Below are 57,671 nucleotides of genomic sequence, written 5' to 3' on the forward strand. Positions count from 1 at the left end.
GCCGACGACACCCTGCACGCCCAGCACATCGCCCTGGCCACCGACGACGTGGTCGCCGCGGCCCGTGCCTTCCGCGCCGCCGGCGGCAACCCGCTGCCCATCCCCGCCAACTACTACGACGACCTGGCCGCCCGGTACGAGTTCGCCGACGGCGAGCTGGAGACGTACCGCTCCCTCGGCATCCTCTACGACCGGGACGCCGGCGGGGCCTTCCGGCACTGGTACACCCGGACCGTCGGACGGGTCTTCTTCGAACTCGTCGAGCGCGATCCGGGCTATCGCGGCTACGGCGCCGCGAACGCGCCGGTGCGCCTCGCGGCCCAGCACGCCGGCCGGCCGGCCCGCTGAGCCGCCGGGTGAGCCTGCGGTGAGAGGCCGGTGAGACACGCCCTGGATTCCGGCTGCTCACAGGTGCTGCGACGGATACTCACGAAGATCCGGAATGTTCTCACCGTTCCGGATGTGACCTTCGTCGATTTCCACCCGTCCTAGAGGCCGTAGCAATCCAGGACGTACCGGAAGTCCTGGAACCCGGGAGTCCTGGAGGCCGCCTCCGATGCCGAGCCCTGCCGTCACCGCGCCGTTCGTCCGTGTCCAGGGTCCGCCGCCTCCGCCGACCCCGGCGCGGACCCGCACCGAGCGCTACGAGCGCCCGTTGCTCGGCGCCGTCGTCGCCGTCGCCGCGCTCCTCTACTTCTGGGGCATCTGGCACAGCGCGTACCACGCCTTCTACGCGAGCGCGGTCCGCAGCATGACCGACAACCCGGGCGCCTTCTTCTACGGCTCCTTCGACCCGGCGGGCTCGATCGCCCTGGACAAACTGCCCGGCTTCCTGTGGCCGCAGGCCCTGTCCGCGCTGCTCTTCGGCTTCCACCCCTGGGCCCTGGTGATCCCGCAGGGCCTGGAGGGCGTGGCCGCCGTGGTGCTGCTGCATGTGGTGGTGCGGCGTTGGGCGGGTGTACCGGCCGGGTTGCTGGCCGCCGCGTTTCTCACGCTCACCCCGGTGACCGTGGGCCTGGCCCGGTCCGTCACCGAGGACGCGCCGTTCGTGTTGTTGCTGCTGCTGGCCGCCGAGGCCGCCCAACGGGCCACCGCCCGCGCCCGGATGCGCACCCTCGTCCTGGCGGGCGTCTGGGTCGGGGTGGCCTTCCAGTGCAAGATGCTGGAGGCCTGGGCGGTACTGCCGGCGCTGGCGGTGCCCTATCTGGTGGCCGCGCCGACGTCCCTGCGCCGCCGGATCCGCGACCTGGCCGTGTCGGGCGCGGTCATGCTCGCGGTGTCCCTGTCCTGGATGCTGGTCGCCACGCTCACTCCGGCGTCGGGCCGCCCGTACCTGGACGGTACGACCGACAACTCGCCGTTCGGACTGGTCGTCGGCTACAACTTCCTCACCCGTTTCCGTTCGCTGGGCGTCGACGCGGCCGGCACCGGCAGCATCGTCGCCGACCGGGCGCACGGCAGGCTGTCGGCGGGCATGGGCGACAGCGTCTGGAAGATGTTCAGCCCCGGGATCGCCACCCAGACCGGCTGGCTGTATCCGCTGGCGGCGCTCGGCCTGGCGGCCGGGCTGTCGGCGCTGTGGCGCCGCCGCGTCCCGCGCACCGACCCCGCCCTGGCCGGGTATCTGATGTGGGGGGTGTGGCTGGTGACCTTCTTCCTGGTCTTCAGCTTCGGCAGCGTGACCGGACACACGTACTACATGGGCGTGGTGGCGGTGGCCCTGGCAGCACTGGCCGGGGCCGGTGTCACGCAGGTACGCCGGCGCGGCGTGCTGTGCGCGGTGCTCGCCGTCAACGTCGCCTGGTGCGCGGCCCTCGCCCTCACCTACCCGCACTTCTTCGTCTGGTCGGTCGCCGTCGCCGGGGGACTGTCCCTGCCGGCCCTGGCCCTGCTCGTCGCCGACCGACCGCGCCGACACCGGACCGGCCTGGCCGTCGCCCTCACCGCCGTCCTCTTCATCCCCACCGTGTGGTCCGCCTCCGCGCTGTCCCTGCGGTACAACCAGCCCGGCGGCTTCGGCCGGGTCGGCCCGGAGAGCGTCCGCGTCCACAACGCCACCTCGGCCCTGACCCCGGCCCAGCGGCGGGTCCTCGCCTACCTCACCGCGCACCGCGACGGCGCCCGCTATCTGGCCGCCGTACCCCGCTGGCAGGCGGCGGCACCGTACATCCTCATGGCCGACGCCTCGGTCCTGCCCGTGGGTGGCTTCACCGCCCAGGTGCCCTACCCCGCCGCCACGACCTTCCATCAACTGATCGACACCGGCAGGCTCCGGTACGTCCTTCTGGGCCGCGCCGACCTCACCCACCGTGCCCGGGGCGCCAGGACCCCGGGCCGGGCCCTGATGCGCTGGGTCATCGGCCACTGTTCGCCGGTCCATGTCTCGGCCTACACGGTGTACCGCTGCGGGCCTGGGCACGGCGGGTGACCGGGTCGGAGGGTCAGCCGATGTCCGCGAACACGAAGGAGAACTCGGCCGGTCCGGCGTGGAGTTGGTACGGCGGCAGGACACCCGGGCCGCAGGACTGTGAGCCGATGCCGTGCTGGCCGTGGTCGAGGTTGACCCACACGCCCGCGGCGGAGCCGCTGTCGGACGCGGTAACCGGGGTGAGGTCGCTGCGGTGAGCGGCCGCGTCCAGCTGTTCGGTGGTCCAGCGTCGGGCGGTGAACCAGAACTCCGGGTCCCCCTCGATCCGCAGGCCGCCGATCTCCGCCCAACGGACGTCCGCGCGGGCGCCGTTCTCCTGCGGGCGGAGATACGGCGTCTGCATGTCGTCCACCGTGGACTGCCAACGGCCCACCATCGAGGCCGCCTTGGTGTCCGGATACGCCTCGCCGGGGCCGCCGCCGAACCACCGCACGTGGTCGGCCGCCGCCAGGCCGAAGCGGACACCGAGCCGGGGCAGCGGCACCGGCCAGTCGCCGTCGGGGGTCACGGAGACGGTGAGCCCGAGGCGGCTGCCGTCCGTGGTCCAGCGGTAGACGGTCACCAGCCCGAACTCCCAGGCGGCGGGCGCCACCCGAGTACGCACGGTCAACGCGCCGCCGGTCGGCTCCACCGCGTCCAGGCGGTGCCGCATGCGGTGCAGACCGAACTTCCGCCACAGCGTGCCGTAGCGGATGTCGCTCTGCCAGGCGGCGCCGTCGTCGTTGTCGGTCGTTGCCCGCCATACGTCCAGCCGCGGTCCGGTCACCGCCACAGCGCCGATGTTCCGCAGCGCGCCGGTGCGCGCGTCGAAGGCGGCCGGGCCGAGGGTGATCAGCCCGTCGCCGGACACCACCGGTCCGGCGGAGGCGGCGAAGGAGGGCGACTGCCGCCCCGAGACCGGGAACTGGCCCCAGGCCACGACATGCCCCCGCGGTCCCCAGCCGGTGTCGGCGGCCAGCACCGCCCGCACCGTCCACTGCGTCTCGCCGCTGCCGGTGGCGACCGGGGGCTCCGGCAGCTTCACCTCCGCCGACTCACCGGCCGCCAGGGCCGGTACGGCCAGTCGGCCCGACTCCACGGTCTCGCCGCCGACCTGGTAGGACCACTCGAAGGCCAGCGCGGACAGATCGGCGAAGTCCTGCTTGTTGGTGACCCGGACGGCGGTGCCGTCGCCCTCGAACCGGACCGGCTCGATCACCTTCTTGTACTCGACCAGACCGGGGGAGGGCTGCCGGTCGGGGAAGACCAGTCCGTCGCAGACGAAGTTCCCGTCGTGCAGCTCCTCACCGAAGTCGCCGCCGTAGGCATAGCCGTAGCGGTCGTCCTTGATGCCGTGGTCGATCCACTCCCAGATGAAGCCGCCCTGGATCCGGTCGTACGACTCGAAGATCCGCTGGTAGTCGGCGAGGCCGCCCGGGCCGTTGCCCATCGCGTGCCCGTACTCGCAGAGGATGAAGGGGAGCCGACGGCGCCCATGGGTGCCGCCGTCCAGGCCCCGGCCGATCCGCTCGACCTCGGCGTGGTCGGCGTACATCCGTGAATAGACGTCCGTGTCACGGCAGTTGACATCGCCCTCGTAGTGCACCAGGCGGGAGGAGTCCCGGCCGTGGATCCACTCGGCCATCGCGGTCAGGCCCCGGCCGGTGCCGGCCTCGTTGCCGAGCGACCAGATCACCACCGACGGATGGTTCTTGTCGCGCTCCACCATCCGGGCCGCCCGGTCGAGCAGGGCCGGGGTCCAGCGGTCGTCGTCGACCGGGTTGTCCCGCCAGGCCTGCTCGGTGAAGCCGTGGGTCTCCAGGTCGCACTCGTCGATCACCCACAGGCCGTACTCGTCGCACAGGTCCAGGAAGTCCGGGTGGGGCGGGTAGTGGGAGGTGCGGACCGCGTTGATGTTGTGCCGCTTCATCAGCAGCACGTCCTCGCGCATGGTCTCCAGGTCGAGGGCGCGGCCCCGCTCGGGGTGCCACTCGTGCCGGTTGACGCCCTTGAAGAGGACGGGCGTGCCGTTGACCCTGATCAGCCCGTCGGCGAGCGCCACCGTCCGGAAGCCGATCCGCAACGGCACCCGCTCGCCCTCGGTGGCCAGCACCCCGTCGTACAGCTTCGGGGTCTCCGCCGTCCACGCCTCGACCGGGACCGTCACCGGCTCGCCGGTCGCGACATCGATGTCCAGGGCGGGCACGGACACCCGCCCGTCGACATCGGAGTCGACGCGCAGGGTGCCCTCGCCCGTGAGGTGGTCGTAGGAGGCGTGGACGAAGAAGTCCAGGACGCTGCCCGCCGGGCGGTGCAGCAGCGTCACGTCACGGAAGATGCCGGGCAGCCACCACTGGTCCTGGTCCTCCAGATAGGAGCCGGCCGACCACTGGTGGACGCGCACGGCGAGTACGTTGCCGGCCGGCCTCAGCAGGTGGCCGACCGCGAACTCGTGCGGCAGCCGGGAGCCCTTGAACTCGCCGATGTCCGTGCCGTTCAGCCAGACCCGGGCGCAGGACTCGACCCCGTCGAAGCGGAGGACCGCCCCGCCGTCGGTCGGGTCCCAGCCCTCGGGCAGGTCGAAGACGCGGAGATGGTCGCCGGTGGGGTTCTCGGTCGGAACCCTCGGCGGGTCGACCGGGAACGGGTAGAGGTGGTTCGTGTAGATCGGTGCGCCATGGCCCTGGAGCACCCAGTGGCCCGGGACCGAGACCTCCGCCCAACCGCCGGCGTCGTACCCCGGCTCGGCGAACGCGTCGTCCTCGGCGTCGGCCGTGGGTGACAGCCGGAAGCGCCAACTGCCGTTCAGCGACAGTGATCCGGCGTCCGAGCGGGGGTACCGGGCGCGGGGCGGCAGGGCGCCGGAGCCCGGGGAGACGTCCTCGACGTAGTCGGTGGCGGAGGTTCGGAAAGACATCGGTCTCCAGGTCGTTCGAAGCGTGTCAGCCCTTGATGCCGGTCTGCGCGATCCCCTGCACCAGCCAGCGCTGGAGGAAGAGGAAGACGAACACCAGGGGCAGGATGGAGATGGCGGTGGCCATGAAGATCGTGTGGAAGACGACCGTCTGGTTGGTCATGTACGACGAGAGCACCACCTGGACGGTCCACGCCCCCGGGTCCTGACCGATGACCAGTGGCCACAGGAAGGCGTTCCAGGCGCTGATGAAGGTGATGGTGGCGATCGCCGCGAAGAAGTTCAGCGAGTTGGGTACGACGACGCGCCAGTACGCGCCCCAGTAGCCGAGCCCGTCCACGCGTGCCGCCTCCTCCAGCTCCTTCGGGAACCCCAGGAAGTACTGCCGGAACAGGAAGCAGGTGAAACCACTGAACAGGCCCGGGATGATCAGACCGCGGTAGGTGTCCACCCAGCCGAGCGACGAGACCAGCACGAAGCTGGGTACGAAGGTCACCGAGGTCGGGACCATCAGGGTGCCCAGGACGACGTAGAAGATCTTGTTGGCGTGCTTGTAGGGGATGCGGGCCAGGGCGTAGCCGGCGAGGGAGCACACCAGCAGGATGCCGGCGGTCATGGAGACGGCGACGACCAGCGAGTTCCACATCGACCGGGCGAAGTCCACCTGCGGATCGTCGAACAGCTCCTTGACGTTGCCCCACTGGAGGTGCGTGGGGAAGAACTCCCAGTGCTCCCCGGTGATCTGGGGGTCCGTGGAGAGGGCGTTGCGGAGCAGGATGTAGAACGGGACCAGGAAGAGGAGGGTGGCGACACCGGTGGCGATGTAGAGGCCGGTGCTGCCCATCACCCCACCGCCGCGCCGGCCGGAGCGCCTGCCCTTCGCGGGCGTGGCCTTGTGCGTGTCGGGCGTGGTGGTGCTCACTTGGCCTCCTCCCCCCTTCCGAAGCCCAGGATCTTCCCCTGGAACAGGGTGACGACGATGATCAGCGCGGTCAGGATGACGGCTCCCGCGCTGCCGGCGCCGTAGTCCTGTTCCGTGCCGAGGGCGGTGTAGTAGAGCTCGACCAGCGGAGGCCGGCCCCAGGTGGTCTTGTCGAGGAGGTTGAAGAACTCGTCGAAGGCCTGGTAGGCGGCGATGAGCAGGAGCAGGATCACCGCGGTCGAGGTGGCCCGTAGCTGGGGCAGGGTGATGTGACGGAAGGTCTGCCAGCCCGGCTTGGCGCCGTCGATGGCGGCGGCCTCGTACAGCTCGCCCGGGATGTTCTGCAGGGCCGCCAGGAACAGGATCATGTAGAAGCCGGACTGCAGCCACAGCCGGGCCGTGACGATGACCAGCCAGTACCAGGGCGGGCTGGGGGAGGCCAGCCAGGCGATGTTGTCGATGCCGAACCAGCCGATGACGGTGTTCATCAGGCCGAAGCGGACCCCGCTGAAGATGGACATCTTCCAGATCAGGGACGCGGCGACATAGCTGCACGCGGTCGGCAGGAAGAACACCGAGCGGAAGAACGCCCGCATGAACCGGATCCGGTTCACCAGCAGTGCGAGGCCGAGGGACACCGCCCAGGTGATCGGCACGATGAACGCGGCGAACACGGTGAAGGTGCCGAGGGAACCGACGAACTTGGGGTCCGTCAGCATGTACGTGTAGTTGTCGATGCCGATGAACTTGTCCGGCGTGACGGTGAACCGTGCGTCGAAGAAGCTGAGGTACACACTCCAGCCGATCGGCACGTAGATGAAGACGATCAGCCCGATGAGGAAGGGGCTGACGAAGAGCCAGAAGTTGAGGGTGCGGCTGTCCCGCAGGCCCCGCCGCGGCTTGACCGACTTGGCCTTCGCCGGGGCGGGGTTCGCGAGGTCGCGCGTGGTGGTCGTCGACATGGTCCGGTCCGTCCGCCTGCCTATCCGAAGAGCTTCTTCAGCTCGCGGTCGACGGTCTTGTCGCACTGGTCGAGCGCCTTCTCCGGGTCACCGGCCTTGCGGACGCAGTTGGCCATGACGTCCCACGTCGCCTGGATCATCGCCTGGGTCCAGCCGATGTTGTCGAAGTGCCCGAACTCGTTGAAGAGCTTCACGCCCTCCGCGGGCAGGCCGGACTTGAGCTTGGTGGCCGACGCGGCGATCGAGGCGCGGGGCGGGATGTGGAAGCCGTACGAGGTCGCCCAGTCCTCCTGGTACTTCTTCTGGTCGATCCACAGCCACTTGACGTACTCCTTGGCCGCCTCGACGTTGTCACCCTTGGCGTTGACGAACATCGACCAGCCGCCGTTGTAGACGGACTGCTTGCCGGAGTCGATGGTCTTCGGGAAGGGGAAGATCCCGAGGTCGTCGCCGAGGGCCTTCTGGAACTGCGGCATCGCCCACATACCGCAGAACTGGATGGCGCACAGGCCCTGGTTGAGCGAGGAGGGGTCCCAGTAGTCGGTCGGGGCGCCCAGGAGTAGATCGCCGCTGGTGAACAGCTTGCGCATCTTCTTCAGGCCCTGGACGACGCCGTCCGTGTGGTAGGCGATCTGGTTCTTGTCGTCGAGGGTGTCGGCGCCCGCGGACCAGATCAGGGGGCTGACGATCGCGTGCAGGTCGTTGCCCAGGTACAGGCCCTTGACCTTGCCGGTGGTGAGCTTGGCGGCGGCCTCGATCAGCTCGTCGAGGGTCTTCGGAACCTTGACGCCGGCCTTCTCGAAGAGCGAGGGCCGGTAGAAGAAGAACTGTGGGTCGTCGATCATCCGGACGCCGTATATCTTCCCGTCGACCGTGTGCGAATTGATGTCGGCCGGGTTGAAGTCGTCCTTGACGGGGTCGATGAGATCGCTCAGGTCGGCGACCTGCCCGCTCTTGACCATCTGGATCTGCGGGTGGAACTCGAACAGGTCGGGGGCGCTCTTGGTGAGGAGGGTCGCGAACAGCTTGCTCTCGTAGTCGGCACTGGTGATCCACTGTGTGGTCACGTCGGCGTCCTTGTAGGCGGCGGCGTACCTCTTGATGGCCTGCTCCGTCCCCGCCTCGCCGTAGGCGTGGAACATCTGGGTGAGCCGGGTGCCCGAACCCGACCCCCCGCCCCGCCCGTTGTTGCCGCCGCACGCGGCCAGCGTGCCGGCCGCGGCCATGCCCGCCGCGGCCCGGAAGAGGGACCGGCGGGACCAGTTGTTGTTGCTGAGTGCCGACATGCTGACGTCCTTGTCTGTCGAGTGCGGCTGCGGCTCTACGTCCGTGGGGAACCCCGGAAGCCAGATGGCTGGAATTGCGCTGCGGTGCGGGACGTTAACCTTCGGCTAATACTTCGGCAAGAGGTTGGACGAAGTCTGCGTGAAACGTTGCACCCGGTTCGGAATGGCGAACAGGACGGCAGGCAGGGCGAGTTGAGAGCAGTCGGGGCGGGGGGCGCCGGCGGCCCTCGGTCTCCGCGGTGTGCTGTGGCTACCGCCTGGTCCAGACCTCGGCGGCCCGGGCCGGGGCGGGGACCGCCACTCCGCCGCCGCCGTGGCCGCGGCGAGGACCGGTCTCTGCATACGTGTCGTGCGGGTCAACGGCGTCCCTTCCGTCGTCAAGAGGGTGGTGCGGTACGGCTCCTCGCGGGGGTCGTGCGTCTGGGGGGCCGCTGCCCCACCGACTGCAGGGCGCCCTCCAGCGCGAACGTGGCCGCGCCGAGGCACACCGGGTCGGTGGGGACGGGGGACAGGACGATCTCGGTGGTGGCGAAGGGCCGCCGCAGCGCGTGCCGGCGGACGGCCTCGCGTACTTCGTCGAGCAGCGGTGTGCCCAGCTTCCTGGCGACCCAGCTGCTGAGCACGACCACCTCGGGGTTGAACAGGTTCACCAGGTCCGAGATGCCCGCGCCCAGGTAACGGGCGGTGTCGCGGACGACCTTGACGGCCACCGGATCGCCCACGCCGGCCCCGTGGGCCAGGGCGTCGATGGTCGCCGTCTGGTCCTCGGGGTGCAACAGAGCGCTGCGCGGGCTGAGTTCGCGCAGGTTCAGCATGATGCCGGGAGCGCCGACGTACGTCTCGACACAGCCGTGGTTGCCGCAGTGGCACAGCCGCCCGTCCAGCACGAGCGTGGTGTGGCCCCATTCCCCGGCGCTGTTGCTCACCCCCCGGTAGAGTCCGCCGGCCAGGACCAGCCCGGCGCCCACCCCGGTCCCGAGGTTCACCACCACGGCGTCCTCGCGTCCGCGCGCGGCCCCGAACCACAGCTCGGCCACCGCGCTCGCCCGCAACGGGTTGTCGAGGTACAGCGGGTAGGCGATGTGCTCGGACAGCAGATCCAGCAACGGCACGTCGTGCCAGTCCCAGTTGGGCGCGTACTCGGCGATCCCGGTGTCCCGGTCGACCTGGCCCGGCACGCTCACCCCGACGCCCAGCACCCGCGCGCCCTCCACCCCGGCCTGCGCGACCACCGAGCCGACGGCCGTGGCGACATGGCCGATCGCCTGCTCCGGCCTGCTCTCCCCGGGACGCATGTCCTCCACCGCGCGGGCCAGCACGTTCAGCCCCAGGTCGAAGAGCTCGACCCGGACGTATGTCTCCGCCATGTCGACGCCGATCAGCGCGCCGCCCGCGGTGTTGACGGCCATCAGCCCCCGGGGACGGCCCCCCGCGGAGTCCTCGAAACCGACCTCCGTGATCATCCGCAGGTCGAGCAGCTCACCGACGAGCGTGGCGACCGTGGCGACGCTCAGTCCGGTGGCGGCGGCCAGCGTCTGCCGGGAGGTGGGGGACCGAGCGATGATCTGGCGCAGCACCTCGTAGCGGTTCGCGGTGCGGATGTCACGCGATGTGCGCTTCACGCGGCTGCCCCTCCCATCCCGTCACGACCGGGCCCGGTCGTACGACGGCACCGGCGCGGCGCAAGGCTATGGGCTTCGCCGGACTTTCGACAAGGGGTTAGGAAAGGGGCCGTAGAAACTCGCGATGCTCCGGCTCGGCCGTCGGCGCGGCCAGCCGGTGTTGCCGGGGATGGTCCAACACGTCGAAACGGCCCGTCAGTTGCTACTGACGGGCCGTCACGAGGCCGCTTATGGCCTCTTGTTCCACTCGGCGATCACGGGCCACCCGTGCTCCATGGACAACCGGCTGACCGTCCCGGTCGCCAGCTGGAACAGCCGGCCCTCGGCGGGCGGCAGCCCCAGGCGGCGGGCGGTGAGCACGCGCAGGAAGTGGGCGTGGGCCACCAGCACCACATCGCCGTCGTCCCCCGCGAGGGCCTTGTCCACTTCGGCCAGGACCCGGTCGGCCCGGGCCCCGATCTCCTCGGGCGACTCGCCGGGGTGCCCCGCCGGGCCCGGAGGCACGCCGTCGGTCCACAGGTACCAGTCGGGACGGGAGCGGTGGATCTCCGCCGTGGTGATGCCCTCGTAGCCGCCGTAGTCCCATTCGTGCAGGTCGGGGTCGGGTACGACCCCGGTGAGGCCGGCCAGCTCGGCCGTGCGTATCGCGCGGTTCAGCGGGCTGGCCAGCACCAGCGCATAGGCCCGCTCGGTGAGCAGCGGGGCGAGGGACTTGGCCTGTTCCTCGCCGTGCTGGGTGAGGGGCAGGTCGGTCCAGCTGGTGTGCTGTCCCGACAGGCTCCACTCCGTCTCACCGTGGCGGACCAGAAGGAGGTCCCCCACCGTCGGTCACTCCTTCGCCGACTCGACCGCGTGGCCGCCGAACTGGTTGCGCAGGGCCGCGATCATCTTCATCTGCGGGGAGTCGTCCTGGCGGGACGCGAACCTCGCGAACAGGGAGGCGGTGATCGCCGGCAGCGGCACCGCGTTGTCGATGGCCGCCTCGACGGTCCAACGGCCCTCGCCGGAGTCCTGGGCGAAACCCTTCAGCTTGTCCAGGTGCTCGTCGTCGTCCAGGGCGTTGACCGCGAGGTCGAGCAGCCAGGAGCGGATGACGGTGCCGTCCTGCCAGGAGCGGAAGACCTCGCGGACGTTGTCCACCGACTTGACCTTCTCCAGGAGCTCCCAGCCCTCGGCGTAGGCCTGCATCATGGCGTACTCGATGCCGTTGTGGACCATCTTGGAGAAGTGCCCGGCGCCGACCCGGCCCGCGTGCACATAACCGTACGGGCCCTCCGGCTTGAGCGCCTCGAAGATCGGGTGGAGCCGCTCGACGTGCTCCTTGTCGCCGCCGACCATCAGGGCGTAGCCGTTCTGCAGGCCCCACACACCGCCGGAGACACCGGCGTCGACGAAGCCGATGCCCTTGATGCCGAGTTCGGCGGCGTGCTTCTCGTCGTCCGTCCAGCGGGAGTTGCCGCCGTCGACCACCGTGTCGCCGTCGGAGAGCAGGTCCTTCAGCTCGTCGACGACACCCTGGGTGGCGGTGCCGGCCGGGACCATCACCCAGATCGTGCGCGGGGCGTCGAGCTTGTCGATCAGCTCCGCAAGGCTCTTGACGTCGGAGACGTCGGGGTTGCGGTCGTAGCCGATGACGGTGTGGCCCGCGCGGCGGATCCGCTCGCGCATGTTGGCGCCCATCTTGCCGAGGCCGATGAGTCCGAGCTGCATGTCAGTTCACTTCCTAAGCGTGCGGTACGTGGAGACGAGAGCGGTGGTGGACGGGTCCAGGCCGGGCACGTCGGCGCCTTCGGTCAGGGCGGGCTCGATGCGCTTGGCGAGGACCTTGCCGAGTTCCACGCCCCACTGGTCGAAGGAGTCGATGTTCCAGACGGCACCCTGGACGAACACCTTGTGCTCGTACAGCGCGATCAGCTGGCCGAGCACGGACGGGGTCAGCTCACGGGCCAGGACCGTCGTGGTCGGGTGGTTGCCCTGGAAGGTGCGGTGCGCCACCTGCTCCTCCGCGACGCCCTCCGCGCGGACCTCCTCGGCGGTCTTGCCGAAGGCCAGCGCCTGGGTCTGGGCGAAGAAGTTCGCCATCAACAGGTCGTGCTGTGCCTTGAGTTCACCGCTCAGCTCGGCGACCGGCTCGGCGAAGCCGATGAAGTCCGCCGGGATCAGCTTCGTACCCTGGTGGATCAACTGGTAGTAGGCGTGCTGCCCGTTGGTGCCGGGCGTGCCCCACACCACGGGACCCGTCTGCCAGTCCACCGGACGGCCCTCCCGGTCCACCGACTTGCCGTTGGACTCCATGTCCAGCTGCTGCAGGTAGGCGGTGAACTTGGAGAGATAGTGCGAGTACGGCAGCACCGCGTGCGACTGGGCGTCGTGGAAGTTGCCGTACCAGATGCCCAGCAGGCCGAGCAGCAGAGGCGCGTTGGCCTCGGCGGGGGCGGTGCGGAAGTGCTCGTCGACCAGGTGGAAGCCGTCGAGCATCTCGCGGAAGCGGTCCGGGCCGATGGCGATCATCAGGGACAGGCCGATGGCGGAGTCGTAGGAGTAGCGGCCGCCGACCCAGTCCCAGAACTCGAACATGTTGTCCGGGTCGATACCGAAGTCCGTGACCTTCTCGCCGTTCGTGGACAGGGCGACGAAGTGCTTCGCCACCGCCTTGCTGTCGCCGTCCAGGCCGTCCAGCAGCCACTTCCGTGCCGAGGTCGCGTTGGTGATCGTCTCGATCGTCGTGAACGTCTTCGAGGCGACGATGAACAGCGTCTCCGCCGGGTCCAGGTCGCGGGTCGCCTCGTGCAGGTCGGCGCCGTCCACGTTGGACACGAAACGGAACGTCAACTCCCGTGCCGCGAAGGCCCGCAGGGCCTCGTAGGCCATCGCAGGCCCCAGGTCGGAGCCGCCGATGCCGATGTTGACGACGTTCCTGATGCGCTTGCCGGTGTGGCCGGTCCACTCGCCCGAGCGGACCCGCCCGGCGAAGTCGCCCATCTTGTCCAGGACCGCGTGCACGGCCGGCACCACGTTCTCGCCGTCCACCTCGACCACCGCGTCACGCGGGGCGCGCAGGGCGGTGTGCAGGACCGCCCGCCGCTCGGTGATGTTGATCTTCTCGCCGCGGAACATCGCGTCCCGCAGCCCGAACACGTCGGTGGCGGTGGCCAGTTCCTGGAGCAGGGCGAGGGTCTCGTCCGTGATCAGGTGCTTGCTGTAGTCGATGTACAGGTCGCCGACCCGTACGACGTACCGCTCGGCGCGAGCCGGGTCCGTCGCGAACAGCTCACGCAGGGCCGGCAGCCCCTTGGCGCGGTGGTCCTCCAGGGCGGCCCACTCGGGCCGCCGGGTGAGCCGGGGGGTGTCAGACATCGGAAGCGGTCTCCTTGGTGCCCTCGCCCCGCAGAGCGATGGCGTACATCTCGTCGGCGTCGAGGCGGCGCAGCTCCTCGGCGATCAGTTCCGAGGTGGCGCGGACCTTCAGCGCGAGGGTGCGCGACGGCTGGCCCGGCAGGGTCAGGGTCGCCAGCGGGCCCTCGGGGCGGTCGATGACGATCTCGCCGGTCGCGGTGCCGAGCCGTACCTTCGTGACGACCGGGCCGGGGGAGACCACGCGGTCCACCTTGACGCCCAGGCGGGCCTCCAGCCAGCGGGCGAGGAGTTCGGCGCTGGGGTTGTCCGCCTCGGCCTCGACGGCGGCCGAGGTCACGGCGACCCGGGCCTGGTCGAGGGCGGCGGCCAGCATGGACCGCCACAGGGTGAGCCGGGTCCAGGCCAGGTCGGTGTCGCCGGGAGCGTAGTTGCGGCCGCGGGCCTCCAGGACCTCCATCGGCCGGTCGACGGCGTACAGATCGGTGATCCGGCGCTGGGCGAGGGCGCCGAGCGGGTCCTTGGACGGGGTGTCCGGGGCCTCCACCGGCCACCACACGACGACCGGGGCGTCCGGCAGCAGCAGCGGCAGCACGACCGAGTCGGCGTGGTCGGAGACGTCGCCGTAGGTCCGCAGCACGACCGTCTCGCCGGTGCCGGCCTCGGAGCCGACCCGGACCTCCGCGTCCAGGCGGGAGGTGGTGCGGTCGCGCAGGGTGCGCACATGCCGCTTGATGACGACCAGGGTGCGCGAGGGGTGCTCGTGCGAGGCCTCCTCGGCCGCCTTGATCGAGTCGTAGGCGTTCTCCTCGTCCGTGACGATCACCATCGTCAGGACCATGCCCACCGCAGGGGTTCCGATGGCGCGGCGACCCTGCACCAGCGCCTTGTTGATCTTGCTTGCCGTGGTGTCGGTCAGGTCGATCTTCATGGCCTGCGCCAGCTCCGTCCGTCTCGTGCGAGCATCTCGTCGGCTTCCTTCGGTCCCCAGCTGCCCGACTCGTACTGCGCGGGCTTGCCATGCTTCGCCCAGTACGTCTCGATCGGGTCGAGGATCTTCCAGGACTCTTCCACTTCCTGGTGACGGGGGAACAAATTGGCGTCACCGAGCAGCACGTCCAGGATGAGCCGCTCGTACGCCTCGGGGCTGGACTCCGTGAACGACTCGCCGTACGCGAAGTCCATCGTCACGTCCCGGATCTCCATGGACGTACCCGGCACCTTGGAGCCGAACCGGACGGTCATGCCCTCGTCGGGCTGGACGCGGATGACGATCGCGTTCGCGCCGAGTTCCTCGGTGGCCGTCGAGTCGAACGGGGAGTGCGGGGCCCGCTGGAAGACGACGGCGATCTCGGTGACGCGGCGGCCGAGCCGCTTGCCGGTGCGCAGGTAGAAGGGGACGCCCGCCCAGCGGCGGTTGTCGATCTCGACCTTGACCGCGGCGTAGGTGTCGGTCTTCGACCTGCGGTCGATACCGTCCTCCTGGAGGTAGCCGATCACCTTCTCGCCGCCCTGCCAACCCTCGGCGTACTGGCCGCGCACGGTGTGCTTGCCCAGGTCCTCCGGCAGCCGCACCGACTTCAGGACCTTCAGCTTCTCGGTGAGCAGCGCGTCCGCGTCGAACGCGATCGGCTCCTCCATGGCGGTCAGCGCCATCAGCTGGAGCAGGTGGTTCTGGATGACGTCACGGGCCGACCCGATGCCGTCGTAGTACCCCGCCCGGCCGCCGATGCCGATGTCCTCGGCCATGGTGATCTGCACGTGGTCGACGTAACTGCGGTTCCAGATCGGCTCGTACATCTGGTTGGCGAAGCGCAGCGCCAGGATGTTCTGGACGGTCTCCTTGCCGAGGTAGTGGTCGATCCGGAACACCTGCTCAGGGTCGAACACGTCGTGCACGACCCGGTTGAGGTCCTGCGCCGACGCCAGGTCGTGGCCGAACGGCTTCTCGATGACCGCCCGCCGCCAGGACCCGGCCGGCGGGGTGGCCAGGCCGACCTTCTTCAGCTGCTGCACGACCTTCGGGAAGAACTTCGGCGGCACGGAGAGGTAGAAGGCGAAGTTGCCGCCGGTGCCCCGGGAGCCGTCCAGCTCGTCGACGGCGGCCTTCAGCTGCTTGAACGCCGTGTCGTCGTCGAAGTCGCCGGGGATGAAGCGCATGCCCTCGGCGAGCTGCTGCCAGACCTCCTCGCGGAACGGGGTCCGGGCGTGTTCGCGCACCGCGTCGTGGACGACCTGGGCGAAGTCCTGGTCCTCCCAGTCCCGGCGGGCGAAGCCGACGAGCGAGAAGCCCGGCGGCAGCAGGCCCCGGTTGGCCAGGTCGTAGACGGCCGGCATCAGCTTCTTGCGGGACAGGTCACCGGTCACCCCGAAGATGACCAGGCCGGACGGCCCGGCGACCATCGGCAGCCGCCGGTCGCGCGCGTCCCGCAACGGGTTGTCCCAGTCGGCGGCGGGCACCACGGGCACCCGCACCTCCTTGGCGGTCTCGCTCATTACGCGTCAACTCCCTTGCTGTTCAAGGACTTCGTGACGGCGTCCAGCAGCTCCTGCCAGGCCACCTCGAACTTGGCGACGCCCTCGTCCTCCAGCTTGCCCACGACCTCGTCGTAGGAGACGCCGAGCCGCTCGAGTGCCGCCAGATTGGCGCGGGCCCGGTCGTAGCCGCCGGTCACCGTGTCACCGCGGACGTCGCCGTGGTCGGCGGTGGCGTTCAGCGTCGCCTCCGGCATGGTGTTGACCGTGCCGGGCGCGACCAGCTCGTCGACGTAGAGGGTGTCCTTGTACGACGGGTCCTTCACGCCGGTGGAGGCCCACAGCGGGCGCTGCCTGTTGGCCCCGGCACCGCCGAGCGCGGTCCAGCGCTCGCCGCCGAAGACCTCCTCGTACGCCTCGTAGGCGAGCCGCGCGTTGGCCAGCGCCGCCCGGCCCTTGAGGGCCAGGGCCTCGTCGGTGCCGAGGACCGTCAGCCGCTTGTCGATCTCGGCGTCGACGCGGGAGACGAAGAAGGAGGCCACCGAGTGGATCGTGGAGAGGTCCAGGCCCTTGGCGGCGGCCCGCTCCAGGCCGGCCAAGTACGCGGCCATGACCTCGCGGTAGCGCTCCAGCGAGAAGATCAGCGTGACGTTGACGCTGATGCCGAGGCCGATGACCTCGGTGATCGCCGGGAGACCGGCCTTCGTCGCCGGGATCTTGATCATGACGTTGGGGCGGTCGACCAGCCAGGCGAGCTGCTTGGCCTCGGCGACCGTGGCCGTGGTGTCGTGGGCCAGCCGGGGGTCGACCTCGATGGAGACCCGGCCGTCCCGGCCGTCCGTCGCGTCGTACACGGGGCGCAGCACGTCCGCGGCGGCGCGCACGTCCTGCGTGGTCATCATGCGGACGGCCTCGTCGACCGTGACGCCCCGCACGGCGAGGTCGGCCAGCTGCTCCTCGTACCCCTCGCCCGAGCCGATGGCGGCCTGGAAGATCGAGGGGTTGGTGGTGACGCCGACGACGTTCTTCGTCGCGACGAGCTCGGCCAGGTTGCCGGTGCTGATCCGCTTGCGCGACAGGTCGTCCAGCCAGATCGAGACGCCCTCGTCGGACAGGTTCTTCAGTGCTCCCGCGGTGGCGGTTGCTTCGGTCACAGTGATCATCTTCCTCTACCGGAACTCTTCTGGCTCTTCTGGTACTTCTGTCGGTGCTTCTGTCGGGCGGATCAGGCGGTTCGGGCGGCGGCGCGCGACTCGCGGGCCGCCGCCGCCACGTGCTCGGCGGTGAAGCCGAACTCGGCGAACAGGGTCTTGGCGTCGGCGGAGGCACCGAAGTGCTCCAGGGACACGATGCGTCCGGCGTCGCCGACGAACCGGTACCAGGTCAGGCCGATCCCGGCCTCGACGGCGACCCGCGCCTTCACGGCCGGCGGCAGGACGCTCTCGCGGTACTCGCGGGGCTGCTCCTCGAACCACTCCACGGACGGCATCGACACCACCCGGGTGCCGACCCCCTCGGCCTCCAGGAGGTCCCGCGCCTCGACGGCGAGGTGCACCTCGGAACCGGTGGCGATGACGATCACCTCCGGGGTCTCGGTGGACGACTCACGCAGCACATAGCCGCCCTTGGCCGCGTCGGGGTTCGGCGCGTACGTCGGCACGCCCTGGCGGGTCAGCGCGAGCCCGTGCGGGGCGGGGTGCGTGGCGTGCCTCTTCAGGATCTCGGCCCAGGCCGTCGCGGTCTCGTTGGCGTCGGCCGGGCGGACGACGTTCAGGCCCGGGATGGCGCGCAGCGAGGCGAGGTGCTCGACCGGCTGGTGGGTGGGGCCGTCCTCGCCGAGGCCGATGGAGTCATGGGTCCAGACGTAGGTCACCGGGAGCTGCATGAGCGCCGCCATGCGGACGGCGTTGCGCATGTAGTCGGAGAACACCAGGAAGGTGCCGCCGTAGATCCGGGTGTTGCCGTGCAGCGCGATGCCGTTCATCTCGGCGGCCATCGAGAACTCGCGGATCCCGAAGTGGACGGTACGGCCGTACGGGTCGGCCTCGGGCAGCGGGTTGCCCTTCGGCAGGAAGGAGGACGTCTTGTCGATGGTGGTGTTGTTGGAGCCCGCGAGGTCGGCGGAGCCGCCCCACAGCTCGGGCAGCACCGGGCCGAGCGCCTGGAGGACCTTGCCGGAGGCGGCCCGGGTGGCGACGGACTTGCCCTCCTCGAAGACGGGGATCTCGGACTCCCAGCCCTCGGGGAGCTGGCCGGCGACGACCCGGTCGAAGAGCCGCGCCTGCTCCGGCCGGGCGGTGCGCCACTCGGCGATCCGCTTGTCCCAGGCGGCGTGCGCCTCGGCGCCCCGGTCGAGCGCCCGGCGGGTGTGGGCCAGTACCTCGCCCGCGACCTCGAAGCTCCGCTCCGGGTCGAAGCCGAGGACGCGCTTGGTGGCGGCGATCTCGTCGGCGCCGAGCGCGGAGCCGTGGGAGGCCTCGGTGTTCCGCGCGTTCGGCGCGGGCCAGGCGATGATCGTGCGCATCGCGATGATCGACGGCCGCTCGGTCTCGGCCTGCGCCGCCTGCAGCGCCGCGTACAGGGCGTGAACGTCGACGTCACCCTCGGCGGTCGGCTCGATGCGCTGGGTGTGCCAGCCGTAGGCCTCGTACCGGCCCAGCACGTCCTCCGAGAACGCGGTCGCGGTGTCGCCCTCGATGGAGATGTGGTTGTCGTCGTAGAGGAAGACCAGGTTGCCGAGCTTCTGGTGGCCGGCCATCGAGGAGGCCTCGGCGGAGACGCCCTCCTCCAGGTCGCCGTCGGAGACGATCGCCCAGATCGTGTGGTCGAAGGGGGAGGTGCCCTCGGGGGCCTGGGGGTCGAAGAGGCCGCGCTCGTAGCGGGCGGCCATCGCCATGCCGACCGCGTTGGCGACGCCCTGGCCGAGCGGGCCGGTGGTGGTCTCGACACCGGCGGTGTGGCCGTACTCCGGGTGCCCCGGGGTCTTCGACCCGTGCGTCCGGAAGGCCTTGAGGTCGTCCAGCTCCAGCTCGTACCCGGCGAGGAACAGCTGGGTGTAGAGGGTCAGCGAGGTGTGGCCGGGGGAGAGGACGAAACGGTCCCGGCCGGTCCACTCGGGGTCGGCCGGGTCGTGCCGCATCATCTTCTGAAAGATCGTGTACGCGGCCGGGGCCAGGCTCATCGCGGTGCCGGGGTGCCCGTTGCCGACCTGCTGCACGGCGTCGGCCGCGAGCAGGCGCGCGGTGTCCACGGCACGCCGGTCCAGGTCGGTCCACTCGAAGCCGTCTGATGTCTGCGTGCTCATCTTCAAGAAGTCCTCGTTAGAAGCGTTCTGGCTGGCCTGACGCGTTCAAAACTAAAAGTCTGACTTTTGGGAAGGAAGGTCGGAGTGTGTCAGCCTGTGGTGAAAGTGGGACACGGATCTTCGACAGGGACGGCACGAGAAGGACATGGCGGACAGAACGCCCGAAGGGGCAGGCGACGGTGACGGAATCAGAACCTTCCCCTTCCCGGTGGATCTGAGCGTCGGCGGTGTCGGCATACAGGTCGGCCCGATGGGGACCGAGCGCATGTGGCACGCCGACGCCCCCCTGGAACGCGTCCACCGCATCGACTTCCACGTGGTCATGCTCTTCACCGAGGGCCCGGTCCGCCACATGATCGACTTCGCCGAGTACCAGGCGCAGGCCGGTGACCTGCTGTGGATCCGGCCCGGGCAGGTGCACCGCTTCTCGCGGACCTGCGAGTACCGCGGAAGCGTCCTGACCATGCAGCCCGGCTTCCTGCCGAAGGCGATCGTGGAGGCGACCGGCCTCTACCGGTACGACCTGCCGCCCCTGCTCCGCCCCGACGCACCGCAGCTCACCGCGTTGCGGGCGTCGCTCGCCAACCTGCAACGCGAGTACGAGGACAACGAGACCCTCCCTCTGAGCCTGCACACCTCGGTCCTGCGGCACTCGCTCACGGCGCTCCTGCTGCGGCTCGCGCATCTCGCGGCCAGCTCGGCGGAGGCGGCCCGCCGCCAGGCCGATACGACTTTCACCCTTTTCCGGGACGCGGTGGAGGAGGACTTCGCCACCAACCACAGTGTCAGCGCCTACGCCGACGCCCTCGGTTACTCCCGCCGCACCCTGGTCCGCGCGGTCCGTGCCGCCACCGGGGAGACCCCGAAGGGCTTCATCGACAAGCGGGTCGTCCTGGAGGCCAAACGCCTGCTGGCCCACACGGACCTCCCGATCGGCCGGGTGGGCGCGGCGATCGGCTTCCCGGACGCGGCGAACTTCTCCAAGTTCTTCCACCTGCACACGGGGCAGACGCCGGTGGCGTTCCGGGCCGAGCTGCGCTGACCCCGCCCGGAAATTCGCGAGCGACGGGTCCGGCGCCCCTTCTATCGTGAACCGCTGCCGTCCGCGCGGGACGGCCCGAGGGGGGAGTCGGCGCGGTGCCGGACGTGTACGAGGCTCTGCTGGACGCCGAGTTGAGCAAGGCGTTCGACGTGTGGTCCGGCTATCTCGAGGCCCGGACGGGCGAGGATCCCGAGGCCCGGGCCGAACTGCGCTCCCTGCTGGACAACGCTCGCGCGCTCGCCGCCGAGGGCGATCGGGCCGCCGCCCGTGCCTGGCTCGCGGACATGGACGACACGGCCCGAAAGGCCGGTCTTCCCTGGGCTCCGACGCCGCCCCGTCCCTGCGAGGCGGACCGGCAGGCGCGCGACTACGTCAAGGACGCGACGCCGTCACTGCCGTTGTATCTGTGGGACCGACTTGATCACGTCAGGGTCTCGCTGGCGGTCACCGGATACCGTCTCCGGGACGCCGTCGGCCTCGACGCGGCCACCCGCGAGGACATCCGCTATGTCACCGCACGCGCCTGGATGGCCCTCGACCTGGCCCATGTGACCGCGGCACAACGCGAACTGGAGCGGCTGGAGGCCATCGCGCGGCGCTGCGGTGTGGGGCGCTGACCGCCGGACGTGCCTCCCACGGGCACGGGGACGCCCCGCGGGGCGACCCCCGCGAGGCATCCCTGACTCCCGGGTCAGTGCCCGAAGTCGAACCAGTTCACGTTCACGAAGTCCGCCGGCTGGCCGCTGCTGAAGGTCAGGTAGACGTCGTGGGTGCCGGTCACCGCGCTGATGTTGGCCGGGACCGTCTTCCAGGTCTGCCAGCCCCCGGTGTTGCCCACCGCGAAACTGCCGATGGGCGCGTTGCTGCGGCTGTCGAGGCGGACCTCCACCAGCCCGCTGACACCGCTCGCGGCGCCGTTCGCGACTCGCGCGTTGAACTGAGTGGCCGCCGACGAACCGAAGTTGACGCCCTTGTACAGCGCCCAGTCGCCGTTGGCGACGTAACCGATGTCCTGGCCGCCGCCCGTGTCGGTCGTCGACTCGGCGGTCACGCCGGACTGGCTGTCGTACGACTCCGCCTGGATGGCGCTGTAGGCGTCACGGTTGCCGGACGGCGGGGGCGTGGTGCCGCCACCGCTGCCGCTGGACTGGAGCACCTGGACATAGTCGACGACCATCGGGTGGCCCGGCTCGGTGGTGCTGTAGGGGCCACCGCCGAACGCGCCCGGGAAGCCGCCGCCCATCGCCACGTTCAGGATGACGAAGAAGCCGTGGTTGGTGGCGTTGGACCAGGTCGTGGCATCGACCTGATTGGCCGTCACCGTCTGGTAGTTGACGCCGTCGACGTAGAAGCGGATCGCCTCGGGGCTCACCGAGCGGTCCCACTCCATCGTGTAGGTGTGGAAGCCGGACTGGCAGGTGGTGTTGGGGCAGGCGGTGGAGTTGCCGAGACCGGTGGTCTCGTTGCACGGACCGCCCGGGTTCGTGCCGCAGTGCATGGTGGCCCACGTGGTGTTCAGGCCTTGCACGTTCTCCATGATGTCCAGCTCGCCGACGGACGGCCAGTTCTGGTAGTTGCCGCGGAACGGTGAGCCGAGCATCCAGAACGCGGGCCAGTACCCTTGCGCCGCCGTGCCGGTGACATTGGGCATCTGCAACCGCGCCTCGACGCGCAGCTTGCCGCCGGCCGGGGGCTGGAAGTCGGTGCGATTGGTCTCGATACGGCCCGACGTCCAGTTGCCCGACGCGTCGCGGCGCGGGGTGATCAGCAGATTGCCGTTGCCGTCGAGCGCGACGTTGTTGGTGGACGAGGTCATCGTCTCGACCTCGCCCGTGCCCCAGTTGGCCGCGCCGCCGGGGTACGAGATCCCGGTGTCGTACTGCCAGTTGGAGGTGTTGACGCCGGTGCCGGCGGTGCCGTTGAAGTCGTCGAGGAAGACCTGGCTCCAGCCGGACGGCGCACCGGGCGCGGAGGCGCTGGCGGGGAGGGTGGCGGTCGTGGCGGCGGCCGCCGCCAGACCCACCGTGGCGAGTACGGCGACGAGGGCGCGGCGGAGGGAGCGCCGCCGTCTGTGATCCGCAGGGGGTATACCGGAGGTTTCTCTCATGGGGTGCCTCTCGGGTACGGAGTGGGGGTGCGCGGGATGCCTCCGAGAGCGCCGGGAGACGTTGCTGAGAGCGCTCTCAAAGTGGGCCCAATGTGCTCTCCGTGCCTGCGGTCGTCAAGAGTTAAAACAAAGAATCTCCTTGTTTCCCGGGGGAGTTCAGGCGGTGAAGGCGCCTGCGGGTCAGACCGCGCTGCCGGCCTTCCAGTCCGACCAGGACAGGTTCCAGCCGTTGAGGCCGTTGGACGCCTCGACGGTCTTCTCGCCGGAGTTCTTCACGATCACCACGTCGCCGAGCATCGAGCTCTCGTAGAACTTGTAGCCGGCCACCGAGGAGTCGCTCGCGCCCTTGGCGTCGTGCAGGCCGACACAGCCGTGGCTGGTGTTCTGGCTGCCGAACACCGAGGTGGCCGCCCAGTAGTTGCCGTGCACGAAGGTGCCGGAGGTGGTCAGGCGCTGGGCGTGCGGGACGTCGGAGATGTCGTACTCGTCGCCGAGGCCGACCGTGGAGGACTCCATCCGGGTCTGCTTGAACCGCTCGCTGATCACCATGATCCCGGACCAGGTGGTGTGGTCGGAGTCGCCGCCCGAGACCGGGTAACTGGCGTACGTGGCCCCGTCCCGCTTGACCACCATCTGCTTGGTGGACAGGTCGACCGTGGAGATCTGCTCCCGGCCGATGTGGAAGGTGACGTCCTTCGACTGGGTGCCGTAGACGCCGTCCGTGCCCTCCACGTCCTTCAGCCGCAGACCGAGGGTGATCTTCGTGCCGGCCGCCCAGTACGTCTCCGGGCGGAAGTCGAGCCGGGTGTCGCTGAACCAGTGCCCGACGATCTCCACCTCCGGCTCGGCCGTCACCGTGATCGCCTTCTGGACCGCCGCCCGGTCCGCGACCGCGTGCGTGAAGTTGATCGACACCGGCATGCCGACACCGGACGTGGAGTCCGCCTCCGGCGTGAAGTAGCCGAGGAAGGTCTCGCTCGGGGACTTCGTGGTGAAGGTGGCCACCGTCTCGTCGGTCGCGCCCCGCGCCTTCGCCGTCACCGTGTACTTCGTGCCGGAGTACGGGTTCTTCGCCGACGTCCATTTCGTCTTCGCGTCGTCGAAGGTGCCCGACAGCGTCGAGCCGTCGTTGCCCGCGACCGTCACGGAGGCCAGCGTGCCGTCGGTCACCGTGACCTCGACCGGGCTGGTGAAGTCGGCCTTCCTGGTGCCGGAGACGGGAGTGACCGTGATCGTGGCCTTCTTGGTCGCGGACTTGGCCGAGGCCGTCGCGCCCTTGCCGTCGGTGGCGGCCGAGGCGTCCGCCGAGGAACTGCATCCGGCCAGCGCGGCCCCCGCGGGCACCGCGCCGAGAGCGGCGAGGAGTCCGCGCCGGGACCACCTCCGCGACTGCCGGCCGGACCCGTTCGATATGTGCTGGACGCCCACGACACGCCTTCCTGACTTGTCCACCTGTGTCAGGGCATCCTGCGCCGGTTGTATGGGTGGTTCCTTTGAATCGCGGGGGTGATCCCTGAGATTCGGATGAGGAGCTCCGGGCGTCGCCCCGCGGAGCCGGAATGAGTCGACCGGAACCCCGGTTGTCCGAGCCTCCGTTCGTGAACAGAGTATGAACGCCCGACCGGCGGCCTGAGTTTCCGGTGAGATCCCCCTCCCGGGAGGGCTTCCCCACCTCTCCGATCGGAATAGTGAAGAAGCAGTACGCCGACCCCCCCGCCGGAGGTATTCCGTGACCGACGTCCGCAAGCGGCAGAGCGTGGCCATCGTGGGAGCCGGAGCGGCGGGCACCCTCACCGCCGTCCAGCTCTGCGAGACGGCGCACCGCCGCCGGACCCCTCTCGACCTCTTCCTGATCGACCCGGCCCCGGAGGCGGGCCGGGGCACCGCCTACGCCACTCACGACCCCCGGCATCGCCTCAACGTGCCCGCCGGCCACATGAGCGCCTACCCGGACGACCCCGGGCACTTCCTGCGCTGGCTGTGCCGGCACGGCGAACCCACCGTCACCGGCGCCGACTTCGCCACCCGCTACCGCTACGGCGCCTACCTCGCCGACACCCTCGGCCAGGCCATGGTCCGCGCCCACGGCACGGTCGCGGTCCGCCGGCTGCGCACCCGCGCGGAGTCCTGTACCGGCACCCCCGACGGCCGGGTGGAGCTCCACCTCGCCGCCGGGGGACCCCTGCTGGCGGACAGCGCCGTCCTGGCCACCGGTCCCGCCGGGGCCACCGGCGGCTGGGCCCCGCCCGCCCTGCGTGCCTCGGACCGGTTCGTCGGCACCCCGTGGGCGCCGGGCGCCCTGGACCCCGTACGGGACAGCCCCGAGGACGTCCTGCTGGTCGGCACCGGTCTGACCGCCATCGATCTCTCCCTCACCCTCGACCGCCCCGGCCGGGCCGTGCACGCCCTGTCCCGCAGCGGGCTGCTGCCCCAGCCGCACGCCCTCGGCCCGGCCGGCGCCATGCCCGCCCCGGAGGGGATCGACGACACCTCGCTGGGCCGGCTGCGCCGCGCGGTCTACCGCCAGGTGAGCCGCTCGGTACGCACCCACGGCGACTGGCGCCCGGGCCTGGACAGCCTGCGCCCGCACACCGCACGGCTGTGGCGCAGCCTCACCCCCGAGGAACGCGAGGAGTTCCTGGCCCGCGAGGGCGCCCTGTGGAACACCCACCGCCACCGGATGGCCCCCGCCACCGCGGAACACGTCTCCCGCGCCCGCACCGCACGCCGCCTGCACGTCCACACCGGCACCGTCGCCCGCGTCACGGCCGACGAGGCCGGCTCTCTGGCCGTCGAGCTGTCCAACGGCCATGTGGTGCACGTCGGTTGGGTGGTGGACTGCACCGGACCCGGCCGCCGCCTGGACGCGCCGTTGTGGCAGGCCCTGTTCACCGCCGGGCTCGCCGTCCCCGGACCGCTGGGCATGGGCGCGGCCACCCGCGACGGACGGCTCCTCGATGCCCAAGGCCGCGCCGTGGGGCCCCTGTTCACGCTCGGCGCCCCGCGCCGCGGCGAGCTGTGGGAGACCACGGCGATCCCCGAGATCCGCGTCCAGGCCGCCGGGCTGGCCCAGCGGCTGCTGCCGCTGCCCGGCCGCAGGCGGGCCTCCCGGCGGCCCCTCGACGGCCACGGACTGCCGCTTTCCACCCACGCCGAGGCGGCCGCCGCCTACCGCAGTGGTCTCGACCGGGTCCTCAAGGTGCGCTCCGGCGCCGAGGACGCCCTCGCCCGCGCGGTCGCCCTCGACCCCGGCTTCGCCCTCGGCCACGCGGCCCTCGCCCTGCTGGGCCACGAGTGCGCCGCCGCCGTCGACGTGCCCCGCGCCCTCGCCGACGCCCAGCGCTCGGCCCGCGAGCGCGCCGACGAACGTGAACGGTCCTTCGTGGACGTGATCACCCGCCGGGTGACCGGCGACGACGGGGACGAGGCGCTCGTACGGCATCTGCGGGAGCACCCGGGGGACGCGCTGGCGCTCGCGGCGGCCGTGCCCACCATCGCGTTCTCCGGGGTGAGCGATCTCCAGGACGACGACGCCCTGCGACTGCTCGACCTGACCTCGCCCGCCTACGACGGGCACTGGTTCCACACCTCGCTGCTGGCCTTCCTGCGCCAGGAGCAGGGCCGGCTGCACGAGGCGGGCGAGCTGGCCCACCGCGCGCTGGCCGCCGAGCCCGCCTCCGGGCACGCGGTGCACGCCCTGGCCCACGTCCACTACGAGTCCGGGGCGCACGAGGCGGGCCGGGACTGGCTCGACGGCTGGGTGTCCGGGCGCGGACGGGGGGCGGTGCACCGGGCGCACTTCTCCTGGCACATCGCCCTGCACGAACTCGCCCTCGACGACCCGGCCGCCGTCCGCCGGCGCTGGTTCGCCCAGCTCGCGCCGGGCCGGGTGCGCGGGGTGCGGGCGCTGGTGGACTCCGGTTCGCTGCTGTGGCGGGCCCGGCTCAGCGACAGCTGGGACGGGGACCTGCCGGCGGTGGACGTCCTGGACTCGGTGGCCCGGGAGGTACTGGAACGGCCCGCGACCGCGTTCACCGCGCTGCACGTGGCCGTCGCCCTCACCGCCGCCGGCGACCTGCCCGCGCTGCGCAGGCTGCGCGACCACGCGGCCGCCGCCGACCCGGTGCAGCGGGAGGTGATCGCGCCGCTGTGCGAGGCCCTCGCCGACCTCGTCGAGGAGCGCTTCCACGAGGCGGCCCGGGGGCTCGACGCCCTGCTGCCGGTGCTGCGCCGGGTCGGCGGCAGCGCGGCCCAACGCGAGGTCGTGGCGGAGACGTTGCTGTACGCCCTGGTCGCGGGCGGCCGCTGCGACGCCGCCCGCCGCCTCCTGGACGCCCGGCTCGACCGCAAACCGGCGCCCCGCGACCGGCGATTGCGCGCGGCACTGCCCGCCTGAGCCGACGGCACGGTGCGCGTCCCTGCCTGAGCCGACGGCACGGTGCGCGTCCTTGCCTGAGCCGACGGCACGGGTACGCGTCCTTGCCGGAGCTGGAGGCACGGGTGCGCGTCCTGGCCGGAGCTGAAGGCACGGGACCCGTCCCTGCCGGAGCCGATGGCGCGGGTCACCGTCCCCGTCGGAGGACCGGCGGGGGCGGACGCCGCCAGGTGAGGGGATGGGTGCATGGCCACCGCCAGGTCCGCCAACGGCTCCGCGCGGTCCCGGGGGAGGCGCGGCGCACGGCTACCCGGCCCGTTTCGGCCGGGGGTTCGCGCCGGGCGCCGGCTACCCGGCCCGTTCCGGCCGGGGGTACGCGCCGGGCGCCGGCTACCCGGCCCGTTCCGGTTGTTCCGGCTGCCAGCCCAGTGCCCGGGAGATGCCACGGGCCGCCAGCCGTACCGCCGGGACCAGCGCCGGTACCTGGGCGTCGGCCTGGGGCACCACCACCGAGACGGCCGACACCACCTGCCCCGCCGCCCCGCGCACCGGAGCCGCCACCGACAGGGCGTCGTCGGTCACCTGACGGCTGCTCACCGCGACCCCGGTGCGCCGCACTTCGGCCAGCGAGCGCCGCAACCGGCTCGGATCCGTGATGGTGTACGGGGTGAAGGCGTCCAACGGTCCCGCGCAGTACTCCTGCTGGAACCCGTGGGTCTCGTGCGCGAGCAGGGCCAGGCCGACCCCCGTCGCGTGCAGCGGCCAGCGGGCACCCACCCGGATGTGCACCCCCACCGCCGAACGCCCCGACAGCCACTCGATGTAGACGACCTCGGCTCCGTCCCGCACCGCCAACTGCACGTTCTCATGGGTCGCTTCGTACAGGTCCTCCAGATACGGCAGCGCGACCTGACGCAGCGCCAGCCCCCGGGGCGCCAGCGCGGCCAGCTCCCAGAGCCGCAGCCCCACATGGTAGAAACCGTCGGCGTCCCGCTCCAGCGCGCCCCACGCGGTGAGCGCGCCGACCAGGCGGTGCGTGGTGGTCAGGGAGAGCCCGGCCCGGCGGCTGATGCCGCTGAGGCTGAGCGCCGGATGCCCGTGGTCGAACGCCGCCAGCACCGACAGCAGCCGGTCGGGTGCGGAGCGGGCGGCGGCGGTCATGGCCGGTCGGCGACGCGCAGCAGCAGAGCGTGGAGCGCCTGGCGCTCGGCGGGGTCAAGCGGGCCCAGCAGATCGTTGGTGACCCGCCGGCCCGCTTCGTCGGTGTCCCGCAGGAAGGCACCGCCGGCCTCGGTGAGGACGACGATCCGGCTGCGGCGGTCGACGGGGGAGGGGCGCCGCTCGGCGAAGCCCAGCTTCTCCAGGTCGTCGACCAGGCCGACGATCGCGCTCGGGTCGTAGCCGAGCCGGGTGCTCAGCTCCCGCTGGAGCGCGCCCTCCGAGGTGGCGAGGAGACGCAGCACCGCGTAGTGGCGCAGCCGTACCCCCGACTCCTGCAGGAACGTGTTGAAGAGCTGCCCCGAGCGCAGGCCCAGGCGGTACAGCAGGTAGCCCGTGTCCGCGTGCAGCCCGCGCATCCACGGTTGGTCCGCGTCGATCGAGGTCGGGTTCTCGGTGTGCTGACGGGTGATGGCCGTCTCCCTGGTCCGGGCCCCGGCGGCGGGGCGGTCTGTGGCGCGGATTCCAGCATGGCGTACTCGTGCATGCGCAACAACTATTGACGACAACAATTATTGCTCTTAGCTTCGATCTCGAACCGAGCCCGTCGCATCCGAGAAGCCGTAGCCGTCGCATCCGAGAAGCCGCACCCGTCGTACCCGCAAGCCGCACCCCTCGTACCCGAAGGGACATCGCCCGTGCCCAGCATCGATCTCACCGGCAAGGCCGCCGTCGTCACCGGCAGCGGCCGGGGCCTCGGCCTCGCCTACGCCCACGCACTCGCCGCCCACGGCGCCTCCGTGGTCGTCAACGACGTGGACGAGGCCGTCGCCGAGCAGGCCGTGAAGTCCATCACCGAGGCCGGCGGCACCGCCGTCGCCGAGGTGGTGCCGGTCGGCACGAGCGAGGCCGCGGACCGGCTGGTCGCCCGGGCCGTGGCGGAGTTCGGGCGACTCGACGTCCTGGTCACCAACGCGGGCATCCTGCGCGACAGGGTGCTGTGGAAGATGACCGACGACGACTTCGACGCGGTGCTCACCACCCACCTCAGGGGCACCTTCACCTGCGCCCGCGCCGCCGCCGTCCGGATGCGCGAGCAGGGCGAGGGCGGCACCCTGATCCTGGTCGGCTCCCCGGCCGGCCAGCGCGGCAACTTCGGCCAGACCAACTACGCCGCCGCCAAGGCCGGCATCGCCGCCATGGCCCGCACCTGGTCGATGGAGTTGGGCCGGGCGGACATCACGGTCAACGCGATCGTCCCGGTGGCCGCCACCGCGATGACCGAGACCATCCCCGCCTTCGCCCCGTACGTCGAGGCCATGAAGAACGGCGAACCGCTCCCGGACCTCCTGCGCAAGGGCGAGGGCTTCGGCACCCCCGAGGACTGCGCGGCCCTCGTCCCCTTCCTCGCCTCCGCGGCCGCCCGCTCCATCACCGGCCAGGCCATCGGCATCGGCGGCGACAAGGTGGCACTCTGGTCGCACCCCCAGGAGATCCGGACCGCCTACGCCGACGGCGGCTGGACCCCGGACACCCTGGCCGACGCCTTCCCCACCTCGGTCGGCGCCGAACTCCAGACGGTCGGCATCCCGGCGCCCAAGGTCCCGGAGGCGTGATGGACATCGAGGCACTCACGGCGATCGACGTCCACACACACGCCGAGGTCTCCGCCAGGGGGCACTCCTCCCTGGACGACGACCTGCACGACGCCTCCTCCGCCTACTTCAAGGTCGAGGGCAAGCGGAAGCCGACCATCGAGGAGACCGCCGCCTACTACCGGGAGCGGAACATGGCCGCCGTGATCTTCACGGTGGACGCCGAGTCCGCGACCGGCACCGCGCCCGTCCCCAACGAGGAGGTCGCCGAGGCCGCCGCCGCCAACCCGGACGTCCTGATCCCCTTCGCCTCCGTCGACCCCTTCCGCGGCAAGGCCGGCGTCCGGCAGGCCCGCCGTCTGGTCGAGGAGTACGGCGTGAAGGGCTTCAAGTTCCACCCCAGTATCCAGGGCTTCTTCCCGAACGACCGCGCGGTGGCGTACGGCCTCTACGAGGTGATCGAGGAGACCGGCACCATAGCCCTCTTCCACACCGGCCAGACCGGCATCGGTGCCGGCGTCCCGGGCGGCAGCGGGATCAGGCTGAAGTACTCCAACCCGTTGCACGTGGACGACGTGGCGGCCGACTTCCCGCACCTGAAGATCATCCTGGCGCATCCGTCCTTCCCCTGGCAGGACGAGGCCCTCGCCGTCGCCACCCACAAGCCGGGCGTGCACATCGACCTGTCCGGCTGGTCGCCGAAGTACTTCCCGCCGCAGCTGGTCCAGTACGCCAACACGCTGCTCAAGGACAAGGTGCTGTTCGGCTCCGACTTCCCCGTCCTCACCCCCGACCGGTGGCTCGCCGACTTCGCGAAGCTGCCGGTCAAGGACGAGGTCCGGCCGAAGATCCTCAAGGAGAACGCCGCCCGTCTGCTCGGGCTGACCAAGCCGTAAGGGGCCGAGATGCGCAACGAGGGACTGGGGTCGTGGCCCGCACGCCGGGCCCGCAAGACCCCGCACCGCACGGCGCTGGTACACGGTGAACAGGCCACCGACTACGACACGTTGTACACGCGCACCACCCGCCTCGCGCACGTCCTGCGCGCCCGGGGCGTCCGCCGCGGCGACCGCGTCGCCTACCTCGGCCCCAACCACCCCGCCCACCTGGAGACCCTCTTCGCGGCCGGCACCCTCGGCGCGGTCTTCGTCCCGCTCAACACCCGCCTGGCCTGCCCCGAGATCGCCTACCAGCTCGCCGACTCCGGCGCCAGGGCCCTGCTGTACGGCCCCTCGCTCGCCGGTCTCGTCGCGGGGCTGCCCGGTACCACCGACGTCCGGACATTCGTCGAAGTCGGCCCCGAGTACGAGGAGTTGCTGGCGTCGGCGGCGGACGACCCGATCGACGAGCCCGTCACCCCGGACGACACCTGCATCATCATGTACACCTCGGGGACGACCGGCCGCCCCAAGGGCGCGATGCTCACGCACGCCAACCTGACCTGGAACGCGGTCAACGTCCTGGTCGACACCGACCTGATCGCCGACGAACGCGCCCTGGTCTCGGCCCCGTTGTTCCACACGGCGGGCCTCAACATGCTCACCCTGCCGGTCCTCCTGAAGGGCGGTACCTGTGTCCTGGTGGCGGTCTTCGACCCGGAGGCGATCCTCGATCTGATCGAGGAACACCGGATCACCTTCATGTTCGGGGTGCCGACGATGTTCGACCAGGTGGCCCGCCACCCGCGCTGGCAGGCCACCGACCTCTCCTCCCTGCGCATCCTCACCTGCGGCGGCTCCCCGGTCCCGACCTCGCTGATCGCGGCCTACCAGGAACGCGGGCTGACCTTCCTCCAGGGCTACGGCATGACCGAGGCCTCGCCCGGCACCCTCTTCCTCGACGCCGAGCACGCGATCGGCAAGGCGGGCTCGGCGGGCGTGCCGCACTTCTTCAGCGACGTACGGGTGGTGCGGCCCGATCTGACCCCGGTCGACGTCGACGAACCCGGCGAGGTCATGGTCCGGGGCCCCCATGTCATGCCGGGCTACTGGGGGTTGCCGGAGGAGACGGCGGCCACCTTCGCGGACGGCTGGTTCCGCAGCGGGGACGCGGCCCGGGTCGACGAGGACGGTTACGTCTACATCGTCGACCGCCTCAAGGACATGATCATCTCCGGTGGCGAGAACATCTACCCCGCCGAGATCGAGGACCTGCTCCTCACCCACCCCGACATCGTGGAGTGCGCGGTCATCGGCGTGCCGGACGACAAGTGGGGCGAGGTGCCGCGTGCGGTGGTCGTCCTGCGCGAGGGCGCCGCCCTCGACCCCGACGAGGTGCTGGCCTCCCTGTCCGGCCGGCTCGCCAAGTACAAGCTCCCGAAATCGGTGGTGCTCGCGCTCGAACTCCCGCGCACCGCCTCCGGAAAGCTCCTCAAGTCCCGTGTGCGCGAACGCTACGGCTCCGCCAACTCATAGCTAAGGACAGCGACATGAGCGTCACCGTCAACGGCCTCGACGAACTGAAGAAGCTCGCGGGCAGCGACCTGGGCACCAGCGGGTGGATCGAGGTCACCCAGGACCGCATCGACACCTTCGCCGACGCGACCGGCGACCACCAGTGGATCCACGTCGACCCCGAGCGCGCGGCCGAGGGCCCCTTCGGCGCCCCGATCGCCCACGGCTGTCTCACGTTGTCGTTGTTCATCCCCCTCTTCACCGAGCTGCTGGACGTCCGGGGCGTCACCACGAAGGTCAACTACGGTCTGAACAAGGTGCGTTTCCCGTCCCCGGTGAAGGCCGGCTCCCGAATCCGCCTCACCGCCCGGCTGGCGGAGGTCGAGGAGGTGCCGGGCGGCGTGCAGATCGCCGTGGAGGGGACCATCGAGATCGAGGGCGGCACCAAGCCGGCCGCCGTGCTGCAGAGTCTGTCGCGGTTCTACGCCTGATCAGGTGGGCCTGCGCAGCGTGCGGATCCGCTGCTGTGCGGCGCTCACCGCGTTCTTGAGCTCGATACGGGCGTGTTCCTGCGTCATCGCGGTCGCCAGCTGCGTGGTGAGCGCGGTGATCTCGACCTTTCCGGCGGTCGGCACCGCGGGGAGCACCGTGGCCAGATAACGGTCCAGGCGCTCCACGACGGCCTGGAGTTCGGGGCGGAGCGGCTCCGTGGCCTGCGCCGCGTCCTCGAGGAGATGGCGCAGGCCGTGCAACGGCTCGAAGTCGGCCGCGCGGCACGGCTTGTGAGCCCACTCGCACAGCATCTCGACGAGCCTCTTGAGGTAGGCCGAGGCGTCCTCGAAGTCCTGGGCGTCGTCGTCGGCCTCGCGCATCCGTTTCACCCAGGCCAGCGCCTTGCGGTAGTGGAGCAGACCGAGGATGCCGAGGGTGGCCGCGGCCGCGCCCGAGGCGGCGCTCACCAGGACGGTGGCCGTGTCGGCGGAGGCCAGCGCGGTGGAACTGGACATCATGGCGGTGATCCGTTCATGAAACGCACGAACACCCCTCGGGAAGGGGCCGGGAAGGCTCGTGGCGTGGGGACGGGTGAGCGGGTCGGGCGGGAAGCTACGAGATCGTGGCGATGGTGCGGAGCAGCGCGAGGTCCGTCACGACGAACTGGCGGTACCCGCTGCGCAGGATGCCGTCCGCGGGCAGCCCGCTGGCCTGGTCGGGGGTGCGCAGCCGACGGAGGGTGTTCTCCACGGTCGAGACACCGAGGAGCAGGGCGTCCGCGATGTCCTTCTGGCTCGGGCCCAGGATGGTGATGTGGCCGGGGGCGGCGGCGTCGGTCGTGCCGGCGATCTCGGCGAGATGGACGAGCAGCGCGCCGACCCGCGCCAGCGGCGTCCTGGTCATGGTGCCGTAGATCTTCTCGTCGGTGCGGCTGCGGTCCTCCAGGCTGCGCAGCAGGGCCAGTTGGATCCGCGGGCGCTTGCGCAGCAGGATGTTCATGGGCTGCACGGGGCAGGGCATGACCCAGGTCGTGGTGAGGCAGGTCGTCCGGACCGCGGCGCCCGGCTCGATGAGCTTGGCCTCGCCGAGCAGTTGGCCGACGCCACGGAAGCGGGTGATCCTGGGCGCGCCCTCGGTGGCGCCGAACGGGTGGCGCTCCTGGCGGACGCAGCCGCCGAGGACGATGTGCACCTGTTCGTCCGCCGGTCCGATGGGCAGTTCCTCGTCGCGTTCGTGGACACGGCTGTCCGCGCCCCACTCGCTGACCAGCAACGGCCAGGCTCCGCGGGGCAGTTGGGCGAGAAAGCTGCCGGCGGGCATGGGTTGGCGTCCGTTGAGGACGTCGCCGGTCCGGAAGGCGTCGACCCTGGGGACCATGGTCAGACCCGGGTCGCGCGGGCCGTGGCCACGGGCGGGCGGTCGGGCCGCCGTACCGGGTCGTGGTGGTCACGCAGCGTCAGATGCGACGCGATGTCCCGGTGCGGGCGCGGGACGGGAGAGGTGCCGAGGCCATCGGCGATGGCGGTGTTCATCGGTCTGAGGTCCTTCTTGCCGGTGCGGGCGGGGATCCCGGGTGTGACGCAGGCTGCGGCACACCCGGACGACGGGTCCAGGTCCTCTCCCTCGTGTTGTCGGCCCGGGTGGTTAGTCCGGGCTGCGAGGCGAAGACTTTTCACAAGCTACCCCCCTGGCCGACGAAATCGCCAGTCGCGGATGACGGAGAGCAAACTTTCTTGTAGCGGATCCTCGGGAAATCATCTCCCTCAGGAGAGGGAGTTCCCGCACGCGGTTCGACAGGGCTGTGGTCTCCATCACATCCCCCTGGTGGAGCATGATCGACAAGGGTTTCTCTGGGAGTGAACCATTGAAAGCCTATGCGGTACGGGGTACGAATACTTCCCGCAGATGAGCGGCGGCGGGCCCGGATGTAAACACAGGGGAAAAGTGAGGAGGCCCCGGGGAACCACCCCCGGAGCCTCCCGGAAAGGGCCTGGACCCGTCGAGGTTCAGACCGACACCCATTACACACCACCCGCTGGGAAAAGGTGGCACAGGCTGGCAACTCCGCGGGTCGGAGCCCCCATGGGGAGGGGTTTGCCGCATCGTCTTGTACGGCGGGGTGGACGGCGCCCGGCGGCCCGCGCCGGCGGGCAGAAAGTCCGTATTGCTGCTCTGGGGTGGTTTTGTTCCGCGCCTTGTGTCGTTCGTCGTATGGGTAAGTGCGTGAGTGGTGAATGACGATCGCTTGAGGATCGCTCCAGACCACTCGATGAGGGGTCCGCTTGCCGCGGAACGGTTCCGTCTACCTGTTCGATGTATGCAGTATGTGGTCGCCCGCTGCATAAATCTACGCGGCGGAGAGGGTCGTCTACCGGCCGATATTCGACCTCCTTCGATTGCCCGGCATGATTTCGACGCCTATTCCCGGGGTGTCGGCCCGTTTTGCTTCGAATAAAGGGCCTGGTGATTTATCGACCCTGTTCTCCGATCAGGTCCTTCGTCCGCGGAATGGCGTCCCGTCGGGAATTCGCAACGTTTCCCGTCAGGGCGCCCCGGCGGTGAAACGGCGGTGCCGGGGTGTCTCGGGCAATCGTTCTCCAACTCTCTGTAGCGAGTCGGACACGATTCACGCATGCCTGCCCCACCCCGACGGTTACGCAAGGTGATCGAATGGGCGACGAATCGTCAGGAACCCACCACATCCACGAAGATGGGGTTGGAATAGAACCAGGTGTCCGCCCACGGGTCGCCGTTGCCCGGCTCGTGGGTGATCGGGCCGTGCGGGTCGATCGACGCGCCCAGGTAGCCGGTGCCGTGGCGGTTGCCGTCGCTGCCCCGCAGCCGGACGTAGAAGGACTCGTCCCCCGCGGTGAGCGGGATGCGCAGGGTGTAGGTGCCCTTGCGGCCGGACACGTCCTCGGTCTGGACGACCCTGGTGTCGGGCGCCTGCCAGGTCTCGCGGTCGGAGACCGGGCCGCGCACGGCGCCGCGGATCACGTCCACGTGCGCCAACCGGGGCAGGATGCCCTGGGCGTTGACCCGGGACGCGGTCGTCACCGTCACGTTCAGGGTGATCCGCTCGCCCTTGCGGACCCGCAGCCGGCCGCCGAGGGTGACGCCGTTGCCGTGGTCGCAGTCCCGCTTCAGGCGCACGTCCAGGCCGTCCAGCAGATGCCCCTGGTCCAGCCAGACCCGGCCCGCCCGCAGGCCCGCCATCACCGCGCGGTATCCGTAGCGGGTGACACCGACGTGGGTGCGGCTGAACTCGCCGGGCCAGAAGTCGCTGCCGGGCTGCGGGGTGTCGGTGTTCACCGGGTCGGGCAGCCTGCCGGTGTTGTCGAAGTTCTGCCCCGGCAGCCAGTCGCCGTTCTTCCAGGTGTCGAAGACCGTGCGGTGATTGTCGGAGTTGGTGGTGACGGTGAACAGCCGACCCTCCGACAGCATCGCGTCCCACAGGCCGCCCACCGTCGCCGTAGCCCAGTCGAAACCGCCGTACGTCAGGTACGCGTCCGCCGGGTAGCCCGCCCAGGACTGCGCGGAGGGCTTGTTCTCGTACTCGCCGCGGATCGAGGTGGTACCGCGCCAGCCGGGGATCGCGGCACCCTGGGCGCCGGGCGCGCCCTCCATGCCGATCATGATCTCGGGGGCCGCGTCCCGCCAGTCGCGCATCTCGCGCGGCGAGTCGATGCCGAGCCGCAGCGGATGGTTGGCGAGGACGAGGACGTCGTCGACATAGCCCGTACGGCGCTGCTCGGCCAGCCACCTGATGGCCTTGACGGCGTGTGCCTCGTTCCGCGCGGTGTCCGCGTCGGCCGCGCCGCCCTTGTCGTAGCCGAGCAGCTTGCCGTCGTAGGCCAGCTCGAACCGCGTGAGCAGGTCGGTCTCGTGGCGGCCCGGCGCGGCGAACACGGTGGCGTGCTCGGCGGCCGGGATGTACCACTCCAGGCCCTGGAAGATCAGCTGGCGCGGGTTCTCCCGGCGGGCCTCGAGGATCTCCGCGTGCTCCAGCTTCGCGCCGTAGTAGGCGTGCCCGAAGTTGGAGTGCTCGTTGAACACCATCCAGTCCAGGCCGAACCGGGCGGCGGCCTGCGCCTGCTGGGAGAACGTGTACTTCGCGTCGTGGCTGTAGACGGAGTGGACGTGGTGGTCGCCGACCAGATAGGCGAGGCGGGGGTCGTCGCCGCCGAGGCCGTGCCGGGAGGAGGCGAACGCGGGGGTGGCCGCCGAACCCAGCGCGAACGCGGCGCCGAACAGGCCCGCGCGGCGCAGGAGTCCGCGTCGGGACACGCCCTGGGCGTCCAGGTCGGCGGGGGAGACGGCGGGATCGGCCCAGCTGGGCAGCTGCTGCTCGGTCATGATGGTGATCCTCGTGACGGGGGTCAGTGGGTCATGAAGGAGGAGACGGGCAGGGCCCGGGAGACGATCCGGACGTCGCCGAGGCGGCCGTGCAGGATCTGGTCGATCCTGTCCGCGTACTCGTAGCCGCCGAGCAGCCAGGGCTTTCCGGACGAGGCGATGCCGACCGCGGCGGCGTGCGGGTTGCGGGCCACCGGGCAGCCCTGCACGTACATCGTGGTGTGCTTGCCGTCGTTGACGACGGCGAGGTGCCACCAGGTCTCGCGGGCGGTCTCGTCGCCCCAGTTGGTGGCCAGCTGCTGCTGGTTGAGCGGGTGCACCGCCCACTGCGTGCCCGGACCGTCGGTGATGGAGAGGGTGGCCAGCGGCTCGTCCGGGTCGTCCGTGACCGTGCCGACGGAGCCGTTGCGGCCGGTGCGGCTGACCAGCCCGGACCAGGCGTTGTGTGAGGCGTCCCAGTCCGCGGGCAGCCGGTAGAACGCCTCGATGGTGTAACCGTTCTTGAACGTCGCCGAGTTGAGCGGGGCGCCGTCGACGGTCCTCAGATACGCGCCCTTCAGCGGCGACTTGAAGCCGGTGAACTCCAGGCTGCCGTGGCCGGGCTGGTCCGGGTGGTGGTCCGCCGACCAGCCGAGGGTGCCGCCGCCCACCGAGACCACGGTGAGGTCGTTGCCGTTGCCGGACAGGTCACGGACCGTGCCGGCGACCGCCGAGTCGAACCGCCAGTAGGCGGCCGTGCCCCGGACCAGCAGCTGCGCGGCGGGCCGCGCCGGACGGGCCGGCACCGGGGCGAAGCCGGCGAAGCGGTCCTCGAAGTCGATGTCGACGGAGAAGCGGTCGCCGTCGCCGCTCAGCTCCATCTCCTGCCGCTCCAGCTCGTTGAGACCCTTCTTGGCCCGGCCGAGGATCCACGGTGAGACCGTCTCCACGTCGATGACGTTCCGGTCCAGGTCGAAGTGGTAGAGGCGGATCATCGCCGCGCCGCCGAAGTACCGGTTCTGGTAGTTCGTCAGGTGCAGGTGCACGTCGTGGCCGGCCGCGTTCTTGCGGGTGGCGCGGCGGGCCGGCCAGAAGTGCCCGTTCAGGGTGAGGAAGATCTGGTCGTGCTCGTCGACCAGCTGGTCCCACAGCTGCTGCCCGTAGTCCGACAACGTGTCGTCGTCCACGACCAGTTCGTGGGTGGTGAGGATGACCGGCGCCTTCGGGTGCCGGGCGATGACGTCCTTCGCCCAGGCGTACCCCTGCGCCGACAGCCGCCAGTCCAGCGCCAGCACCAGCCACTCGCGCCCGGCCGCCCGGAACAGGTGGTAGGTGTTGTAGCCGTCCGCGGAGGCGCCGCCGAACGTCGGCTTGCCCTCGAAGCGCTGCGGCCCGAAGGCGTCCAGGTACGGCGTGTTCCCGCGCTGGTCGTCCGTGGACGACCTGATGTCGTGGTTGCCGGCCAGCACGCTGTAGCCGACCCCGCGCCGGTCCAGGATCCCGAAGGCCTTGCTGATCGCCGCGAACTCCTCCTCGGCGCCGTTCTGGGTGAGGTCGCCCAGGTGGCTCAGGAAGACGATGTTCTCCTCGGACTCGCCGCCCTGCTCCAGGAGATACCGCAGGGACGCCTCGATCGGCGCCGGGTTGATGCTCGGCCCGTCGAAGAGGTACTGGGTGTCGGGCATCACCGCGAGGGTGAAGCGACGGCTCTCCGGGTCGGGCCGCCGGCCGGAGCCGGCGGACGCCTCGGCGACGGCCGGCAGCGCGACCCCCGCCGTGGCGGCGGCGCCAAGCAGCGCGGTGGCCCTGAGGAAGTTGCGTCTGCCGGCTCCGGCCTGTGCGGCCTCGCCCTGGGCGTGGTCATGCGACGTACACACGTGTGCTCCGTGGATAAGGAGAAGTGACGGCGAAGGGCGTGGGGGGATCTCAGAGGACGCGCAGGGTCCAGCTCCAGCGGTGGACGCCCGGTGCGACGAGGTAGGAGGGGAAGGTGTCGGGACCGCACGAGGCCGTACCGAGGCCCCGGTGTGCGGCGTCGATGTGGACCACGCAGCCGGCCCGGGGCACGAGTTCGTCGTGGTGGGTGACGGCGGTGAGGTCCTCGGCGCGGTAGCGGGTGACGGATACCTGGCGGGGCTCGTCCAGCTCGACCGCGAGTCCGGTGGCGTCCGGCGCCGACAGCGTGAACCGTCGTACGCCATGACGGCCGCCGCTCTCCTGGGGCCGCAGATACGGGGTGAACAACTCGTCCACGGAGACGGAGTGGTGGCCGACCGGGGCACCGGCGGCACGGTCCGGGTACGACTCCCAGGGACCCTGACCGAACCACTCCAGCAGATCCGGCCCGGCCACCGTCTCGAAGACCGAGCCGACCCGGGCCACGTCGTCGAACTCCGCGGGCAGCTCGGCCGACTCCTCGATCCGGATGCCGCCCGCGACCGCGGTGAACTCCTGCCGGTGCCGGACGACTCCCGTGGTACCGGCGTACTCGGCGAGCACGGTCACCCGGTCGCGCTCCCGGTGCACCGAGACCGCCTTGCGCACCAGGCTGTCCAGGCCCCAGGCCCGCCAGCGCACCGCGATCCCGCCCAGCTCGTCGTTGTCGGTGGGCGCCCGCCACAGGGACAGCGTCGGCGCGGCCGTCAGCAGCGGGTGCAGCAGCAGGCCCTCGTCGTCCACCTCGACCCTCGTCCCGCCCGGGACGGCCGCCGTCACCGGGTCGGGGGCCCGCAGCCGGATCTGCGGCGCGCACACCTCCGTACCGGCCGGCGCCCAGGCCTGGTCCTCGGCCGTGGTCACCCGCAGCGTCAGCCATGCCTCGCCGCCGTCCGCCGGCAGCTCGAAGGGCAGCGGCACGGCCGCGGTCTCGCCGGGGCACAGCTCGGGCAGCTCGGCCGGACCGGTCAGGGTACGACCGTCGGCCAAAGCCAGCTCCCAGGTGCCGGTCAGCCAGTCGAAGCCCCGGAAGTGCTGGTGGTTGGCGAGCACGATGCCCTCGTGCCTGAAGCACCGGATGCGGACCGGCGCCGCGATCTCCCGGTGCTCGTACATCGCGGGCTTGGGCGTGCGGTCCGGGAAGACCATGCCGTCCGCGACGAACGCCCCGTCGTGCAGGGCCTCGCCGAAGTCGCCGCCGTACGCCCAGCGGTGGCCGGGCGCGGCGACACCGTTGTCGTACAGTCCGGCGCCCGCGCGCCCGACCGGTCTGCCGTCGCTCACCCGCTGGAGAATTCCGTGGTCCCAGAACTCCCAGATGAACCCGCCCTGAAGACCCGGAGTGGACTCGATGGCGGCCCAGTGGTCGGCCAGCGTGCCGTTGCTGTTGCCCATGGCGTGCGAGTACTCGCACTGGATCAGCGGTTTCGTCTGCTCCCCGGACAGCGCGTGCGCCACGCAGTCCTCCAACGGCGCGTACATCGGGCACGCGATGTCGGAGGCCGTGCCCGGGTCCGCCCAGCCCCGCTTGGCCGCCCCCTCGTACTGGATCGGCCGGGTCGGGTCGTGCCGCCGTACCCAGCCCGCCGCCGCGTCGTGGTTCGCCCCGTAGTCGGACTCGTTGCCCAGTGACCAGATGATGACCGACGGATGGTTCTTGTCCCGCAGCACCATGCGCGAGACCCGGTCCACGAAGGCGTTCAGATAGCGCGGGTCGTCCGCGATCTCGTGCGCGTGGTCGTGGGACTCGATGTCGGCCTCGTCGACGACGTAGAGGCCCAGCTCGTCGGCGAGGTCGTAGAGCGCGGGGTCGTTCGGGTAGTGCGAGGTGCGGATCGCGTTGAAGCCGAACCGCTTCAGCACCACCAGGTCCGCGCGCATGTCGTCGTACGACACGGTCCGCCCGGTGAGGGGGTGGAAGTCGTGCCGGTTCACGCCCCGGATGAAGATCCGCTCGCCGTTGACCAGCAGGTCCCGGCCGACGATCTCGACGTCCCGGAAGCCGATGCGGTGGTACGACGTGTCGGCGACCGTGCCGTCCGCGCGGTGCAGCCGGACGGTCAGCCCGTACAGCTCGGGCTGCTCCGCGTTCCAGGTGCGCACCTGGGGCACGGCGGCGTGGACGCGGGCCTCGCCCAGGAAGTCGGAGACCCGGTCGTCCTCGGCGTTGAGCCGGTCGAACTCGGCGTCCTGCGAGAGGAGTTCACCGTCCAGGTCGCCGGTGACGTACCAACCGCCCGGCAGCGCACCGCCGTGGTCCCGTACGGCGCAGTCCACCCGCAGCTCGCCGTCCCGCCGCGCCCGCACGGTCACGTCCGCGAGATACAGCGGGTCGGTCGCGTACAGCAGCACGGAGCGGGTGATCCCGCCGTGCCACCAGTGGTCCTGGTCCTCGATGTGCGACGCGTCCGACCACTTGACGACGGTGAGCCGCAGGACCGACCGCTCGCCGGGGCGCACGGCCTCGGTGAGGTCGAACTCGGCGGCCAGATGGGAGTCCTTGGAGATGCCCACGGGCCGCCCGTCCACGTGCACGAGGAGCACGCTCTCGGCGGCCCCGACCTGGAGGACGATCCGACGGCCGGTCCAGTCGGCGGGGATGTCCAGGTGCCGCTCGTACACACCGGTCGGGCCGGCGGCGGGCACCTGCGGCGGGAACTCCGCGAACGGCATCCGGACGTTCGTGTACTGCGGCAGGTCGTTCGTGTCCTGCAGGGTCCACGCACCGGGGACGTACGCGGTCGACCAGGTCTCCTCGACCGGCGCGTCCGGAGCCGGCAGCAGCTGGAAACGCCACTCGCCGTCCAGGGACAGCGCCCCCGGACGGCGGTCGACGGCTGTCATCGGCAACCGCCCCCAGGAGGTCACCTCGGGTGCCTCCCAGGGGCGCACGGCCACCAGCGGGTCCGTCACTTGATGGCTCCCTTGGCCAGGTCGCCGATGATCTGACGGGCGCCGACCGCGAACACGATGAGCAGCGGGACGAGGGCGAGCAGCGCGCCGGTCATGACCATTCCGTAGTCGGTGGTGCCGTGGGTGCCGTTGAGCTGGGACAGTGCGACCTGGAGGGTGACGTTGTCCGGGTTGGTGAGGGCGATCAGGGGCCAGGCGTAGTCGTTCCACTGGCCCATGAAGGTGAAGATGCCGAGGAAGGCGAGGCCCGGCCGGACCACCGGGAGGGCCACGTGCCAGTACTGGCGGAGGAAGTTGGCCCCGTCGATGCGGGAGGCGTCGAGGAGCTCGTCGTGGATGGCGCCCTTCATGTACTGACGCATCCAGAAGATGCCGAACGCGTTGGCCGCCGCCGGCACGATCAGCGAGGTCATCGAGCCGATCCAGCCCAGCTTCGCCATGATCACGAACTGCGGTATGGCCGACAGTTGGGCCGGCACCATGAAGATGACCATCAGCAGGGCGAACAGCACGTTCTTGCCGGGGAAGGCGAACTTGGCGAAGACGAAGGCCGCCAACGAGTCGAGGAACAGGACCAGGAAGGTCACCGAGCCCGCGACCAGCAGCGAGTTCCACATCGACCCGAAGAAGTCGATGTTGTCGAAGAGGCTGCGGGCGTTCTCCAGGAGGTGCGGGCCGGGCAGCAGCTTCGGCGGGTAGGAGAAGATCTCCGACGTGGTGTGCGTCGACATGATCACGGCCCAGTAGAACGGGAAGGCCGAGAGCAGCAGACCGACGATCAGGACGGCGTGCAGGGCGATACCGCGGCCGCGGGTGCCCTTGACGGCCCTGGGGCGGGTTGTGCGTATGGATGCCATGGTGTGCGGCCTCCCTAGTCTTCGCCCCGGCGCCGCACCAGGCGCCAGTTGATGATCGAGAAGATGATGACGACGAGGAAGATGCCCCAGGCCACGGCGGCGCCGTAGCCGAAGTCGTTGTTGTCGAAGGTCTGCTGGAAGAAGTAGAGGACCATGGTCTGGCCGGCGTGGCCCGGACCGCCCGCGAACGTCGAGTCGTTGGAGGTCGTCTGGAGCAGGACCTGCGGTTCGGAGAAGCTCTGCAGACCGGTGACGGTCGACACGACGAGCACGAACAGCAGCACCGGCCGCATCATCGGCAGCGTGATCCGGAAGAAGGTCTGCACCGGTCCGGCGCCGTCCATGCGGGCGGCTTCGTACAGTTCACCGGGGACCGTCTGGAGACCGGCGAGGAAGATGATCGCGTTGTAGCCGGTCCACTGCCAGGTCATCAGGGTGGCGATGGCGACCTTGATGCCCCACGGGGTGTTCAGCCAGGCCACCTGGTCGAGCCCGACCGCCTGCAGGAAGGCGTTCACCAGGCCGAAGTTGGTGGAGAACACCGAGCCGAAGATGATCGCGATCGCCACCACCGAGGTGACGTTGGGCAGGAAGTAGGCGAAGCGGTAGACGTTCTTGAAGCGGACCGCCGAGTTGAGCATCACGGCCGTCACCATCGCCAGGAAGATCATGGGGAAGGTGGCGAGCGCCCAGATGACGATCGTGTTCCCGACCGCGGTCCAGAAGTCGGTGTCGCTCACCAGGTACCGGTACTGCGACAGGCCCGCCCACTCCATCGAACCGAGGCCGTCCCAGCGGTGCAGGGAGACGTAGAGCGAGAAGCCGACCGGGATCAGGCCGAAGCAGAGGAAGAGGAGATAGAAGGGGGAGATCGCGGCGTAGAGGTGCCAGTACTTGCGGAATCCGGTACGGGGACCGGCCGGGGTGGTCCGTTCCACGGTCACCGGGGGCTTCTCCAGTGCGGTGGCCATCAGTAGCTCACCCCCAGGTGCTTGGCGATGCGCCGGCACTTGCTCATGGCGTCCTTCCAGGCCTGCTCGGGGTTCTTGCCGAGGACGCCGACGTTCTTGATCTCGTCCTTGAGGGGCTGCGAGAGCGCCACGTCGAACGGGCTGTTGTAGGCGACCGCGATCTTCTGCGCGGCGGGCCCGAAGACGTCCATCGTCACCTGGCCGCCGAAGAACGGGTCGGGCGCGCGCAGGGTCTTCATGGCGTACGACGCGGGGGTGGACGGGAAGAGTCCCGCGTCCACGAAGCCCTGTGCCTGGTTGGCGGCGTTCAGCATCCAGGCGATGATCCGGAACGCCTGCTCGGGCTCGCGGCACTCCTTGGTGATCGACAGGAAGGAACCTCCGTTGTTGGAGGGCCGTACCGGCATCTGGGCCACCCGCCAGCGGCCCTTGGTCTTCGGTACGCCGGTCTTGATGTCGTTGGTGGCCCAGGAGGCGTTGAGCTGGCTGGGCAGCTTGCCGTCCTGGAGGGCGGAGAGCTGGTCGGGCGTTCCGCTGACCAGGTCCGAGACGATCCCGCGCCGCTTGGCCTCCACGGCCAGTGCCCAGGCCCGGCGGACATGGTCCTGGTCGCCGATGAAGTGCCGGTCCTTGTCGACGTACCGCCGGCTGCCCTGCTGCACCACGTTCTCGAAGACCGCGTTGACGTCGGAGAGCAGACAGGTCCCCGGGATCCGCTTCTTCAGCTGCTCGCCGGCGGCGAAGAACTTCTCCCAGGTGTTCAGTTCGGCGGAGACGTCGTCGGGTTCGTAGGGCAGTCCGGCCTTCTGGAAGACCTGGTACTGGTAGAAGTGGGCGACCGGGCCGCAGTCGATCGGGAAGCCGACCACGGTGCCGTCGTCGGCGATGCCCTGGTCCCACTTCCAGGACAGGAACTGGCTCTTGTACTTGTCCGCGCCCAGCGTGCGCAGGTCCACGAACTGGTTCGCGTTGGGCAGGTAGGACGCCATGTCCTCACCCTTGAGGCCCGCGATGTCCGGGATGCGCGCCCGCCCGGTCATCGTGGTGAGCAGCTTCGACCGGTAGTAGCCGCCGATCTTGATGGCCTGCAGATCGACGGTCGCGTCGTAGCGGGCCTTGGCGTTCTTGATGACCGTGTCGCCGAGGCCGCCGTCCCAGTACCACAGGACCATGTTCCGGCCGGTGGAACCGGTCGGAACGGCACAGCCGGACGCCAGGCCGCCGAGCGCCGTGGCGGCCGTACCGGCCAGGCCTGCGCGCAGCAGGCCTCTACGTGAGAGCCGCACAGCTCCCACCGCCTTTCGGATCTTTCGGATCTGTTCGGGACTTTCACATGGAGCGTGGGGCGTGGGGAGTGGGGGCTCAGTACTGCCGTGCGGGGGGTGTGACGGGTGCGTACCGGACCGGCGGGCCGGGGTCGGCCGGCAGCCGGTCCGTGAGGAAGCCGTAGACGCGTTTCAGATCGGGGTCGGTGAGCGAGCGCCACCAGCGGTCGACGCCGTACCAGCCGGGGGCGGCCGGCGCCCCGCCGTGGTGGCCGACGGAGAGACCGGCGGCGAGTACGGCGAACCGCAGCCGTTCGTCCAGCGGCCAGCCGGCGAGGGAGGCGGTGACGAAGCTCGCCCCGAAGACGTCGCCGGCGCCCGTCGCGTCGAGGACGTCCACGGCGAGGGCCGGGACCTCCGCGAACTCGCCGGTGGTCTGGTCGACGGCCACCGCGCCGTCCCCGCCGCGGGTCACCACGGCCACCGGGACCAGTTCGGCGAGGGTGCCGAGGGCCGCGACCGCGCTGTCGGTGCGGGTGTAGGCCATCGCCTCGGTCTCGTTGGGGAGGAAGGCGTGGCACAGGGCGAGCTGGTCGAGGAGGTCGCGGGACCACTGCTGGGTGGGGTCCCAGCCCACGTCGGCGTAGATCCGGGTGCCGTTCGCGGCGGCCTTGGCGATCCACTCGCGGGGTTCGGCCTCGATGTGGACGAGGGCGGTGCGGGCCTCGGGCGGGTCGCCCATCAGCACGTCCTGCGAGTACGGCGGCTCCGAACCATGGGTGACCAGGGCCCGGTCCTGTCCGTGGGCGAGGGCGACGGTGACCGGGGTGGGCCAGCCGTCCGCGACCCGGGACAGGGAGAGGTCGACGCCCTCCTGCCCGGCGAGGAGCTCCCGGCAGTAGGCGCCGTAGAAGTCGTCGCCGAAGACCGTGGCCAGCGAGGTGCGCAGGCCGAAGCGGGACGCGGCCACCGCGAGGTTGGCGATGCCGCCGGGGCCGCAGCCCATGCCGGCCGTCCAGACCTCCTCGCCGGGTGTCGGCGGCTTCCCGAGCCCGGTGAGGACGAGGTCGTAGAAGAGCAGACCGGTCAGCAGCACGTCGGGTATGTCGTCGTCCACACGCCACCCTCTCGTCAAAACTCGTCAATTTTGATGACGGAATCGTGCGCTGTCACGCGAGATTGGTCAATACACGAGCAGAACTGAGCATAGAAATGATTGAAGATGACGAGTAGTGTTCGTCGCGTGCTGGCAGAACGACGACATCAACTCATCCTGCGGGCCCTGCGCTCGGGCGGCCCCGCGGCCGTGACCGATCTCTCCGAGCAGCTGGGCGTGAGCCCCGCCACCGTCCGGCGCGACCTGCTGAAACTGGAGGAGGAGGGGCTGCTGACGCGGGTGCACGGCGGTGCCGTCGCCGACGAGGGGGACCAGCCCTTCGCCGAGGTCGCCGAGGTGCGGGTCGCGGAGAAGGACGCCATAGCGGCGCGCGCGGCGGCCCTGGTCGCGGACGGCCAGTCGGTCCTCCTGGACATCGGCACCACCGCCTACCGGCTGGCCCGCCAGCTGCACGGCCGCCGGCTCACGGTCATCACCAGCAACCTGGTGGTCTACGAGGAGCTCGCCGACGACGAGGGCATCGAGCTGGTGCTGCTCGGCGGCATGGTCCGGCGCGAGTACCGCTCCCTGGTCGGCTTCCTCACCGAGGACAACCTGCGCCAGCTGCACGCCGACTGGCTCTTCCTCGGCACCAGCGGGGTGCGCCCCGGCGGGCAGGTGATGGACACGACGGTCGTGGAGGTGCCGGTCAAGCGGGCGATGATCAAGGCGAGCGACAAGGTGGTGCTGCTCGCCGACGCCGCCAAGTTCCCGGGTACGGGCATGGCGAAGGTCTGTGGTCCCGAGGACCTGGACCTGGTGGTGACCAACGCGCCGGTCGACCCGGCGACCCGGTCCGCCCTGGAGGAGGCCGGTGTCGACGTGATCCTGGCAGGAAAGGCTCAAGCGTGAAACTGACCATTCTGGGCGGCGGCGGATTCCGGGTGCCGCTCGTGTACGGGGCGCTGCTGACCGACCGCGGCGAGGGCCGGGTCACCGAGGTCGTCCTGCACGATCTCGACGCCGGCCGGCTCTCGGCGGTCGCGCGGGTCCTTGCCGAACAGGCGGCCGGCGTCCCCGACGCGCCCACGGTGACCGCCACCACCGACCTCGACGAGGCCCTGCGCGGGGCCGACTTCGTCTTCTCCGCGATCCGCGTCGGCGGCCTGGCGGGCCGGGCCGACGACGAGCGGGTGGCCCTCGCCGAGGGCGTCCTCGGCCAGGAGACGGTCGGCGCGGGCGGCATCGCCTACGGCCTGCGGACCGTCCCCGTCGCCGTCGACATCGCCCGCCGGGTGGCCCGGCTCGCCCCCGACGCCTGGGTCATCAACTTCACCAACCCCGCCGGACTGGTCACCGAGGCCATGTCCCGCCACCTCGGCGACCGTGTCATCGGCATCTGTGACTCGCCGGTCGGCCTCGGCCGCCGTATCGCCCGGGTGCTCGGCGTGAACCCGCGCGAGGCCTGGATCGACTACGTCGGCCTCAACCACCTCGGCTGGGTGCGGGGCCTGCGCGTCGCCGGCCGCGACGAGCTCCCGCGTCTGCTCGCCGACCCCGGCCTGCTCGGCTCCTTCGAGGAGGGCAAGCTCTTCGGCGTCGACTGGCTCCAGTCGCTCGGCGCGATCCCCAACGAGTACCTGCACTACTACTACTTCAACCGCGAGGCGGTCCGCGCCTACCAGCAGGCCGAGAAGACCCGCGGCGCCTTCCTGCGCGACCAGCAGGCGCACTTCTACGAAGAGGTCCGCAACCCCGGTGCCGGGGCCCTGGCGGCCTGGGACCGCACCCGCGCCGAGCGCGAGGCGACCTACATGGCCGAGAACCGGGAGACGGCCGGCGCCGGCGAGCGCGACGCCGACGACCTGTCCGGCGGCTACGAGAAGGTCGCCCTGGCGCTGATGCGGGCCATCGCCCGCGACGAGCGCACCACCCTGATCCTCAACGTGCGCAACCGCGGCACCCTCGCGGTGCTCGACGCCGAGGCCGTCATCGAGGTGCCCTGCCTGGTCGACGCCAACGGCGCCCACCCGGTCGCCGTCGATCCGCTTCCCGATCACGCCACCGGTCTCGTCTGCTCGGTCAAGGCGGTCGAGCGCGAGGTGCTGGCCGCCGCCGGGTCCGGCTCCCGCGCGACGGCCGTGAAGGCGTTCGCCCTGCATCCGCTGGTCGACTCGGTGAACGTGGCCCGCCGGCTGGTCGAGGGGTACACCGAGGTCCATCCGGGCCTCGCGTATCTTAAGTGACCAGCCGATCGGAAAGCGCTTTCCATCCCTCTTCTGGAGACTTCCATGCACGACGAACGCCGCCGGATCGAGGAGCGCGTAGAGCGCCTCCACAACCAGCGCATCAAGCCCGCGATCCACGCGGCCGCCGTTCCCTTCGAGGTGTCCGCCTGGCAGGCCCCCGGGGAGCCGGTGCCCTTCGAGGAGGCCGCAGCCGCCGCGTACGAGCCGTTCGCGATGGACACCCCGTGGGGCCCGCCGTGGGGGACCACCTGGTTCCGGATGCGTGGCCGGGTTCCCGCGGAGTTCGCGGGCCGCCGCGTCGAGGCGGTCATCGACCTCGGCTTCACGGGCGACTGGCCGGGCAACCAGGCCGAGGCCCTGGTGCACCTGGTCGACGGGACACCGCTGAAGGCGGTCAACCCGCTCAACCAGTACGTGGCGATCGCCAACCCGGCGGCGGGCGGCGAGGTGATCGACTACCTGGTCGAGGCCGCCTCCAACCCCGACATCCTGGCCAACGACTTCGCGGCGCCGACCCCGCTCGGCGACGTGCTGACGGCCGGCGACAAGCCGCTCTACACCTTCAGGCGGGCCGACATCGCCGTCCTGGACGAGGAGGTCTTCCACCTCGACCTGGACGTCCAGGTGCTGCGCGAGCTGATGCTGGAGCTCGGCGAGCACGACCCGCGCCGGCACGAGATCATGCACGCCCTCGACCACGCGATGGACCTGCTCGACCTGGACGACATCCCCGGCTCGGCCGCCGCCGTGCGCGCGGCCCTGAAGCCGGCGCTGTCGAAGCCCGCGCACGCCAGCGCCCACCGCATCTCCGGCGTCGGCCACGCGCACATCGACTCGGCCTGGCTCTGGCCGATCCGCGAGACCAAGCGCAAGACCTCCCGGACCTTCTCCAACGTCACCTCGCTGGCCGACGAGTACGAGGAGTTCGTCTTCGCCTGCTCGCAGGCCCAGCAGTACGAGTGGGTGCGCGACAACTACCCGCAGGTCTGGGCCCGGATCCAGGAGTCGGTCAAGAAGGGCCAGTGGGCGCCGGTCGGCGGCATGTGGGTGGAGTCCGACGGCAACCTGCCGGGCGGCGAGGCGGTCGCCCGCCAGTTCGTCCACGGCAAGCGCTTCTTCATGGAGCACTTCGGTGTCGAGACCAAGGGGGTGTGGCTGCCGGACTCCTTCGGCTACAACGCGGCCTACCCGCAGATCGCCAAGCTCGCCGGCAACGAGTGGTTCCTCACCCAGAAGATCTCCTGGAACCAGACCAACAAGTTCCCCCACCACACCTTCTGGTGGGAGGGCATCGACGGCACCCGCATCTTCACGCACTTCCCGCCCGTCGACACCTACAACGCCCGCTTCAGCGGCGCGGAGATGTCCCGCGCGGTCCGCAACTACGCCGAGAAGGGCGGCGCCACCCGCTCGCTGGCCCCCTTCGGCTGGGGCGACGGCGGTGGCGGCCCCACCCGCGAGATCATGGAACGGGCGCGCCGCCTCAGGGACCTGGAGGGCTCCCCGCGCGTCGAGGTCGAGCACCCGGACGCCTTCTTCGCCAAGGCCCGCGCCGAGTACGAGGACGCGCCGGTCTGGGTCGGCGAGCTCTACCTGGAGCTGCACCGCGCCACCTACACCTCCCAGGCCCGCACCAAGCAGGGCAACCGGCGCAGCGAGCACAAGCTGCGCGAGGCCGAGCTGTGGGCGACGACGGCCGCCCTGCACGCGCCCGGCTACCGCTACCCGCACGAGAAGCTCGACCGGCTCTGGAAGACGGTCCTGCTCCACCAGTTCCACGACATCCTGCCCGGCTCCTCGATCGCCTGGGTGCACCGCGAGGCCGAGGCCGAGTACGCCCGTGTCGCGCGGGAGTTGGAGGCGCTCACCGCCGAGGCGGTCACCGCGCTCGGCGGCGGCACCGCCCGGGTCTTCAACACCAGCCCCTACGACCGCGCCGAGGTCGTGCGCGACAGCGCGGGCACCCCGGTGTACGTCGAGGTCCCCGCGTCCGGCAGCGCCCCGCTGACGGCCGCCGCCGAGGCCCCGCGGCCGGTGACGGTCGACGGCCGGGTCATCGACAACGGTCTCGTCCGGGTGGAGATCGCCGAGGACGGCACGCTGTCGTCCGTGTACGACCTCCGGGCGCACCGCGAGGTCCTCGTCGGCCAGGGCAACCTGCTCCGCCTGCACACCGACCTCCCGAACTACTGGGACGCCTGGGACGTCGACAAGCACTACAAGAACCGCTACACGGACCTGCTGGACCCCTCGGAGATCACGGTCGTCGACGCGGACCCGCTGCTCGGCTCGGTCCGGATCACGCGTCCGTTCGGCAACGGCTCGACGATCACCCAGACGGTCACCGTCCGCGCGGGCAGTCCGCGGATCGACTTCGAGACGGACATCGACTGGCACGAGGCCGAGAAGTTCCTCAAGGCCGGGTTCCCGGTGGACATCCGCGCCGCGCACTCCTCCGCGGAGATCCAGTTCGGCCACGTCCAGCGGCCCACGCACACCAACACCACCTGGGAGGCGGCCCGCTTCGAGGTCCCAGGCCACCGCTGGGTGCACCTCGCCGAGCCCGGCTACGGCGTCGCCGTCATCAACGACTCGACGTACGGCCATGACGTCTCCCGCACGGTCCGTGACGACGGGGGGACGACCACCACGGTCCGTCTCTCCCTGGTCCGCGCCCCGCGCGTCCCGGACCCGGGCGCCGACCAGGGCCGGCACCGCTTCACCTACTCCCTGCTCCCCGGCGCGAGCATCGGGGACGCGGTGGCGGCGGGCTACGCCCTCAACCTCCCGCTCCGGGTGGCCGACGCGGCGGGCGCGCCCGAGCCGGTGGTCTCCGTCTCCGGCGAGGGCCTGACGATCGAGGCGGTCAAGCTCGCCGACGACGCCTCCGGCGACGTCGTGGTCCGGCTCTACGAGTCCCGGGGCGGCCGCGCCCAGGGCGTCCTGCGCACCGGCTTCCCGCTCGCGGACGCCCAGGTGACCGACCTGCTGGAGCGCCCGCTGGAGACGGCGGACACCGAAGGGGACACGGTCGCCGTGGCGCTGCGGCCGTTCCAGATCCTGACGCTCCGGCTGCGGCGGTCGGGCACCGGCCAGTAGCCCCCGGGGGCGGGCCCGGCGGTCGTGTGCCCGGCCCGCCCCTTTCCCCGACCGACCCTGTACGCAACGGGAGTCCATCCGTGCCCATGCAACCGTGGTTCACCGACGCCAAGTTGGGCATCTTCGTCCACTGGGGGATCTACGCCGTCGACGGCGTCCAGGAATCCTGGTCGTTCTACGACGACATCGTGCCGCACGACCAGTACATGTCCCAGCTCGGCCGCTTCACCGGCGCGAAGTACGACCCGCGCGCCTGGGCCGGCCTGTTCGCCCGCGCCGGCGCCGGGTACGCCGTGCTCACCAGCCGTCATCACGACGGAGTGGCGCTGTGGGACACCGAGTTCGGCGATCTCAACCTCGGCAGGGACTACCTCGCCGGCTACGCCGACGCCCTCCGCGAGCAGGGACTCAAGGTCGGTCTCTACTACTCGCACTCCGACTGGAACCACCCGGACTACGCCAGCACCCGCAAGCCGGGCCGCCCGCCCGAGCAGGAGGACAACCGGTACTCCGAGTGCTCGGCCGAGGACGAGGACCTCGATGCCTGGGAGCGGTTCATCGTCTACCGCGACGGCCAGATACGCGAGTTGGCCTCCCGCTACCGGCCCGACCTGATGTGGTTCGACGGCGAGTGGGACCGCAGCGAGGAGCAGTGGCGGATCAAGGAACTCGCCGCGCTCGTCCGCTCCTACTCACCGCACGTCGTCTTCAACGCCCGGATGCTCAGCGAGGGCGACTACGCGACACCGGAACAGGGCGTACCCATCGAACCCCCCACCGGGCCCTGGGAGCTGTGCCTCACCATCAACGACTCGTGGGGCTTCCAGCACCACGACCACAACCACAAGTCGCTCGGCCAGCTGATCCGCTACTTCACCGAGACCATCGGCGGGGGCGGCAATCTCCTCCTGGACGTCGGCCCGATGGAGGACGGCACCATCCCGCAGCCGCAGGCCGAGCGCCTCGAAGGCCTGGGGGAGTGGATCCGCAGACACGCCGACGCCGTGTACGGCACGGTCCGCGGGCTGCCGGCCGGGCACCACTACGGGCCGAGCACCCTCTCCGCCGACGGCCGCACCCTCTACCTCACCCTGTACGACATCCCGCGCGCCGAGATCGGCGTCCGCGGCCTGGTCACCCCGGTCCGGAAGGTCAGCGTGCTCGGCACGGGCACCGAACTCGCCCACCGTGTCGTCGGCGGACTGCACGAGGCGGTCGGGGTGCTGTGGATCGACCCGCCGGCCGCGGCCGACCTCGACCCGTACGCCACGGTCCTCGCCGTCGAACTGGACGGGGAGTTGGAGCTGTACCGGGGATCCGGCCGGTCCTGATCCGGTCCTGATCCGATTCCGATCCTGTGGTGGCCCGGTTCGGGCCGCCGGGATGGCGAAGACGTGGGGGTACCCGGTGCGGGCACCCCCACGCCACCGCTGCCGTCGGTCAGCCGGTGAAGCCGGCCGTGATCGAGGTGAACTGCCAGTTGCTCTGGCTGATCCCGGAGCAGTTGCTCACCACGCCACCGCCCGCGCAGCCGCGGTCCCGGTTCACGGCCCAGAACGCGAGCCGGGCGATGTGGTGCGAGTTCGACCAGTCACGGATCTGCGTCCAGATCGCCGGGGTCGTGGTCTCCTGCTGGTCGGAGAGACCGTTCATGCCGGAGATCCCGATGTGCGCGTAGGCCGTCGCGTCGTCCCACCCGAAGGTCGACTTCAGCTTGGTCTTCAGCCCCTCGGCCGCCGCCACGGTGTTGCCGTACATGTCGGCGCCGCCGCCGAAGTCGAACGGCATGATCGTGAAGACGTCGATGTTCGCGCCGAGCGACTGCGCCTGCTCGATGAGCCGGTTGCCGTAGTAGGTCGGCCCGGTGGTGGAGGTGCCGAAGGTGACGATCGTCTTCAGGCCGGCGTTGTTGGCCTTGACCGTCTTCAGGGCGGTCAGGATCTTCGCCTGCACGGCCTCGTTCTCGAACTCGTCCGTGTTCTCGATGTCCATGTCGACGGATTTGAGACCGTAGGCGTCGATCACCTTCTGGATCGCTCCGGCCAGCGCGCTCGCGGAGGAGCAGTTGGCGCCGAGCTTGCTGCCCTGCCAGCCGCCGAACGACGGAGTGATGTCACCGCCGGCCGCCCGGATCTGGTTGATCGCGGTCTGGTCGGCGCCGCCGGTCAGCGCCCGGCTGCCGTCCCAGGCCGGAGTGCAGCCGCCCGAGTCCAGCACGAAGGCCATGGTGAACGACTTGATGCCGGTCGCGCTCATCACCGTGGACGGGCTCGGGGGGTCGCCCCAGCCCTCGAAGAGGTAGGGCGCGGCCTGCTTGAAGCCGGTCCCGCCGCCGCTGCCCGCGCTCGTCGTCACGGACACGGCGTTGGAGGCCGCCGACACGTTCCCGGCCGCGTCCCGCGCCTTCACCGTGAACGTGTACGCCGTACTGGCCGACAGTCCGTTCACCGTGGCGGAGGTCCCGGAGACGCTCGCCACCTGGCTCGACCCGCTGTAGACGTCGTACGCCGTCACCCCGACGTTGTCCGTCGCGGCCGACCACGACAGGGACACGCTCGACGAGGTCTTCCCGGTGGAGGTGAGGTTCGTGGGCGCGGTGGGCGCCTGGGTGTCGGAGCTGCCGCCGCCGGGCCCGTCGAGGCTGATGTCGTCGGCGTAGTAGGTGCCCTGCGCGTACCAGCCGTGGACGTAGATCTGGGCGCTGGTCTGTCCGGCCCCGGTGGTGAAGGAGACGCTCAGCTGGCTGTACTGGGACGGCGAACTGGTCCAGGTGGAGGTGCCGCCGGTCACCCCGAGGTAGACGTACGAGCCGCGGACCCAGCCGCTGAGCGAGTAGGTGGTGTTGGGCTGCACGGCGACCGTCTGCGTGCACTGGGCGGTGTCACTGGAACTCACGGCCCCCGCGAGGGCCTTGGACCCGCCGTGCACGGGGGAGGAGACGACCGAGCCGAGGTTCCCGGTGCAGGACCAGGGCGAGAGACTTCCCGACTCGAAGCCGGGGTTGGAGAGGACGTTGGCCGCCTGCGCGGTACCGGGGAGCGCGATGGCCCCGGCGAGCGCGAGGGCGGCGGACCCGAGCAGTGCGAGTATCCGACGTCTGGAGCGTCTGAATGAGTTGCGCACGCGATCTCCCTGGAGGAATGGGGGTGTTCGGGAGTTGCACGAAGGTGCAAGGGGGTGCGCAACAAAAATGGTATGGACCAATCCACCTGTCAAGGACGTGGGCGTGAATTGGTCCATACCGGTGAGTCCCAGCGTTCCGTGAGGGGCGCGGGGCTGTGTCTCCTGTGCGGCTCCGCCGCGTGGGCGCGATCAGCCACGGTGAACCCGCGGTCGGCCGACAACTGGAGCGGCGACACCTCGGCTGGAGCGGCAATCGGCTAGAGCGGCAACACCTCGGCCGCTTCGGTCACGGACTGCACCGCCGCGGGCCTCGGCGCCGGCAACACCATCTCCTCGGCCTCCTCCCGCGGCACGGGAACCGACGGCAGAACCGGACGCGGCCCCGACACCACCGCGTAGTCCTGCCCCAGGAACGGCGGCTCGATCACGCCGGGGTCCTCGCCCAGCGCCAACTGCACGGCCGCCCAGGGAGCGTTGACCCCGCAGAGTGACAGCTGGTGCAACCCTCCGGCGGGACGCGTGTTGACGTCGAGCAGCACCGGCTCGTCGCCGTACATCCGGAACTGGATGTTGGACAGGTAGTGCAGCCCGAAGCCCTCGGCGATCAGCCGGGCCGGCTCCAGCCACCGCTCGTCCAGGGTGAAACCGCGACGGCGGCCCTTCTTCGTGCGGCCCACCGCCAGCCGGACCCGGTTGTCGGGCCCGGTGAGGCAGTCCACGGACACCTCCGGCTCCTCCAGCCGCGGCATCACCAGCCAGTCCACCGGCTGGTCGGCCCGCTGCAACGCGTCGACGACCAGGTCGAGCTGGACATGCGGCCCCGGGAACCCGCTGAGGTGGAAGAGCGAGAAGGGGGTGCGCGTGATCACCCGGAAGCCCACGCCACCCGCACCGGCGGCCGGCTTGAAGCAGGCCTTGTGCCCGTCGGTCTCCAGCTTCTCGACCGCGGTGACCAGCTCGTCCGCCGTGCGGACCCGCCACCACGGCGGCACCGGGACGCCGACCGAGGCGACGGCCTCGTACGCGGTCGCCTTGTCCTCGAAGACCGCGGTGCCCTCCGGCGTCGGCGCCAGCAGCGCCGTTCCCGCCGCCTCGAAGTCGGCCCGGTGGGCGACGATCGCCGACTGGTGCAGCCGGGGCACGAAGACATCGATGCCACGGCGCCGGCACTGGTCGAGCGCGTACTCGACGTAGCCGGCCGGGGACAGGCCCTCCGGCTCCAGCTCGGCGGTGTCGGCGGCGGCCAGCACGGGGGAGTCGGCGTCACCGTGTGTCGCATGGATCTCGACCGCCCGATCGCTGGGATTTTTCCGCAGCTGATCCATGAAGAACACGTTCTCCGCGTACGTGCGGTTGAGCCAGACGCGTACGCGAGAGCGCATTAATGCCGCCTTCCGGGGTTTTCGGGCAGGGCGCAGCGGGCCCGTGCCCGGGCAGGGTGGTTGGAGGGTCACCAAACCGCCCTGGACGAAGGGAAGTTCGTGGCGGTGGTGTTGGGGGGATCATACGGCTTTCAAGGGGCCTCGCGTGCAACGCCCGTGTTACGGATTCCCCGGGGCTGTCCACCCGCGTTTTCCTGCCCCGTCCACGTCGGTTTCCTTGACCGACCGGCACCGGCCCGGCGATCCGTCGAGGATCGGCCGGCGAATGCCCCCCGACAGGCCGACAAGTCCCCTTGTTCCGTCGACCCGTCATGTGTTGAGGTGGGTGGCGACGACATGATCGGAAGGGGTACGGGGTGGAGTCCACGGCCGGTGCCGGGCAGTTGCTGGCCATCAGCGACCTGCACATCTCGTACCCGGAGAACCGCGAGCTCGTCGAGAAGATGCGCCCCGAGACGGATGACGACTGGCTGATCGTGGCCGGTGACGTCGCGGAGACCGTCGCCGACATCCGCTGGGTCCTGGAGACGTTCGCCGACCGCTTCAGCAAGGTGCTGTGGGCCCCGGGCAACCACGACCTGTGGACCCACCCCAAGGATCCGGTCACCCTGCGCGGTGTCGCCCGCTACGAGCACCTCGTCGGCCTCTGCCGGGAACTCGGCGTGGTCAGCCCCGAGGACCCCTATCCGGTCTGGGAGGGCCCGGGCGGCCCGGTCGTGGTCGCGCCGCTCTTCCTCCTGTACGACTACTCGTTCCTGCCGGCCGGCTGCGCCACCAAGGAAGAGGGCCTCGCGTACGCGCACGGCACCGGCATCGTCTGCAACGACGAGTACCTGCTGCACCCCGACCCCTACCCGACCCGCGAGGACTGGTGCCGGGCCCGGGTCGAGGCCACCGAGCGCCGGCTCGCCGAGCTGCCCGAGGAACTGCCGACCGTGCTGGCGGGCCACTACCCGCTGGACCGGCACCCCATGGACGTCCTGTGGTACCCCGAGTTCGCCATGTGGTGCGGCACCACCCGCACCGCCGACTGGCACCGCCGGTTCCGCGTCGACACCATGGTCTACGGTCATCTGCACATCCCCCGGACCACCTGGCACGACGGCGTCCGCTTCGAAGAGGTTTCCGTGGGATACCCCCGCGAGTGGCGCAAGCGCTCCCAGCCCCCGGGCAAGCTGCGCCGTATTCTGCCGATGGAGGTCGGAACCGGTGATCGAGGAGCTGCTCCCGGACTCGGTGATGGCCGTGGAGATGCTCGGTGACGAGGCGATCCGCGAAGCCCCCCTCTACCCCGAGGAGGCGGCGCTCGTCGCGCGTGCCGTGCCCAAGCGCCGCCGCGAGTTCTCCGCCGTGCGCGCCTGCGCCCGGCGCGCCATGGAGAAACTCGGGGTCCCGCCGCAGCCCGTCGTGAGCGGCGAGCGCGGCGCACCGCGCTGGCCGGACGGGCTGGTCGGCAGCATGACCCACTGCGAGGGCTACTGCGCCGCCGCCCTGGTCCGCGCCACCGACCTGGCCTCCCTGGGGATCGACGCCGAACCGCACGCCCCGCTGCCCGAGGGCGTCGCGGAGTCCGTCCTGCTGCCCTCGGAGCAGGAGCGGCTGCGCCGGCTCGTGGCCGAGCGGCCTGATGTGCACTGGGACCGCCTGCTGTTCAGCGTCAAGGAATCCGTCTACAAGGCGTGGTTCCCCCTCACCGGGAAGTGGCTGGACTTCATGGAGGCCGACATCGAGCTCGTCCCGGAGCCCGGCGAGCGGCCGCACGGCACCCTGCGCGCCCGCCTCTTGGTTCCCGGGCCCCTGGTCGGCGGGCAGCGGTTGCAGGCCTTCGAGGGCCGCTGGAGCGTGGGGCACGGCATGCTGACCTCGGCCGTGGTCGTGCCGCACCCCTGACAGCGCCCCTGGTCGTGCGCCGTCCGCTCAGGTGGGTGGGCACCAGTCGTGCAGGAGGCGGAAGAACGCCTCCTCGTTTCCGGCGAGTCCGGCCCCGGCCAGGGCCTCCTCGGCCTCGGCGAGCACGGCGGGCGGGACCAGGAAGGGG

44 protein-coding genes (2 of these 44 cut by a window edge) are annotated in these 57,671 nt (G+C 70.7%); 15 read left to right on the forward strand and 29 right to left on the reverse strand.

The annotated features are described in order from the left end of the window. Both ABZ642_RS25015 and ABZ642_RS25020 read left to right on the forward strand, forming a co-directional pair. A protein-coding gene (locus tag ABZ642_RS25015; RefSeq protein WP_360488135.1) for a TIM barrel protein crosses the window boundary here: on the forward strand, positions 1-348 show its end. It extends 1,443 nt beyond the left edge of the window; only the last 348 of its 1,791 coding nucleotides appear in the window; its start codon lies beyond the left edge, outside the window; it ends in the stop codon at positions 346-348. Positions 349-556: 208 nt separating this feature from the next. Further along, a complete protein-coding gene (locus ABZ642_RS25020) occupies positions 557-2,428 on the forward strand; it encodes a glycosyltransferase family 39 protein (protein ID WP_360488138.1) in 1,872 nt (623 codons plus the stop codon). A gap of 13 nt (positions 2,429-2,441) precedes the next feature. Here ABZ642_RS25020 and ABZ642_RS25025 read toward each other — a convergent pair whose 3' ends face one another. The 12 genes from ABZ642_RS25025 to tkt form a co-directional block, all read right to left on the reverse strand. Beyond that, a complete protein-coding gene (locus ABZ642_RS25025; RefSeq protein ID WP_360488141.1) occupies positions 2,442-5,324 on the reverse strand; it encodes a glycoside hydrolase family 2 TIM barrel-domain containing protein in 2,883 nt (960 codons plus the stop codon). A gap of 25 nt (positions 5,325-5,349) precedes the next feature. Beyond that, the gene (locus ABZ642_RS25030; protein ID WP_360488144.1) at positions 5,350-6,243 is read right to left on the reverse strand and encodes a carbohydrate ABC transporter permease; all 894 of its coding nucleotides are present in this window, start codon (positions 6,241-6,243) and stop codon (positions 5,350-5,352) included. Next, on the reverse strand, positions 6,240-7,205 hold the full coding sequence (locus ABZ642_RS25035; protein ID WP_360488147.1) for a sugar ABC transporter permease: 966 nt from the start codon (positions 7,203-7,205) through the stop codon (positions 6,240-6,242). Before ABZ642_RS25035 ends, ABZ642_RS25030 begins: the two co-directional genes overlap by 4 nt. Before the next feature lie 20 nt (positions 7,206-7,225). Continuing rightward, positions 7,226-8,491 carry a sugar ABC transporter substrate-binding protein gene (locus ABZ642_RS25040; RefSeq protein WP_360488150.1) on the reverse strand — a complete coding sequence of 422 codons (1,266 nt, stop codon included), beginning with the start codon at positions 8,489-8,491 and terminating at the stop codon, positions 7,226-7,228. A gap of 377 nt (positions 8,492-8,868) precedes the next feature. After that, on the reverse strand, positions 8,869-10,113 hold the full coding sequence (locus ABZ642_RS25045) for an ROK family protein (RefSeq protein WP_360488153.1): 1,245 nt from the start codon (positions 10,111-10,113) through the stop codon (positions 8,869-8,871). 228 nt (positions 10,114-10,341) lie between these two features. Next, on the reverse strand, positions 10,342-10,935 hold the full coding sequence (locus ABZ642_RS25050; protein ID WP_360488155.1) for a histidine phosphatase family protein: 594 nt from the start codon (positions 10,933-10,935) through the stop codon (positions 10,342-10,344). 6 nt (positions 10,936-10,941) lie between these two features. After that, a complete protein-coding gene (gnd, locus tag ABZ642_RS25055) occupies positions 10,942-11,823 on the reverse strand; it encodes a phosphogluconate dehydrogenase (NAD(+)-dependent, decarboxylating) (RefSeq protein ID WP_360488158.1) in 882 nt (293 codons plus the stop codon). A 6-nt stretch (positions 11,824-11,829) separates the two neighbouring features. Next, positions 11,830-13,470 (reverse strand): glucose-6-phosphate isomerase, encoded by a 1,641-nt coding sequence (gene pgi, locus ABZ642_RS25060; RefSeq protein ID WP_360488161.1) that lies wholly within the window; start codon positions 13,468-13,470, stop codon positions 11,830-11,832. Further along, positions 13,463-14,398 carry a glucose-6-phosphate dehydrogenase assembly protein OpcA gene (opcA, locus tag ABZ642_RS25065; protein WP_360488164.1) on the reverse strand — a complete coding sequence of 312 codons (936 nt, stop codon included), beginning with the start codon at positions 14,396-14,398 and terminating at the stop codon, positions 13,463-13,465. Before opcA ends, pgi begins: the two co-directional genes overlap by 8 nt. Then, on the reverse strand, positions 14,395-15,963 hold the full coding sequence (zwf, locus tag ABZ642_RS25070) for a glucose-6-phosphate dehydrogenase (protein ID WP_360488167.1): 1,569 nt from the start codon (positions 15,961-15,963) through the stop codon (positions 14,395-14,397). Before zwf ends, opcA begins: the two co-directional genes overlap by 4 nt. After that, positions 15,963-17,105, reverse strand: coding sequence for a transaldolase (gene tal, locus ABZ642_RS25075; protein WP_360488170.1), 1,143 nt, complete (start codon positions 17,103-17,105; stop codon positions 15,963-15,965). Before tal ends, zwf begins: the two co-directional genes overlap by 1 nt. Positions 17,106-17,167: 62 nt before the next feature. Further along, on the reverse strand, positions 17,168-19,246 hold the full coding sequence (gene tkt, locus ABZ642_RS25080; RefSeq protein WP_360488173.1) for a transketolase: 2,079 nt from the start codon (positions 19,244-19,246) through the stop codon (positions 17,168-17,170). A gap of 145 nt (positions 19,247-19,391) precedes the next feature. On the opposite strand from tkt, the gene ABZ642_RS25085 reads away from it, so the two are divergent. After that, a complete protein-coding gene (locus tag ABZ642_RS25085) occupies positions 19,392-20,288 on the forward strand; it encodes an AraC family transcriptional regulator (RefSeq protein WP_360488176.1) in 897 nt (298 codons plus the stop codon). 95 nt (positions 20,289-20,383) lie between these two features. Beyond that, on the forward strand, positions 20,384-20,905 hold the full coding sequence (locus tag ABZ642_RS25090; RefSeq protein WP_360488179.1) for a hypothetical protein: 522 nt from the start codon (positions 20,384-20,386) through the stop codon (positions 20,903-20,905). A gap of 74 nt (positions 20,906-20,979) precedes the next feature. On the opposite strand, the gene ABZ642_RS25095 is transcribed toward ABZ642_RS25090, so the two are convergent. Together ABZ642_RS25095 and ABZ642_RS25100 are read right to left on the reverse strand one after the other, a co-directional pair. Further along, positions 20,980-22,395 carry a glycoside hydrolase family 16 protein gene (locus ABZ642_RS25095; protein WP_360488182.1) on the reverse strand — a complete coding sequence of 472 codons (1,416 nt, stop codon included), beginning with the start codon at positions 22,393-22,395 and terminating at the stop codon, positions 20,980-20,982. Between the two features lie 180 nt (positions 22,396-22,575). After that, positions 22,576-23,823 (reverse strand): Ig-like domain-containing protein, encoded by a 1,248-nt coding sequence (locus ABZ642_RS25100; protein WP_360488185.1) that lies wholly within the window; start codon positions 23,821-23,823, stop codon positions 22,576-22,578. A gap of 301 nt (positions 23,824-24,124) precedes the next feature. Here ABZ642_RS25100 and ABZ642_RS25105 point away from each other — a divergent pair, with 301 nt between their 5' ends. Next, the gene (locus tag ABZ642_RS25105; RefSeq protein ID WP_360488188.1) at positions 24,125-26,791 is read left to right on the forward strand and encodes an FAD/NAD(P)-binding protein; all 2,667 of its coding nucleotides are present in this window, start codon (positions 24,125-24,127) and stop codon (positions 26,789-26,791) included. 369 nt (positions 26,792-27,160) lie between these two features. Here ABZ642_RS25105 and ABZ642_RS25110 read toward each other — a convergent pair whose 3' ends face one another. After that, positions 27,161-27,931, reverse strand: a complete 771-nt coding sequence (locus tag ABZ642_RS25110) for an IclR family transcriptional regulator (protein ID WP_360488191.1) — start codon at positions 27,929-27,931, stop codon at positions 27,161-27,163. After that, entirely contained in the window at positions 27,928-28,347 is a 420-nt protein-coding gene (locus ABZ642_RS25115; RefSeq protein WP_360488194.1) for a MarR family transcriptional regulator, read from the reverse strand. The genes ABZ642_RS25110 and ABZ642_RS25115 overlap by 4 nt, the downstream gene beginning before the upstream one ends. 279 nt (positions 28,348-28,626) lie before the next feature. Between ABZ642_RS25115 and ABZ642_RS25120 the strand changes: the two genes are divergently transcribed. From ABZ642_RS25120 to ABZ642_RS25135, 4 genes are read left to right on the forward strand one after another with little or no spacing between them, the layout of a single operon-like run. Beyond that, positions 28,627-29,544: an SDR family oxidoreductase gene (locus tag ABZ642_RS25120; RefSeq protein ID WP_360488197.1), complete on the forward strand. Its 918-nt coding sequence runs from the start codon at positions 28,627-28,629 to the stop codon at positions 29,542-29,544. Beyond that, on the forward strand, positions 29,544-30,419 hold the full coding sequence (locus tag ABZ642_RS25125; protein WP_360488200.1) for an amidohydrolase family protein: 876 nt from the start codon (positions 29,544-29,546) through the stop codon (positions 30,417-30,419). The genes ABZ642_RS25120 and ABZ642_RS25125 overlap by 1 nt, the downstream gene beginning before the upstream one ends. A 9-nt stretch (positions 30,420-30,428) precedes the next feature. After that, positions 30,429-31,937, forward strand: a complete 1,509-nt coding sequence (gene menE / locus ABZ642_RS25130) for an o-succinylbenzoate--CoA ligase (protein ID WP_360488203.1) — start codon at positions 30,429-30,431, stop codon at positions 31,935-31,937. Positions 31,938-31,951: 14 nt separating this feature from the next. Beyond that, a complete protein-coding gene (locus ABZ642_RS25135; protein ID WP_360488206.1) occupies positions 31,952-32,407 on the forward strand; it encodes a MaoC family dehydratase in 456 nt (151 codons plus the stop codon). On the opposite strand, the gene ABZ642_RS25140 is transcribed toward ABZ642_RS25135, so the two are convergent. The 10 genes from ABZ642_RS25140 to ABZ642_RS25185 all read right to left on the reverse strand — a co-directional run bounded on the left by ABZ642_RS25140 (position 32,408) and on the right by ABZ642_RS25185 (position 45,801). Then, on the reverse strand, positions 32,408-32,926 hold the full coding sequence (locus tag ABZ642_RS25140) for a hypothetical protein (protein ID WP_360488209.1): 519 nt from the start codon (positions 32,924-32,926) through the stop codon (positions 32,408-32,410). A gap of 94 nt (positions 32,927-33,020) precedes the next feature. Then, entirely contained in the window at positions 33,021-33,785 is a 765-nt protein-coding gene (locus ABZ642_RS25145; RefSeq protein WP_360488212.1) for a Crp/Fnr family transcriptional regulator, read from the reverse strand. 2 nt (positions 33,786-33,787) lie between these two features. Next, entirely contained in the window at positions 33,788-33,940 is a 153-nt protein-coding gene (locus tag ABZ642_RS25150; protein ID WP_360488215.1) for a hypothetical protein, read from the reverse strand. A gap of 1,153 nt (positions 33,941-35,093) precedes the next feature. Further along, entirely contained in the window at positions 35,094-36,764 is a 1,671-nt protein-coding gene (locus ABZ642_RS25155; RefSeq protein ID WP_360488217.1) for a histidinol-phosphatase, read from the reverse strand. Positions 36,765-36,787: 23 nt separating this feature from the next. After that, positions 36,788-38,620: a LamG-like jellyroll fold domain-containing protein gene (locus tag ABZ642_RS25160; protein ID WP_360488220.1), complete on the reverse strand. Its 1,833-nt coding sequence runs from the start codon at positions 38,618-38,620 to the stop codon at positions 36,788-36,790. 49 nt (positions 38,621-38,669) lie between these two features. Further along, on the reverse strand, positions 38,670-41,591 hold the full coding sequence (locus ABZ642_RS25165) for a glycoside hydrolase family 2 TIM barrel-domain containing protein (protein ID WP_360488223.1): 2,922 nt from the start codon (positions 41,589-41,591) through the stop codon (positions 38,670-38,672). Beyond that, entirely contained in the window at positions 41,588-42,448 is an 861-nt protein-coding gene (locus tag ABZ642_RS25170) for a carbohydrate ABC transporter permease (protein WP_360488226.1), read from the reverse strand. Before ABZ642_RS25170 ends, ABZ642_RS25165 begins: the two co-directional genes overlap by 4 nt. A 14-nt stretch (positions 42,449-42,462) precedes the next feature. Continuing rightward, positions 42,463-43,419: a sugar ABC transporter permease gene (locus tag ABZ642_RS25175; protein WP_360488229.1), complete on the reverse strand. Its 957-nt coding sequence runs from the start codon at positions 43,417-43,419 to the stop codon at positions 42,463-42,465. Beyond that, the gene (locus ABZ642_RS25180; RefSeq protein ID WP_360488232.1) at positions 43,419-44,705 is read right to left on the reverse strand and encodes an extracellular solute-binding protein; all 1,287 of its coding nucleotides are present in this window, start codon (positions 44,703-44,705) and stop codon (positions 43,419-43,421) included. The genes ABZ642_RS25175 and ABZ642_RS25180 overlap by 1 nt, the downstream gene beginning before the upstream one ends. Before the next feature lie 76 nt (positions 44,706-44,781). Continuing rightward, positions 44,782-45,801, reverse strand: coding sequence for a carbohydrate kinase family protein (locus tag ABZ642_RS25185; RefSeq protein ID WP_360488235.1), 1,020 nt, complete (start codon positions 45,799-45,801; stop codon positions 44,782-44,784). A gap of 126 nt (positions 45,802-45,927) precedes the next feature. Here ABZ642_RS25185 and ABZ642_RS25190 point away from each other — a divergent pair, with 126 nt between their 5' ends. From ABZ642_RS25190 to ABZ642_RS25205, 4 genes are all read left to right on the forward strand, one after another. Next, on the forward strand, positions 45,928-46,692 hold the full coding sequence (locus tag ABZ642_RS25190; protein WP_360488238.1) for a DeoR/GlpR family DNA-binding transcription regulator: 765 nt from the start codon (positions 45,928-45,930) through the stop codon (positions 46,690-46,692). After that, on the forward strand, positions 46,689-48,026 hold the full coding sequence (locus ABZ642_RS25195) for a 6-phospho-beta-glucosidase (RefSeq protein ID WP_360488241.1): 1,338 nt from the start codon (positions 46,689-46,691) through the stop codon (positions 48,024-48,026). Before ABZ642_RS25190 ends, ABZ642_RS25195 begins: the two co-directional genes overlap by 4 nt. A 45-nt stretch (positions 48,027-48,071) precedes the next feature. Further along, positions 48,072-51,128 (forward strand): glycoside hydrolase family 38 C-terminal domain-containing protein, encoded by a 3,057-nt coding sequence (locus tag ABZ642_RS25200; RefSeq protein WP_360488244.1) that lies wholly within the window; start codon positions 48,072-48,074, stop codon positions 51,126-51,128. 80 nt (positions 51,129-51,208) lie between these two features. Further along, a complete protein-coding gene (locus tag ABZ642_RS25205; RefSeq protein WP_360488247.1) occupies positions 51,209-52,459 on the forward strand; it encodes an alpha-L-fucosidase in 1,251 nt (416 codons plus the stop codon). A gap of 109 nt (positions 52,460-52,568) precedes the next feature. Here the strand turns inward: ABZ642_RS25205 and ABZ642_RS25210 are convergent, their stop codons facing one another. Together ABZ642_RS25210 and ABZ642_RS25215 are read right to left on the reverse strand one after the other, a co-directional pair. Continuing rightward, positions 52,569-54,251 carry a carbohydrate binding domain-containing protein gene (locus ABZ642_RS25210; RefSeq protein ID WP_360488250.1) on the reverse strand — a complete coding sequence of 561 codons (1,683 nt, stop codon included), beginning with the start codon at positions 54,249-54,251 and terminating at the stop codon, positions 52,569-52,571. A gap of 257 nt (positions 54,252-54,508) precedes the next feature. Continuing rightward, entirely contained in the window at positions 54,509-55,633 is a 1,125-nt protein-coding gene (locus ABZ642_RS25215; protein WP_360488253.1) for an ATP-grasp domain-containing protein, read from the reverse strand. Between the two features lie 356 nt (positions 55,634-55,989). Here ABZ642_RS25215 and ABZ642_RS25220 point away from each other — a divergent pair, with 356 nt between their 5' ends. Beyond that, positions 55,990-56,895, forward strand: a complete 906-nt coding sequence (locus ABZ642_RS25220) for a metallophosphoesterase (RefSeq protein ID WP_360488256.1) — start codon at positions 55,990-55,992, stop codon at positions 56,893-56,895. Next, complete coding sequence (locus ABZ642_RS25225; RefSeq protein ID WP_360488259.1) at positions 56,843-57,523, forward strand: 4'-phosphopantetheinyl transferase superfamily protein; 681 nt, start codon at positions 56,843-56,845, stop codon at positions 57,521-57,523. Before ABZ642_RS25220 ends, ABZ642_RS25225 begins: the two co-directional genes overlap by 53 nt. A gap of 27 nt (positions 57,524-57,550) precedes the next feature. On the opposite strand, the gene ABZ642_RS25230 is transcribed toward ABZ642_RS25225, so the two are convergent. Then, positions 57,551-57,671, reverse strand: the 3' portion of a protein-coding gene (locus tag ABZ642_RS25230; RefSeq protein WP_360488262.1) for a hypothetical protein. 110 nt of this gene lie beyond the right edge of the window; only the last 121 of its 231 coding nucleotides appear in the window; the start codon falls outside the window, past its right edge; the stop codon is at positions 57,551-57,553.

Source organism: Streptomyces sp. NPDC007157 (genome assembly GCF_040634235.1).
GTDB lineage: Bacteria > Actinomycetota > Actinomycetes > Streptomycetales > Streptomycetaceae > Streptomyces.

Coding starts and splice junctions, on each gene's coding strand:
- ABZ642_RS25020 (WP_360488138.1), top strand. CDS start 557: ATGCCGAGCCCTGCCGTCACCGCGCCGTTCGTCCGTGTCCAGGGTCCG.
- ABZ642_RS25025 (WP_360488141.1), bottom strand. CDS start 5,324: ATGTCTTTCCGAACCTCCGCCACCGACTACGTCGAGGACGTCTCCCCG.
- ABZ642_RS25035 (WP_360488147.1), bottom strand. CDS start 7,205: ATGTCGACGACCACCACGCGCGACCTCGCGAACCCCGCCCCGGCGAAG.
- ABZ642_RS25040 (WP_360488150.1), bottom strand. CDS start 8,491: ATGTCGGCACTCAGCAACAACAACTGGTCCCGCCGGTCCCTCTTCCGG.
- gnd (WP_360488158.1), bottom strand. CDS start 11,823: ATGCAGCTCGGACTCATCGGCCTCGGCAAGATGGGCGCCAACATGCGC.
- pgi (WP_360488161.1), bottom strand. CDS start 13,470: ATGTCTGACACCCCCCGGCTCACCCGGCGGCCCGAGTGGGCCGCCCTG.
- opcA (WP_360488164.1), bottom strand. CDS start 14,398: ATGAAGATCGACCTGACCGACACCACGGCAAGCAAGATCAACAAGGCG.
- zwf (WP_360488167.1), bottom strand. CDS start 15,963: ATGAGCGAGACCGCCAAGGAGGTGCGGGTGCCCGTGGTGCCCGCCGCC.
- tal (WP_360488170.1), bottom strand. CDS start 17,105: ATGATCACTGTGACCGAAGCAACCGCCACCGCGGGAGCACTGAAGAAC.
- tkt (WP_360488173.1), bottom strand. CDS start 19,246: ATGAGCACGCAGACATCAGACGGCTTCGAGTGGACCGACCTGGACCGG.
- ABZ642_RS25085 (WP_360488176.1), top strand. CDS start 19,392: ATGGCGGACAGAACGCCCGAAGGGGCAGGCGACGGTGACGGAATCAGA.
- ABZ642_RS25095 (WP_360488182.1), bottom strand. CDS start 22,395: ATGAGAGAAACCTCCGGTATACCCCCTGCGGATCACAGACGGCGGCGC.
- ABZ642_RS25110 (WP_360488191.1), bottom strand. CDS start 27,931: ATGACCGCCGCCGCCCGCTCCGCACCCGACCGGCTGCTGTCGGTGCTG.
- ABZ642_RS25115 (WP_360488194.1), bottom strand. CDS start 28,347: ATGCGCGGGCTGCACGCGGACACGGGCTACCTGCTGTACCGCCTGGGC.
- ABZ642_RS25125 (WP_360488200.1), top strand. CDS start 29,544: ATGGACATCGAGGCACTCACGGCGATCGACGTCCACACACACGCCGAG.
- menE (WP_360488203.1), top strand. CDS start 30,429: ATGCGCAACGAGGGACTGGGGTCGTGGCCCGCACGCCGGGCCCGCAAG.
- ABZ642_RS25135 (WP_360488206.1), top strand. CDS start 31,952: ATGAGCGTCACCGTCAACGGCCTCGACGAACTGAAGAAGCTCGCGGGC.
- ABZ642_RS25140 (WP_360488209.1), bottom strand. CDS start 32,926: ATGATGTCCAGTTCCACCGCGCTGGCCTCCGCCGACACGGCCACCGTC.
- ABZ642_RS25145 (WP_360488212.1), bottom strand. CDS start 33,785: ATGGTCCCCAGGGTCGACGCCTTCCGGACCGGCGACGTCCTCAACGGA.
- ABZ642_RS25150 (WP_360488215.1), bottom strand. CDS start 33,940: ATGAACACCGCCATCGCCGATGGCCTCGGCACCTCTCCCGTCCCGCGC.
- ABZ642_RS25155 (WP_360488217.1), bottom strand. CDS start 36,764: ATGACCGAGCAGCAGCTGCCCAGCTGGGCCGATCCCGCCGTCTCCCCC.
- ABZ642_RS25170 (WP_360488226.1), bottom strand. CDS start 42,448: ATGGCATCCATACGCACAACCCGCCCCAGGGCCGTCAAGGGCACCCGC.
- ABZ642_RS25175 (WP_360488229.1), bottom strand. CDS start 43,419: ATGGCCACCGCACTGGAGAAGCCCCCGGTGACCGTGGAACGGACCACC.
- ABZ642_RS25200 (WP_360488244.1), top strand. CDS start 48,072: ATGCACGACGAACGCCGCCGGATCGAGGAGCGCGTAGAGCGCCTCCAC.
- ABZ642_RS25215 (WP_360488253.1), bottom strand. CDS start 55,633: ATGCGCTCTCGCGTACGCGTCTGGCTCAACCGCACGTACGCGGAGAAC.